Genomic DNA, 57,671 nt, shown 5'->3' on the forward strand with positions numbered 1-57,671 from the left:
AAATCCTCGTGCCCTTTTTCGACGTCGATACCATGAACGTCGTCTGGCACGGCCATTACATCAAATACCTGGAAGTCGCCCGCTGTGCGTTGCTCGACCGCATCGGCCACAACTACAGCGCCATGGTCGAATCCGGGTACGCCTGGCCGGTGATCGACCTGCAGCTGCGTTATGTGCGTGGCGCGGTGTTCGGCCAGAAGCTCAACGTGCGCGCGAATCTGGTGGAATGGGAGAACCGGTTGAAGATCAACTACCTGATCACCGACCTGGAAACCGGTGAACGCCTGACCCGCGCCGTGTCCGTGCAGGTCGCCGTCGACATGAGCAGCCGCGAGATGCAACTGGCGTCGCCCAAGGTCTTCACCGAAGCAGTGGAGAAGGTACTCTCATGACGCCGGCAATCCCCTGTAGCAGCTGGCGAAGCCTGCGTCCGACTGCCCAGCAGTCGCCGCGCAATCTACCGGATACACCCCGATCACAGGATTCACCACTGCTGCGCAGCCGAACGCAGCCTCGCAGGCTCGTCAGCTGCTACAAAATCGTGGCGACGCTGTTTTTGCTGTTGGGGGGAGCCTCCCTGGCCCAAGCTTTTGATCTGCAGCAGCTCAGCGATCAGCTGGCCAAACCTGAGGTGATTCACGGCAGCTTCATCCAGGAAAAACACCTGCGCGCCCTGCCCCAACCGCTCACCAGCAAGGGCAGCTTCGTCCTGGCGAAAAACCATGGTCTGCTCTGGCTGCTGAAAACGCCGCTGCAGCAGGACTATCGGATCACCGCCAAGGGCATCGCCCGACGCGACGCCAACGGCTGGCAAATGCTGCCGGGCAAGAGCGCCGGGGCCGAACAGAACCGTTTGTTCCTCGCGGTGCTGCAAGGCGACAGCAGCGGGTTGCAGCGCGATTTCGAACTGTCGCTCAGCGGCGATGCCCAGGACTGGAAGTTGACCCTGATCCCGCGTTCGCTCCTGCTCAAGCAGGTGTTCAACCAGATCAACATCACCGGGGCCGAGTTGGTGCACAGCATCGAACTGCTGGAAACCCAAGGTGACAGCACTCTTTTACGCATGCAGGACAGTACTGGCGCGCAGCCGTTGAGCGACTCGGAGCAACATGACTTTGCCGAGTGAACGCAGGCTCCCGCAGATTTTCCTGATCCTGCTGCTGCTGGTACTGGCCCTTGCCGGCTGGCAATGGCGTGACGGCCCGCCGCTGTCGGCCAATCTGATGGAACTCGTACCGGGCACCGCGCCGGATGCACTGGAATTGCGCGCCGAGCAGCGCATGCAGGAGCCATTGAACCGCGAGATGCTGGTCCTGGTCGGCCACGCTGATCGCCAGCAGGCGGTGGCCATGGCGCAGCAACTCGGCGAGCAATGGCAGGCCAGCGGCCTGTTCGAAAAGGTCCAGTGGAACCTGCAGGCCGACTTGCCGGCGCTGCGGACACAGCTGCTGCAGGGCCGCTTGGCGATGCTGTCGGCAGACGATCGCCAGCAGCTGATCGAGCAGCCCGAAGCGTTCATCCAGCAGCGCGTGCAAAGCTTGTTCGATCCCTTCAGCGGTTTCACTCTGGTACCCAGCCAGGAGGACTGGCTGGGCTTGACCGGACGCATCCAGAACAGTCAGCCGCAGCACGGCGCCGTGCAACTGGATATCGGTAGCGGTGCACTGGTCGCTGACACCGACGGCATGAGCTGGGTGTTGCTGCGCGCGCGCACCACCGGTAACGCGTTCGACATGAAGCTGCCCCTGCAGGTCGCCGACCTGCTTGAAAGCAGCCGTGCCGAAGCCGCCCAGGCCAAGGTGCAGCTACTGGCAGCCAGCGGCCTGTTGTATGCCGCAAACGGCCAGCGGCAAGCCACCCGCGAAATGACCTGGGTCGGCGGCGGTGCCACTATCGGCATTCTGTTGCTGCTACTGCTGGCCTTCCGCCGTTGGCGCGTGCTGCTCGCCTTCGTCCCGGTGCTCGTGGGCATGCTCTTTGGTGCGGTGGCCTGCGTCGCCCTGTTCGGCCATATGCATGTGATGACACTGGTGCTCGGTTCGAGCCTGATCGGCGTCGCGGTCGACTACCCGCTGCATTACCTGTCCAAGAGCTGGAGCCTGAAACCCTGGCGCAGCTGGCCAGCCCTGCGGCTGACCTTGCCCGGCCTGACGCTGAGCCTGATCACCAGTTGCATCGGCTATCTCGCCCTGGCCTGGACGCCCTTTCCAGCACTGACCCAGATCGCGGTGTTTTCCGCAGCAGGTCTGATCGGCGCCTATCTGTGCGCTGTCTGCCTACTACCGGCACTGCTCAAGGGCGTGCAGCTGCGCCCTGCGCAATGGCCCTTGAGTGTTTGCGAAAGCATGCTGCTGTGCCGTGAAGCACTGCTCAAGCGGGCCAGCACCCCACTGTTGTTGGCGCTGCTGGTCGCCTTCTGCGTTGCCGGCCTGCTGCAGCTCGACAGCAAAAACGATATTCGCCAATGGGTCGGCGCCCCTCAGCAGCTCACTGACGAAGCCCAGACCATCGCGCGCATCACCGGCTATCAACCCACCAGCCAGTTCTTCCTGGTGCGGGCAGCCGATCAACAACAACTGCTTGAACGCCAGACCGCGCTGAGTGAACGCCTCGATCAGTTGGTCAACATGGAAAAGCTCCAGGGCTATCTGTCCCTCAATCAACTCGTCGGCCCGCCCGTCGAGCAGCAACAGGTTCGCGAAGCGCTGAACAAGCTGGCGCCGCACTGGCAGCCATTGCTCGATCTCGGCGTGCCTGCCGCAGCATTGCAGGCGGAACTCGAGAGCCTGCGCGCATTGCCGATCCAGGACATTGACTCGGCGCTGCTTGGCCCGCTGGCAGAGCCATACCGAGCGCTGTGGCTGGGGCCGACCGATGATGGCGGCGTGGCGGCCATGGTCAGCCTGCAAGGTTTGAATAATCCCGCGCTGTTGCAGGTTCAGGCACTGGACCTGCCGGGTGTCGAGCTGGTCGATCGCCTGGGTGAATTGAACAGCGTCTTCGCTGCGACCCAGATCAGCGCCGCCGAGCTGAAACTGGCTTCCTGTGTGTTGATCGTGCTGGTACTGATCCTGCCGTTCGGTCTCGGCGGCGCCTTGCGTATCGTCACTCTGCCGCTGCTGGCCGCACTGTGCAGCCTGGCCAGCCTGGGCTGGCTGGGGCAGCCGCTGACGTTGTTCAGCCTGTTCGGCCTGCTGCTGGTGACTGCTATCAGCGTCGACTACGCGATCCTCATGCGCGAACAGGTCGGAGGAGCGCCAGTGAGCCTGCTGGGCACCTTGCTGGCGGCGCTGACCACTTGGCTGTCATTCGGCTTGCTGGCCGTATCGAGCACACCGGCAGTAAGCAACTTCGGCCTGTCGGTGAGCCTGGGGCTGGTGTTCAGCTTCCTGCTGGCGCCTTGGGCCGGTCGCCAGAGTCATGCGGTAGAAACGGCGGAGTCGGTAGCATGATGATCGCCCTGTTCTGGCTCATGGCCCTCGGTTTGTTCGCCCTGGCTACGTCCATCGGGCGCCACTTCGGCCTGATTCCGATCGTCAGCCAGTTGCTTCTGGCAACCGTCGGCCTGCCGTTGTTGATGTACTTCTGGATCGAGCCTGGCTGGGGCCTGAGTGGCGCCCAGCTTATTTCCCCGGCTTGGCTGAAAAATCTCTACAGCCTCGGTTTTGCCCTGTTACTGGGGCATATCCTCAGCGACGTCATCGATCTGCGCCTCGACCGCCAGAGCCTGAAAATTGCTCTGCCGAGCTTTTGCATTCCCTTTGCATGCGGGCTGGCTACCGCGGCCTGGCTGTTGCCCGCGCAGCCGTGGATCAGTTCGCTGGCAGTCGGCCTGCTGTTCGCCATTACCGCGATTCCAGTGCTGTACCTGTACCTGCGGCACATCAATTACCCGAGCGCTGCAACTCGGCGCCTGGTGCAGACCGCCATCCTCATCGACCTCACCTGCTGGACCCTGTTCGCCATCGCCCAGGGCAGCCTGCACTTGAGCAGCCTGCTGCTGCCACTGGCGGGCGCCTGCCTGCCGTTGCTCCTGAGCCTGCTCGGCCTGCGCCAACCGGTGCTGCACAGCGGCTGTTTCTTCGCGCTGCTGGTGGTAGCCGAGCACTTCAAGCTCAATGCGCTGATTCTCGGGATAGGTTACCTGCTGTGCATGGCGGCGTTAAAAGTGCCATTGGTGCTGCCGCTGCCCGCGGCCTGGATGAGTCGATTGCAGACCGGTATCGCGATCCCGCTGATCCTCACATTCGGCATCGTGCAGATCGACGTCCACAGCGCCATGGCCAATCTTGGCTGGGTGCAGCTGGCAGCCTTGCTGGTGTTGCCGATCGCCAGCAAACTGCTGGGCAACTGGCTGGGACTGGGCTGGGCCGGCGCGTCGTTTGAAGGCGCCAGTCGCTGGCGTGAAAGTGTCCTGCTCAACATTCGCGGCTTGAGTGAGATCGTCTTTCTCAACCTGCTGCTGCAACAACACCTCATCAGCCCGGCGTTGTACTTCGCGCTGATGCTGATGGGGCTGATCGCGACATTGCTGCCGGCACTGGTCGGCATGCACCGAATCCCCATGAATATCGCCGCCCCGGCAAGGAACCCCCATGCCAACAATTGAAATGGAACGTCGCCAGGTGGTTGTCATCGGCGCAGGCCCTTCGGGCGCCATCGCCGCCGCCCTGCTTAAACGCAAGGGGCATGATGTGCTGATGATCGAGCGGCAGCATTTTCCCCGCTTCTCCATAGGTGAAAGCCTGCTGTCCCATTGCCTGGACTTCGTCGAGGAAGCGGGCATGCTCGAAGCGGTGAACGCTGCCGGTTTCCAAGTGAAAACCGGTGCGGCGTTTGCCTGGGGCGAGCAGTACAGCGCGTTCGATTTCGGCGACACCTTCAGCAACGGCAAGCCGACTACTTTCCAGGTGTTGCGCGCTGATTTCGACAAGCTGCTGGCCGACCAGGCCGAGCTGCAAGGGGTAGAAATCCGCTACGGCGAAACCATTATCAGCGTCGACGTCGAGCAGGCCAGGCCGCAGCTCGGCGTGCAGCGCGAAGATGGCAGCGAGTACCGCATCGAGGCCGAATTCATGCTCGATGCCAGCGGCTACGGCCGGGTGCTCCCGCGCCTCCTGGACCTTGAGGCTCCATCGAACTTTCCGGTACGCCAGGCCGTGTTCACCCATGTCGAGGACCACATCGACAACCCGGCCTTCGACCGCAGCAAAATCCTCGTCACCACCCATCCGACCCGGCGTGATATCTGGTTCTGGACCATTCCGTTCAGCAATGGCCGGTGCTCGGTGGGCGTGGTCGCGGCGGCGGAACACTTCGAAGGCCGCGCGGATAATCTCGACGACTGTCTGCGCAGCTTCATTGATGAGACCCCAAGCCTGTCCGCAGTGCTCGACAACGCCGAATGGGACACAGCTGCACGGACCATTGGCGGCTATTCGGCTAACGTCAAATCCCTGCACGGGCCCGGCTATGCCCTGCTGGGTAACGCCGCGGAATTCCTCGACCCGGTGTTTTCCTCGGGCGTGACCATCGCGATGCGCTCGGCGAGCATGGCTGCGGCGGTCCTGCACCGGCAACTGCAGGGCGAAACGGTCGACTGGGAAACCGAGTTCGCCATACCGCTCAAGCGTGGGGTCGATACGTTTCGGTGCTACGTGGAAGGCTGGTACGCCGGAACCTTCCAGGATGTGATCTACCATCCAGGCAGCTCTCCCGACATTCGCCGCATGATCAGCGCGATTCTCGCCGGTTATGCCTGGGACGAACGCAACCCGTTCGTTGCCGAACCCAAACGCCGGCTGCGGATGCTGTCGGAGCTGTGCGCAAGGGATGCCACATGAGCTACTTGAGCGACAATTACGTCGAGGAAACCCGCTTCGGGTTCTGGTTCCTGCGCAGCCACACCTGGCAGCACCATGTGTTGCGGGTAGCGATCAAGGATTTGCGCAGCCTGTTCAGCGAGCCTCCGCCGACTCATCCAGTGCTGCTGGATGCCGGCTGCGGCCAGGGCAAGTCGTTCCAGCTACTGCGCCAGACCTTCGAACCGCAGCGTCTCACAGGCCTCGATGCCGACCTGCACAGTCTCGAACTCAGCCGGGAAGAGGCTGCTCGCCAGTGCATCGAAGTGGATTTGATCGGCAGCGATTGCGCGAGCATCCAGCTGCCCGACGCCAGTGTCGACCTGTTGTTCTGTCACCAGACATTCCATCACCTGGTGGAACAGGAACTGGCCCTGGCCGAGTTCTATCGAGTGTTGAAACCGGGGGGTTATCTGCTGTTCGCCGAATCCACCGAGGCTTACATTGATACCTGGGTGATTCGCTGGTTATTTCGTCATCCGATGCATGTGCAAAAAAGTGCTGCCGGGTATCTGCAGATGATTCGCCAACAGGGTTTCGAGTTCGGGCCGCAGAACGTTTCCTATCCGTACCTGTGGTGGAGCCGCGCCAAGGATTTCGGCCTGTTGGAACGCCTGGGCCTGCAACGGCCAAAAGCCGTGGGTGAACGGGTAGAAACCCTGGTCAATGTGGTTGCGCGCAAACCGCTTGAAGGGTGTTCCTGATGATTCGTTTTCTGTTGCTCGGTTGCATCCTGCTGCTGGGCGCCTGCACCAGCCGGGCGCCGTTGCCCGAGCAGACTCCCGACTTGCCTCTGCCCCTGCAACTGCATATCCAGCGCCTGCAAGCGGACCAGCGCCTGGATTGGGTGCTGGTGATCCAGCGTGAAGGCTCCGGCATTCGCTGGTCGATGATGGACTTGCTGGGTATTCCCCAGGCCCGGCAGAAACTGGTGGACGGCGAATGGCACGCCGACGGCCTGCTGCCGCCCAATGGGGAAGCGCGGGAATTGTTCGCCGCGCTGCTGTTTGCGCTGACACCGCAGGCCCAGCTGCAAGGCAACTACCCCGCCGCGTGGCAACACGGTGCGCAACGGTCGTTGCCCGAGCGTTGGGACGTGCGTTATGCCCAACCGCAAAACTTCCAACTGACCCTGCCCGAGGGTCCGGAGTATCAGGTCACACCCCTGAGTGGGGACGCGCCATGACGGCTTACTTGAACGCCCTTGGGCTCGTCTGTGCGTTGGGCCGCGGCCAGGACGAAGTCAGCCGCAATCTGTTTGCCGGCGACTGCTCCGGAATGCGCGACGAAGCCGGCTGGATTGTCGATCGTACGTTGCCTGTGGCGGCCGTACAGGGCGAACTTGCCGCGATCCCGGCCCACCTGGCCGAGCAAGGCAGCCGCAACAATCAGTTGCTGCTGGACGCAGCCCTGCAAATTCGCGAAGAAGTCGACCAGGCGATCAATACCTACGGCCGCGATCGCATCGGCGTAGTGCTGGGCACCAGCACTTCAGGCATAGCCGAAGCCAGTCGTGGCCTGGCCCATTACATCCGGGAAGACGTGTTTCCCACTGACTACAACTACCAGCAACAGGAACTCGGCGCACCGGCCAACTTCCTCGCCGACTGGCTGCAAACGAGCGGTCCAGCCTATGTGATCTCCACCGCCTGCACTTCAAGCGCCCGGGCCCTGATGAGCGCCCAGCGCCTGTTGAACATGGGGCTGTGCGATGCGGTGCTGTGCGGCGGAGTCGACAGCCTGTGCAAGCTGACCCTCAACGGTTTCTCGGCACTGGAGGCTGTGTCCGGACAGCGCTGCAACCCTTTTTCAGTCAATCGCAACGGGATCAACATCGGCGAAGCAGCCGTGCTGTTTTTGATGACCCGAGCGGCCAGCAGCAGTTCGTCGATTGCCCTGCTGGGCAGCGGTGCAAGTTCCGATGCCCACCATATTTCCGCTCCCGAACCCACTGGCCGCGGCGCCCTGCAAGCGATGCGCAAGGCCCTGGGTCGAGCGAGCCTGCAACCGGAGCAGATTGCCTACCTGAACCTGCACGGTACTGCCACACAACATAATGATTCGATGGAAAGCCTGGCGGTGACAACGCTGTTCCCAAGTGGCGTGCCCTGCTCGTCGACCAAGCCGTTGACCGGTCACACCCTCGGCGCCGCTGGCGCCCTGGAAGCGGCGTTCTGCTGGTTGAGCCTGAGCGCCAACAACCAACAGCACGCCTTGCCTCCACATGTCTGGGACGGCCAGCCCGACCCCGCATTGCCGCAGCTGAAATGGGTGACCGCAGCGAATCGCCTGTCGTCCATTGCACCCCGCTACCTGATGAGCAATTCCTTTGCCTTTGGTGGCAACAACGTCAGCCTGATAATCGGAGACGCACCATGACCGACTGGCCGCTCGCCGAATTGCTGCCCCACGCTGGCGACATGATCCTGATCGAACAGATCCTGTCGTTCGATGAGGAACAGATTCATACCCGCCTGACGGTAAGACCCAACGGCCTGTTCAACCGCCCCGACGGCAGCTTGCCTGCCTGGGTCGGTATCGAGCTGATGGCCCAGAGTGTTGCCGCCTATGCCGGCTGCCACGCCCGCCAGCGCGGTGATGCAATCGCCCTGGGTTTTCTGCTCGGTACACGCAAATTCGAATGCAATGTCGAACATTTTCCAGTCGGCACCGAGCTGACCATCCACGGCCTGCGCTCGCTGGAAGATGAGAACGGCATGGGCGTGTTCGAATGTCATATCAATGCCCCCGGCATCCACGCCACCGCTCGTCTGAACGTGTTCCGTCCGCCTCAGGCCGCGCAATATCTTGATGAATCGAAGGAGTCCAGTCATGACTGAGTCCGTACTGGTCACCGGCTCCAGCCGTGGTATCGGCCGCGCCATCGCCCTGCGCCTGGCGCAGGCCGGGCATGACATCGTGCTGCATTGCCGCAGCGGCCTGGCGGAAGCTGGCGCAGTGAAGGCCGAAGTTGAAGCCCTGGGCCGCAACGCCCGCCTCCTGCAGTTCGATGTTTCCGACCGCGCCAGTTGCAAGGCGGTCCTTGAAGCCGACGTTGAGGTGCATGGTGCTTATTACGGCGTGGTGCTCAACGCCGGGCTGACCCGCGACGGTGCATTTCCCGCGCTGAGCGAGGATGATTGGGATGTGGTGATGCGCACCAACCTGGACGGTTTTTATAACGTGCTGCACCCGGTGATGATGCCGATGATCCGTCGTCGCGCGGCTGGACGCATTGTCTGCATCACCTCGGTATCCGGGTTGATCGGCAACCGTGGCCAGGTCAACTACAGCGCCTCCAAGGCGGGCCTGATCGGTGCGGCAAAAGCGTTGGCGATAGAGCTCGGCAAGCGCAAGATCACCGTCAACTGTGTCGCGCCCGGGCTGATCGACACGGCGATGCTCGATGAAAACGTGCCGGTGGAAGAACTGATGAAAATGATCCCCGCGCAGCGCATGGGCACCCCGGAAGAGGTGGCCGGCGCGGTGAATTTCCTGATGTCGGCGGAAGCGTCGTACATCACCCGCCAGGTTCTGGCAGTCAACGGAGGCCTGTGCTGATGAAGCGTGTCGTCGTCACCGGCATGGCCGGTATCACCTCATTGGGCAGCGACTGGGCGACCATCGCCGGCCATTTCGCGGCCAACCGCAGCGGTATCCGCCGGATGGACGAGTGGGACCGGTTCACCGAACTCAACACACGCCTGGCCGGGCCGATCGACGACTTCAAGATACCGAGCCACTGGACCCGCAAGCAGCTGCGCAGCATGGGCCGGGTATCGCGCCTGGCGGTAGGAGCTGCGGAGCAGGCATTGGCCGACGCCGGCTTGCTGGGCGATGAATCGATCAAGGACGGACGCATGGGCGTGGCCTGTGGTTCGTCCACGGGCAGCACCGACGAGATCAAGGCCTTCGGCAATATGCTGCTCAACTCGGTGGCCGAGGGGCTCAACGCCAATTCCTACGTGCGCATGATGCCGCACACCACGGCGGCGAACATCAGCATCTTCTTCGGCCTTACCGGCCGCCTGATTCCCACCTCCAGCGCCTGCACCAGCGGAAGCCAGGGCATCGGCTACGCCTACGAATCGATCAAGTTCGGGCGCCTGCCGCTGATGCTCGCAGGCGGTGCCGAAGAGCTGTGCCCCACCGAAGCCATGGTCTTCGACGCGCTCTACGCTACCAGCCTGAAAAACGACGCCCCGCAGACTACGCCACGCCCCTACGACAAGGCTCGTGATGGCCTGGTCATCGGTGAAGGCGGCGGTATGCTGGTGCTTGAAGAGCTGGAACATGCGCTGGCGCGCGGCGCACGCATTCACGCCGAACTGGTCGGCTTTGGCAGCAACGCAGACGGTCAGCACACGACCCGTCCAGAGCAGGTCACCATGCGCCGAGCCATGGAACTGGCCCTTGAAGATGCCGGGTTGCAACCCGCTGACATCGGCTATGTGAACGGCCACGGCACCGCCACCGAACAAGGCGACATCGCCGAGACACTGGCGACCAGCGCGCTGTTTGGCGAACACATGCCTATCAGTTCGCAGAAGAGTTTCCTCGGCCACACCCTCGGCGCCTGTGGCGCATTGGAGTCCTGGTTCAGCATCGAGATGATGAACAGTGACCTGTATGCCCATACCTTCAATCTGGACGACATCGACCCACACTGCGGCAAGCTCGATTACCTGCGCGGCGAGTTTCGGCAGATGAGTAACCAGTATGTGATGAACAATAATTTTGCGTTTGGCGGGGTGAATACGTCGCTGATTTTCCGGCGCTGGTCTTGAGCGGCTGATAGTCGCCCAAAACCAAAAGATCGCAGCCTTCGGCAGCTCCTACGGGGCGATTTTTGTCACCCGGCAGGAGTTGGCGAAAGCTGCGATTTTTTGTTGTTAATACAGGCCAGTCGACCGGGGCAGTCAACAACACACACGACCGCCATCGGGTCCAAGGATGGGGAAAACCTGACCGAATGGCAGCCATGGTGCTGTCAAAACCCCGGGCGATTGGTCCCGATCACTGGATACCAGTGACTCACCCAACTTACCGACCACCCCCAAAACCAACAAGTCAGCGGGTTCCGGTGTTGTTGTAGGTAAAGGCTCCTGAATGCGTGGCTTTGGGATGTCAGAGATTTCCAGGTTGGCAGCAGGTCACGCCTCGAGCGGTTCAACCTTCCTCGTCAACAACTCCACAAACGCTCTCGCCATCGGCGATTTCTGATCCTTGCGCTGCACCAGCCACACCGCCGATACGGCCGCCGGATCCAGCAATGGCCGGTACACCACACCGTCGATCCGCATTCGCTGATAAGACGCCGGCAGCACCGAAACGCCCAATCCTGCGGCCACCAGGCCGATGATGGTCATGGCCTCGCCAGCCTCCTGGGCGAAGTGCGGGCTGAAGCCGGAGTCACGTGCCAGGCTCAGCAGTTGGGCGTACAGGCCGCTGCCATAGCTGCGCGGGAAGAACACAAAAGGTTCGAGGGCCAGCGCTGACAGGAACAGGCCTTCCTCGCTGCCGCTCGCCAGCGGATGTTTGGAGCTGAGCACCGCGACCAGCGGCTCGCTCATCAGTTCGACCACGCTTAGGGAATCGGGCAGTCCCAGCGGGCGCATGATGCCGACTTCAATCGACTCATCCACCAGCGCCTCGGCCACCTGGGTGCTGCTCATCTCCCGCAGATTCAGGTGTACCGCCGGGAAGCGCTGGCGAAACGAGAAAATCGCCTGGGGGATGGTCGAGTTAAACGGCGCCGATGAGGTGAAGCCGATTTTCAGCTCCCCCAGTTCGCCCAATTGCGCCCGACGGGCGACATCGGCAGCTTTGTCGACCTGCGCCAGCACCAGGCGCGCCTCCTGCAGGAACAACCGACCAGCCTCGCTGAGCTCGACCCGACGATTGGTTCGCTCGAACAAGCGCGCGCCCACCTCTTGCTCCAGCGCTTGAATCTGCTGGCTCAAGGGCGGTTGCGAAATGCCCAGCACCTGTGCGGCGCGGCCGAAGTGCAGTTCTTCGGCGACGGCAATGAAGTAACGCAAATGACGCAATTCCATGAAAAACCTCATTAGGTCGCAAAAGCTCTTAAACAGGTCGAACAATATATTGGATTGAATCATTAGGCAGCTATATGCTTTTTTCATTGCCTGACCGGCTACCCGTTCCCGAGGTCCGAAGTGAAAACTGTTGTCGCTCCACTCGCCCATGAAGTCCCGCCTGCCACGGACGATGTCGTTGCCGAGTTCAAGGAAATCTACATCGAGAAAGGCACGCCGATGTTCATGCGCACGGTTCTCGCGCTGTTCTGTGGCGGCTTTGCGACGTTCGCCCTGTTGTATTGCGTGCAACCGATGATGCCGCTGCTGTCCCACGAGTATTCGATCAATGCGGCCCAGAGCAGCCTGATCCTCTCGGTGGCCACCGGCATGCTCGCTATCGGCCTGCTGATCACCGGTCCCATCTCGGACCGGGTTGGGCGCAAACCGGTAATGGTCGCGGCGTTGTTCGCGGCGGGTTTATGCACCATCGCCAGTTCGATGATGCCGAGCTGGCACGGCGTGTTGCTGATGCGTGCGCTGATCGGCTTGTCCTTGAGCGGCCTGGCGGCTGTGGCCATGACCTATCTGAGCGAAGAAATCCACCCGCAGCACATCGGGCTCGCCATGGGCCTGTACATCGGCGGCAACGCGATTGGCGGGATGAGCGGTCGCTTGATCACCGGGGTGTTGATCGACTTCATCAGCTGGCACGCGGCGATGCTGGTGATCGGCGGCCTGGCGTTGATTGCGGCGGCGCTGTTCTGGAAAATCCTGCCCGAGTCGCGCAACTTCCGTCCGCGCTCGTTGCACCCGCGCAGCCTGATTGACGGCTTTACCATGCACTTTCGCGACGCCGGTTTGCCGCTGCTGTTCCTTGAAGCCTTCGTATTGATGGGCGCCTTTGTCACCCTGTTCAACTACATCGGTTATCGCCTGCTGGCAGCGCCGTACAACATGGACCAGGTATTCGTCGGCCTGCTCTCGGTGGTGTACCTGTCGGGCATCTACAGTTCGGCGAAAATCGGCGCCCTGGCGGACAAACTTGGCCGCCGCAAAGTGCTCTGGTCGACCATCGTCATGATGCTCGGCGGCCTCGCACTGACAATGTTCACGCCACTGCCTCTGGTGATCATCGGCATGCTGATCTTCACCTTCGGCTTCTTCGGCGCGCACTCGGTGGCGAGCAGCTGGATTGGCCGGCGAGCAACCAAGGCGAAGGGGCAAGCGTCTTCGCTCTACTTGTTCAGCTACTACGCTGGATCGAGCATTGCCGGCACTGCTGGCGGCGTGTTCTGGCACCTGGGCGGGTGGAACGGAATAGGGTTGTTTATCGGCACGCTGCTGGTAATCGCGTTGCTGGTGGCATTGAAACTGGCGAAGTTGCCGCTGTTGCCCGGCAATAACTCGACTACCTGAGCACCGCCCGCGCTTGCAGGACGCCGTCGCGTTTTTCCAGGGTCAGTGACTGCAGGGCGACACCGCCACGCTCAACGCTGTCCAGCCACTGCAGCAGCGCTTCAGGGCTGCCGCTGATGGTCAGCCGCAGAAATTCGTTGTCACTGTCCATCTGATGAATGTCGAGCCCCGCTGCGCTAGCGCCTTCACTCACCCGCAAGGACAACGGCTGGTCAGCACCGGCGACGATAATGCGCGGTTGAGCGTGCTGTAGCTGGGTGCGCAGTCCAAGTTGCTGCTGATAATGCCGCTCGGCGCTTTCCAGGCGCAGGCGGCTCGGTTGCCAGATCAGGCTGTAACCCGCAAAGATCAGCAAAACCACCACCATCGCCAGCAACAACCGCTGCTCACGCGCGCTGATGCGCTGCCAGATCTGCTTCATGCTTCGTCCTCCACGCTGAGGGTGGCGTGCACCCGGTCCGCTGTCTTGTTCGCGCTGTCCAGCCGGACCGGCATGCCTTGCTGCCGCCCTCGTTCACGCAACTGTTCAAGCTCGGCGAAACTGTTGGCGGTCAGCTGAATTTTCCAGCCCTCCCCGGCACGCAGTTCTATGCGCCGGACTTCGACCGAGCTGGCGCCGATGACTTGTTCGACCAGTGTGAGCAAGCCGCTGATACGAGTGCTTCGGGGTTGCGCAGGCTGGTGTTGCAGCACTTGGAGTTGAGTTGCCATATCCACGGTGCGGGGCTGGCCAGGATAAAGGGTGTTGAACTGCTGCTCGTTCTGCAGCGCGAGCTGGCGACTTTCGCCCTCGACAAACCGAATGCGCACTTCACTGGCAGCCCAGGTCAGCAGCAAGGACGCGACCAACGCCGATGCGCCGAGTCGCCACGGCAGAGGTCGACGGTTCGGGGCGAAACCGCCCTGCAACAGATTGATGGCGTGCGCGGGACGAGTTTTCAGGCATTGATTGAAGAAGGCATCAGCCTCATCGCCATCGAACCAATGGATGTCCGCCGGCAAGATCGGCTCCAGCGTTTTCAACTCCCCGTGCGCCAATACCATGCGGGCCGGTAACGCCCCACCCAGCAGCCATCGACCCAGGAAGCGCACACCGAGGGGGCGATCGGCGGGCAACATATCGGCATCTACCTGCGCGCTGCGCAACTGGATAGCCGACTCGGCCAGCAACGCCAGCACCTCGGCCATTCGTGCCCGGTCAACGACCATCAGCGGATAGCGCCCGTCAATGTCCCGCGTCCCCACGCTGAGGTGCAGGTGTTCCAGCAGGTCGCTCAGCTGATCTTCCACGGCAAACGCTAGAGCCTGAACCCCAGGCGCGCGCCGGGAAGGCCACGGCTCGGTGCGCACCCAGCTGCACATGTCCATAGGCACCAGCAGATCGACCGACTGCCCCGCGAGCACCACTGCAGCTTGATGCAGAGGCATCGGGGTGCCCTGATGCAGCGCCGACCAGACACGACACGGCCAGTCCGCCGAAGGCGCCGCCAGGCCTTCGGCCGTCAGATAGAGCCAGCTGTTCATCGCGGGACCTCGTTGGCAATCGCCGAAAGAAAACGTCGTTGCAGAACTTTCCATTCCTGCGTTTTGGCATCGCGCTCGACATCCGTGGCCAGGCGCAGGACGCGCCCGCCCTGGGTAACTTCCACGTTGATGCGGAACCAGCGACTGGTGATGCCCAGCCCATGACTGCTCAGCCCCAGCCCCGAGACCAGCGGGTCTTGAGTAAACGCCTGGACACTGCCCCAGGCGGCGCTGGATGCCTGACGGACCAGCGATTCGGCAGTCGCGGCATCCAGCTCACCGAGCATGCTCAATAGCAGCGCCGGCGCGGTGTTGATGTTCAGCGCAGCCTCGATGGGCAGCAGTGACACCCAGGGCTCCAGTTCGCGCAAGCGCTGATCGTCCACGCCTGGCAGCAGGCGCAGCTGGCTCAATTCGCGCAAAGCCCCCACCTGAGCCAGCTGCGTAGGCGCCAGACCGAGCGCCGCCTGCAAGCGCTGCCAGCGGTTCAGCGTGACCTGATCGATCTGGCCCGCCACCAGTAATGTATTAAGGTTGAACCGGCCGCCCAGGTCTTCGATATCGACACGCACCTGCGCCTCCTCGTTGCCAAAATCAGGCGGCAGCAGAGCCCACGCCTGTGTGCGGTCAACGGTCTTGTTCGAGGTCTGCACGGAGTCTTGCAACACCAGCAGCGCCCGGGTCTCCGCGCCTGATGCGAGCTGGCGCAGGTCGATCTGCAGCAGCTGTTGCCCACTGCTTTGCAGCAACAGGTGATGACTGCGCAGCAAGCCACCTGTGATCAACAACGCCAGGCTCATGACCAGCAAGACACTGATCAACGCGAAGCCATCTGGGCGCTGGATCACCGCTGCGCGCCCGGCAACAGCAGCACCCGGCGCATGGCCTCGAACCGTCCGACCGTGACCAGCACTTCCAGGGCCATTGGGGTTTTTATGCCGGGTCCTGAAGCCCAATCGCTGCTCCATCCAGCACCGCTGTCGTACACCCGCCAGCGCAGTTGCCGGACATTACCGAGCAACCTCTGCCGCTGCACGGTTTGCGCGCCCTCCGCCTGGCTGTCGCGCCAGAGCACGCCTTTGTCCAGGCGATAGGTGAGCGTTTGGCGCCCGCTGCGCGGTTGATCCAGCGGGTTGCGCCAGTTGCTGCGCTGCAGTTGCAATACGTTCTGCCTGAGCAGCAGAGGTTGCTCGGTAACGTGCATCACATCCCGCTCAATGACCGCCATGGCGCGCTGCAGGCTGCGCAGTTCGCGCTCATGCGCTGCAGTTCCTTGCTGCACCCGCAGCACCCCATCAAACAATTTCCAGCTCGCGAGCCCGAGCAAGGTAAAAATCGCCATGGCGATAACCAGCTCCAGCAGGGTGAAACCCTTCTGCCTAGTCTGCATGGCGAGATACCCAGCCACTGGCACGATGCAGGGTCGGTCCGCGTTCTTTCAGACTCACTTCGACATCCAGCCTGAACAGGCGCGGATCACTGGAGCGGCTGACCTGCTCGCGCACTACCCAATGGCGGCGCCCCATGCTGACGGTCTGCTGCTGTTGGCCCAGGGTCAGCGCAGGTTGCAGGTGCAATTCGTTCAACCGGTTATCCGCCACCCACGCCGAGAAAACCCGCTGTTCGATATCACTCGTCTGCCTCACCACATACTGACTCGCAGACAGCACAGCTGCTGCCAGCGTGGCAAAAACCACCAAGGCGATCATGATTTCCAGCAAGGTAAAGCCCCGCTGCGGCGACCTGAAAAGCTGACTAGCCATCGATCCGCACCTCGCCGATGCCGTCACTGGAAAGACTCAACCAGGTGGTATTGGCGGTCATGAACGTCAGGGTAAAAGCGCTGGTTTCGTCGCTGCTGAGCGCCAGCAACTGCGGCGGCCCTTCGTCGGCACCCAGGCTGGAAAACCCTCCGTCCAGTTCCAGGTGCAACCGCAGGTTATCCGGCCAGGGATAGAAGGCCGTTATCGTTTCCCACCCCTGACCCGCCAAGCGCATGCCCCGGTAGCCGTTGGCGCTCAGGCGCATGCCGTACTCCAGGCCATCCAGCACCGCCCGCTCACGCAACTGGTGAATCAGGCTGACGATGTTGTCTGCCTCCTGCCGCGCCTGGCGCGCCGGATTCTGGCCCATGGCGAGGCTGACCATGCCTAGCAGGATGCCGATCAGCACAATGACAATCATCAGCTCAAGTAACGTGAAGCCGTCGCTGCGGGGAGGCATCGGTCAGGGACTCCAGTTGCCGATTTCGGCGGCGTGACCTTCGCCACCTACGGCACCGTCGGAGCCCAGGGAGAACAGGTCGTAACCGCCATCGATCGCGTGCACGCCCGGATTGAGGTACTGATAAGGGCTGCCCCAGGGGTCAACAGGCATGCTCTTCAAATAGCCCTGGGGGTTCCAGTTGCGGGCAGCCGGCATCCCCGATGGGCGTTTGATCAAAGCCTCCAGGTTTTGCTGGGTCGAGGGGTATTGATGGTTGTCGAGTCGGTACATTTCCAGGGCCGTGGCAATCGCCTGGATGTCGATTTTTGCCGCAGTAACCTTGGCCTGGTCCGGGCGGCTCATGAACTGCGGGACCACGATGGCGCCCAGTACGCCAATGATCACTACCACCACCATGATTTCGATCAGGGTAAAACCGCGCTGGGCACGGGAGCTGTTTGTATGTAGAGCTTGCATGGATCAATTCACCAATTGGTTGAGGCTGAGAATCGGAAGCAGGATGGCCATGACGATCAGCAGCACGACGCCGCCCATCAACACCAACATGGCTGGCTCGAACAGGCTGACTACCAGGGCGATGCGCGCCGCCAGGCTGCTTTCCTGCTGCTCGGCAGCCCTGGCCAACATTCGGTCGAGTTCGCCAGCGCGTTCGCCGCTGGCGATCATGTGGAGCATCATCGGCGGGATGTCGCCGCTGAGTTCGAGGCCACGGGTCAGGGTGCCTCCCTCACGGACCGAGCGCGCAACCTCGACCATGCGGGCGCGGATCGTCAGGTTGCCGATGACGGCCGCAGCAATTTCCAGCGCGTCCACCAAGGGCACGGCGCTGCTGCCAAGAATCGCCAGGGTGCTGGCAAAGCGAGCAGCTTCCATCGCCCGCAGCACGTCGCCCATCACCGGCACTTTCAGCGCCAGTCGATGCCAGCGCAGGCGCCAGGCTGACTTGCGCAAACTCCAGCGCCACAGGCCAAGCAGCATCGCCAGCCCGGTAAGCAGCCACAGGAAATGCTCACGCAGGCCGTTGCTCACGCTGATCAGCGCCTGGGTCAGCCAGGGCAGTGGCTGGCCGCTGTCGACGAAAATTTTCACGACGTCCGGCACCACGAACCCGAGCAGAAATCCGACGATCGCAACGCTGGCCAACATCAGGATCAAGGGGTAAACCAGCGCCATCTGGATTTTTTGCCGTGAGGCCTGGCGCGCCTGTGTATAGGCCGCCAGCTGTTCGAGCACCTGGCCCAGATGCCCGGAACGCTCACCTGCGGCGACCGTGGCCCGGAACAACTCGGGGAATGCCCGAGGGAACTGACTCAGTGCTGAGGCCAGGGCTTGTCCCTCCATCACGCGGCTCCTGACTGCCGACAGCAGTCCGGCGACTTTGCGCTTTGTGCTCTGTTTTGCCACCGCCTCCAGCGCCTCCTCCAGGGGCAGGCCGGCCTGGACCAGCGTGGACAATTGCAGCGTCAACAAAGCAAGCTCGGCGGCGTTCAGACGGTCGCTACGAATCCGCAGGCCGGTGCCTTCACGAGCGTTGAGTTCATTGAGCTTGAGCGGCCATAACCCACGTTCGCGCAGCAGCTGGCGAGCATGCCGGGCACCGTCGGCTTCCAGCCGGCCTTTGCAGACTCGACCATGGGCATCGTGGGCGCGGTAATCGAAGGTGGGCACGGCTAGTCCTCCTGGGTCACGCGCAGCAACTCATCGAGACTGGTGAGACCATCGAGCACCCGCTGCCGGCCATCCTGGAACAGGCTGCGCGAGGCCTTGCGTGTCTCGTTGATCAACGTCTGCTCGCTGGCGTTCTGGTGGATCAACGCCGAAATGGAGGGGGTCACAACGAGCAGTTCGTAAATACCGATACGCCCGCGATAGCCGTGCTGGCAATGTTCGCAACCCATGGGTTTGAACAGCTGCGGCGGCAGTGCAACATCCGCCCCCAGACGCTCACAGGCTGGCGCATCCGCGCAATACGGCACCTTGCAATGGGGGCAGAGGGTTCGCAGCAGGCGCTGGGCGAGAATGCCCACCAGTGACGACGCCAGCAGGTAGGCATCGACGCCCATGTCGACCAGCCGGGTCACCGCGCCGACCGCGCTATTGGTGTGCAGGGTCGACAGCACGAGATGCCCGGTCAGCGACGCCTGGACGGCGATCTCGGCTGTCTCGCGGTCGCGGATCTCGCCAACCATCACCACGTCCGGATCCTGACGCAAGATCGCTCGCAGGCCACGGGCGAAGGTCATGTCGACCTTGGGATTGACCGGCATTTGCCCTACCCCAGGCAGGTGATATTCGATGGGGTCCTCGACCGTGAGAATGTTCCGTGTCTGGTCATTCAGGCTGCTCAAGGCTGCATACAGACTGGTGGTCTTGCCCGATCCGGTGGGTCCCGTGACCAACAGAATGCCGTGGGGTTTGCCGAGCAATTGCCCCAGCGCCGCGAGGGTATCGGCCGGCATGCCCAGCCGCTGCAAGTCCAGGCGCCCGGCCTGTTTATCCAGCAGGCGCAGCACCACTCGTTCGCCATGAGCCGAAGGCAGCGTGGACACCCGCACATCCACTTCATGACCCGCCAGCCGCAGGGCCATGCGGCCGTCCTGGGGAATGCGCTTTTCGGCGATATCCAGCCGCGCCATGACCTTGATCCGTGATACCAGCAAGTTGGCCAGTTCACGTTTCGGCCGCAGCATCTCGCGCAGTTGCCCATCGATGCGCATGCGCACCGACAGGTACTGCTCGAAGGTTTCCAGGTGCACATCCGAGGCATGCTCGCGCACCGCTTCGCTGAGTAGCGCGTTGATCAGGCGGATGATTGGCGCATCGCCCTGCTGCTCCAGCAGGTCGGCGGTTTGCGGCACCTGGTCGACCAGGCTCAGCAGGTCCAGCTCATCATCCAGCCCGAGCGCGACCTGTTCTGCGGCGCTCTGACCTTCGCGGTAGGTCGACGCCAGGCGCAGGGCAAACTCATCGGCGCCGAGGATCTGCAGGGGCAGATCACGGCCGCAGGCTCGGCGCGCCTCTGCCAGGGCTGTGAGCGGCGTATCGATGCGCAGCCCGACACCCTCATCGTCGATCAGCAAACCAAAACGCCGGGCGAAACCGAATGGCAATGCTCGCTCGTTCACGGCTTCACCGGCGCGGGCTGGCGCAAATCGAACATTGGCGCATCACCTGTCGGCTCGAACAGCTGTCGGGCATCCGCCGGCAACAGCAGCGAATTATTGCCGCGCGCGCCCGGTTTGCTCAGGTCGCGCAGCGCGTTGTAACGCTGGTCACTGACCTCGGACAGATCCGCCTTGGTGCGCACAATGGTCGGGCGCAAAAAAACCATCAGGTTGCTTTTGGTCTGGGTGTCGCGCTTCCAGCGAAACAGCGCGCCAAGATAAGGAATGTCCCGCAGCAGGGGCACACCGCTCTGCTGGGTCCGAACACTGTCCCTGATCAACCCGCCGATCACGATAATCTCGCCGTCATCGGCCAGGATGGTGCTCTTGAGCGCCCGCTTGTTGGTGATGAGGTCCGCGGAGTCGACGCCGGACACCGTCGGCGCGATATCCGAAACCTCTTGCTCTACCTCCAGCCGCAGAGTCGAACCCTCGTTGATGTAGGGCTTGATCTTCAGGCTGATGCCCACGTCCTTGCGCTCGACCGTCGTGAACGGATTGTCCGCACCGTTGCTGTTGGTGGCGTAGGAGCCGGTCTTGAACGGCACGTTCTGGCCGACAATGATCTCTGCCTCCTGATTATCCAGGGTCAGCAGGCTGGGTGTGGACAGCAGGTTGCTGCGGGTACTGCTGGCCAGGGCTGATATCAACGCGCCGAAGCGATCACTGCCCAGTTGCAGGATGGCGCCTTCCGGTGCTGATTTTTTCTCATCGAACGTCAGCCCGCCGACAATTGGGATGTCCGTGCCGGGGAAGTTGAGGAAGCCCTTGGCGTCGCCGGTACGAAGTCCCCACTGGACGCCCACGGCCTCGGCAATGTCCCCGGAGATCTCGACAATCGCGGCGTGAATCAGCACCTGGGCGCGAGGTTGGTCCAGTTGTCGCACGATGTTTTCAATGGTGCGGATCTGCGCGGGCTCGGCAATCAGCACCAGTGCATTCTGACTTTCGTCGGCCTTGATCATGAAAGTGGGAGCGGTCGCAGGTTCCCGCGCGCTGCTCGCTACGGAGACCTGTTTCTTGGCCTGGCCCAGGCTTTCCAGCACCTCGGCCAACTGCTTGGCATCGCTATAGCGCAAACGGATAACCCTGGCGTTGTCGAGCGTTGCGGTGGCCGGCGTATCAAGGCTGCTGGCCAGTTCCAGCAGACGTTTGCGAACGGCCGCAGGGCCAATGAAAATCAGGCGATTGGTCCGTGGGTCTGCCAGCACCTGAATCGTGGTATCGGTGTTGCGCTTGCCCAGAGTCGCTTCGATCACCTGCGCCACATCGGCCGCCTGCGCGTGATGCAGCAGTAACATGGCATGCTGATTGTTCTGCCCTGCGTCCAATTGGCGAACGACCTGGCTGATGCGTTGCACATTCGCAGCGGAGTCGGTAATCACCACGGCGTTGGCCGACACCGACGGACCGACGTAACCATTGGTCGAAACCAGGGGCCGCAGCAGGCCCGCAATGTCGGCGGCACTGCTGGTGTTCAACTCCAGAACCCGAGTGACGAATTGCGAACCCGTGGCCGTTGTAGCCGTGGCCTGGCCAGCACGGGTTTTCGCGTCGGTCACCGGGGTAATCAGGATGCGGTCGCCCTCGTCGATCACGGTGAAGTTGTGGGCGTCGAGCACCGAGTAGAACAACCGCCGCACGCCTTCGCGATCAAGTGCCTGCTGGGACATCACGGTGATGCGCCCGGTAACTCGCGGGTCCAGTACGACCGTGGTGCCGAGGATCCCCGAGATTTCTTCGACGATGTCCCGCAACTCGGCGTTATTCATCGCCACCTGCCATTTTTCGCCCTCGGCATGAAGTGCGCCGGGAAGACTCGCCGCAACCAGAATGGCTAGTAAAAACATGGCCCGCAGGGTCTGCGCACCAGTGAAGCTGTTCATCGGTTTCATCACTCTGCCGGCCCGGAAATCGGGCGTAGAAAACGCGCGGGAACCCGCGCAGTGTGTGGCGCCTCCTGCAACTCGAACCGACGCAGAAAACGCCCAGCCGAGGGCTGCAACTTCAGGAGTTCCTCTCGCCCTTTGTTCCACAACACCACCTGACCCGGCTCGACCCGCCGCAGCACGCTGCCGCCGGGCAAGGGGTCGCCGACCTGATACATGCGAGCCCCTTGAGAGTCGGCCAGCAGCGCCTTGGACAGGCCGCTGGTAATCACGAAACTGGCCTGCAAAGCCAAGGATTCCGTGCTTGCCTGGCGTGTTGCATCGGTGGTGAAGCCCAGTACGGTGGCCACGGCCGTGGCATCGAGTTCTTCTCGGCCAGGCACAGTTGAGTTCGAAACGGCTGCAGGTGCTGGCGTGATGACACTTTGGCGAAAGCGCCACTCCTGCCACACCAGAAATGCGGAGTAAGCCACCGGTATAACCAGCAGCAAGCTTTTGCCAAGAACGACCAACGCCCGTGCATATCGCCCAGAGGAGAACTTCATGACAGGTGTACTCGTTCCAGTGATGGAAGACCTTCAGGCGATCCCTCAAGGACCGCCCGAAGTACTACGGAGAGGGGACTAGATTTTGTCCCACGCCATATGCCAGTGAGCACCTACACCCGGCTCAAAGCCGTTGGCGGACGGGCTGTATTGCTTGCAGTAACCGGATTCGGGGAACGGTTTGCACTGGAAGACTTCACCGGTTTTGGGTTGCAGCACCTTGGTGCCAGCGGTGTATTGAGCCAGGCCTTCAGGGAAAACGAAGTCGTGATCGACGCCTGCGCCTTCTCCCGTCAGCGTGGTCACCTGGGTATCCTGGCGAGTCGTACGGCCGTCTAGGGTTGTACCAACCAGGGTCAGGGTATGAGCGCCAGGGTTGCTGCGTACATCCATCGAGAGCCATGTCGGGCCGCTATCAGCCTGAACCGAAGTGGTGCCCACTTGCTTGTTGTGCTCATCGAACAAAGTCGCTTCGATGTTCATCTTGCGGTTGGAAATGATGCTGAAGTCGACTTTGGTCAAGCCTTTGTCCAACACGTATTGTGGCTGCTGCGAAGCGATCGACAGACGCGCCGCCGCATCGTCCTTCATGTCCAGCTGCACTTCGTAGCGGGTGACACCACTGTCCTTCTGCGCGTAGAGGCTGTTGTTGCCTTTCACCGGCTCGATATTGCCCTGTTCATCACGCACACCAGCGCGCACCAGGGTGTGGGTCCCGTTGATTTTTTCCGCGAGCTTGAACGCCCAGTTGTTAGGCAGGCCTTGCTCGGTGTTATCGATGCTGATTTCGACGCTGAATTGCGGCTTCTCGCCCTCAGCCGAGAACGCACGAGCCTTGACTTTGTCACCCACCAGCAAGGCGGTCGACGGTGTGATGCCACCTACGGAAGACCAGCCACCGGGCAGGGAGGCCTCGGCCAGAATGTTCACATCGGCAGGGTTATAGAACGCCGCGTCGGTATCGCCCACGGTCCAGATTGCCAAGATTACGTGATGGCCGTTTTTGTCATCTGGGATGGTGCAGTTGTGCTTGGCGCCGGAAACCGGTTTCTGGTTGCCACCGTCGACGGTGCAGAACGGCGCGCTTTCGAATGTGGCGCGCGTCAACGCCGCGTTCGGATTCCAGCCGTTACGGGTGATGAAATATTCGTGCTTGGTTGCAGGGTGAACTGCGGTATAGCGCCATTGGAAATCAACATTGCGGTCCTTGATTTCGGTCAGGGTCCAACGGTTGGCTGCCTGGGCGTCCAGCGCGGAGAAAAGCGCATGACCACCACTGGCGATCTTGCCGTCCACCGGGCCCTGCAAAGGAGCACCACCGACGCCTGCCGGAAACCCCTTGAAAGTCTCGCCGACGCTTTGCGGTTCATATTGCGCACCACCACAGTTGGTGTTCGCACCTTTCTGGCAAAGCAATGCACGCGATGGCGGCAATTCCAGATAGCCGTGAGCTGAAACGGTTTGAGTCGTCAGCATGGTTGATAACAGGATCATTGAAGAAGTGCAGGCCGCTAGCGCACTTCGTTTGTTGAAAGTATTTTTCATAATGAATTCCAGACTGCTTATCGTAGTGATGGCGCGTTTCACGGCGCACAAGTTCGCGATATCGCTCGGTGCTGTCGCACGGAACAGGGGGCTGGAACATTACGGGTAGGCGGGCAATTTCTATGTAGGACTAATCTGCATCGGAAGTGGGATAAGTCTCTCTTTGCAATCATCAGACACAGGTGTGAAAAAATTCCTACAACGGGGCATAAAAAAAGCCTGTCCAGCGCAAGTCCGGACAGGCTTTCGATACTTAGGTAACTGCTTATTCGTGGTACTGAGCCGACAGTTCATGCACCGCACGCAGGAAGGCACCGGCGTGTTCCGGGTCGACTTCCGGGGTGATGCCGTGGCCGAGGTTGAACACGTGGCCACTGCCTTTGCCGTAGCTGGCGAGAATACGCCCCACTTCAGCTCGAATGGCTTCAGGTTTGGCGTACAGCACGGTCGGGTCCATGTTGCCTTGCAGCGCGACCTGGTTGCCTACGCGAGCACGGGCGTTGCCGATGTCGCAGGTCCAGTCCAGGCCGAGGGCATCGGCGCCAGCGTCGGCGATGCTTTCCAGCCACAGGCCGCCGTTTTTGGTGAACAGGATCACAGGCACTTTGCGTCCTTCGTGTTCGCGGATCAGGCCGCTGACGATTTTGCGCATATAGGCCAGGGAGAATTCCTGGTATGCCGCCGCCGACAAGTTACCGCCCCAGGTGTCGAAGATCTGCACCGCTTGCGCGCCGGCCATGATCTGGCCGTTGAGGTAGCTGGTGACCGACTGCGCGAGTTTGTCCAGCAGCAGGTGCATGGCTTGCGGGTTGTCGTAGAGCATGGCCTTGGTCTTGCGGAAGTCTTTCGACGAACCGCCTTCGACCATGTAGGTGGCGAGGGTCCATGGGCTGCCGGAGAAACCGATCAGCGGCACGCGGCCGTTCAGTTCACGACGGATGGTGCTGACCGCGTCCATGACGTAGCCGAGGTCTTTATGCGGATCCGGGATCGGCAGGGCTTCGATGTCGGCCAGGGTGCTGACGACTTTCTTGAAGCGCGGACCTTCACCGGTTTCGAAGTACAGGCCTTGGCCCATGGCGTCCGGAATAGTCAGGATGTCGGAGAACAGGATCGCCGCATCCAGTTGTGGGTAGCGGTCGAGCGGCTGCATGGTGACTTCGCAAGCGAACTCCGGGTTCATGCACAGGCTCATGAAGTCACCGGCCTTGGCACGGCTGGCGCGGTATTCCGGCAGGTAGCGACCGGCCTGACGCATCATCCACACGGGTGTGACGTCTACGGGTTGCTTGAGCAGGGCGCGAAGGAAACGGTCGTTCTTCAGGGCAGTCATGTCGGCATCCGGAAAAAAAGTGCGGGCATTTTCTCAGAGCCGGACGCAAAAGGCACGGTTGCAGGTCAGCCTTTTGTCTATCGGGTCAATTTATCGCGGTGGAATGCGCGATTTAGCAACACCACGAAACAACTGTGGGAGCGGGCTTGCTCGCGAAAACGGTGTGTCAGGCAACATCACTACTGACTGACACTCGGCTTTCGCGAGCAAGCCCGCTCCCACATTTTGATCCCATTTCAGGTCAGGATCGGAGGGTTACACGCCCAGGTAATCCAGGATCCCTTCAGCGGCATTACGCCCCTCGAAGATCGCCGTCACCACCAGGTCAGAACCGCGAACCATATCGCCGCCGGCGAAGATTTTCGGGTTGCTGGTCTGGTGCTTGTACTGACCTTGTTCCGGGGCCACGACGCGGCCCTGGCTGTCGGTCTGGATGCTGTGCTGTTCGAACCACGAAGCCGGGCTCGGGCGGAAACCGAAAGCGATGACCACGGCATCAGCCGGGATGATCTCTTCGGAGCCCGGAATCGGCTCAGGGCTGCGACGGCCACGGGCGTCAGGCTCGCCGAGACGCGTCTCGACCACTTTCACGCCTTCGACGCGGTCTTCACCTACGATGGCGATCGGCTGGCGGTTGTAGAGGAATTTCACCCCTTCTTCCTTGGCGTTCTTCACCTCTTTGCGCGAGCCCGGCATGTTCGCTTCGTCCCGACGATAAGCGCAGGTCACCGATTTGGCGCCCTGGCGGATCGAAGTACGGTTGCAGTCCATCGCCGTGTCGCCGCCGCCCAGCACCACAACTTTCTTGCCTTTCATGTCGACGAAATCTTCCGGCGACTTTTCAAAGCCCAGGTTGCGGTTGACGTTGGCGATCAGGAAGTCCAAAGCGTCATGCACGCCCGGCAGGTCTTCACCGGCAAAGCCGCCCTTCATGTAGGTGTAGGTGCCCATGCCCATGAACACGGCATCGTATTCTTCGAGCAGTTGCTCGACGGTCACGTCCTTGCCCACTTCGGTGTTCAGGCGGAACTCGATGCCCATGCCGGTGAAGACTTCGCGACGATTGCTCAGCACGGTCTTTTCCAGCTTGAACTCGGGGATGCCGAAGGTCAGCAGGCCACCGATTTCCGGGTTCTTGTCGAACACTACCGGGGTCACGCCGCCACGTACCAGCACGTCGGCACAGCCGAGCCCGGCAGGACCTGCGCCGATGATCGCAACACGTTTGCCAGTCGGCTTGACCTTGGACATGTCCGGGCGCCAGCCCATGGCGAACGCGGTGTCGGTGATGTACTTCTCCACCGAACCAATGGTCACCGCGCCGAAGCCGTCGTTGAGGGTGCAGGCACCCTCGCACAGACGATCCTGCGGACACACCCGGCCGCACACTTCCGGCAGGGTGTTGGTCTGGTGCGACAGCTCGGCGGCCTGGAGGATGTTGCCCTCGGCCACCAGTTTCAGCCAGTTCGGAATGAAGTTGTGCACCGGGCACTTCCATTCGCAATACGGGTTACCGCAACCCAGGCAGCGGTGGGCCTGATCGGCCGAATGCTGGGGTTTGAAGGGTTCGTAGATCTCCACGAACTCTTTCTTGCGTTGACGCAACAGTTTCTTCTTCGGATCTTTGCGCCCGACGTCGATGAACTGGAAGTCGTTATTCAGACGTTCAGCCATTGTTAAAACCTCATCAAACTCTTCAGGCGCATATCACTGCGGGTTGGCACGGGTGCTGGAAAGCAACGATTTCAGGTTGGCAGCCTTGGGCTTGACCAGCCAGAAACGACGCAGATAGTCATCGAGGTTTTCAGCGAGGTTACGACCCCATTCGCTGTCGGTTTCCGCGACGTATTCGTCCAGCACGCGTTGCAGGTGGCTGCGATAGGCTTCCATCGCTTCGCCGCTGATCCGCTGGATTTCCACCAGTTCGTGGTTGACCCGGTCAACGAAGCTGTTGTCCTGGTCGAGCACATAGGCGAAACCGCCGGTCATGCCTGAGCCGAAGTTGTAGCCGGTCTTGCCCAATACGCAGACGAAACCACCGGTCATGTACTCGCAGCAGTGATCGCCGGTACCTTCAACCACGGTATGAGCACCGGAGTTACGCACCGCGAAACGCTCGCCGGCGGTACCGGCAGCGAACAGCTTGCCACCGGTGGCGCCGTACAGGCAGGTGTTGCCGATAATGGCACTGTCCTGAGTCTTGTAGATGCTGCCCTTCGGCGGAACGATGACCAGCTTGCCGCCGGTCATGCCTTTGCCGACGTAGTCGTTGGCATCGCCTTCCAGGTACATGTTCAGGCCACCAGCGTTCCACACGCCGAAGCTCTGACCGGCCGTCCCTTTGAAGCGGAAGGTGATCGGCGAGTTAGCCATGCCTTGGTTGCCGTGCTTGCGCGCGATTTCACCGGAGATCCGCGCGCCGATCGAACGGTCGCAGTTGCAGATGTCCAGGGCAAAATCGGCGCCGCTCATGTCATTGATGGCCGAGGTGGCCATGTCGACCATTTTCTCGGCCAACAGGCCCTTGTCGAACGGTGGGTTGCGGTCGACCTGGCAGAACTGCGGCTTGTCTGCCGGGATGTGATCGCTGCCGAGCAACGGAGTCAGGTCCAGATGTTGCTGCTTGGCGGTCTGGCCTTCGAGGATGTCCAGAAGATCGGTACGACCGATCAGCTCTTCGAGGGAGCGCACGCCCAGCTTGGCCAGCCACTCACGGGTTTCTTCGGCGACGTAGGTGAAGAAATTCACCACCATGTCGACGGTGCCGATGTAGTGATCCTTGCGCAGCTTCTCGTTCTGAGTCGCGACGCCGGTGGCGCAGTTGTTCAGGTGGCAGATGCGCAGGTATTTACAGCCCAGCGCGATCATTGGCGCGGTACCGAAGCCGAAGCTTTCAGCGCCGAGGATCGCGGCCTTGATCACGTCGAGGCCGGTTTTCAGGCCACCGTCGGTTTGTACCCGCACTTTGCCGCGCAGGTCGTTGCCGCGCAGGGTCTGGTGGGTTTCGGCCAGGCCGAGTTCCCACGGAGCGCCCGCGTATTTGATCGAGGTCAGCGGCGATGCACCGGTACCGCCATCGTAGCCGGAGATGGTGATCAAGTCCGCGTAGGCCTTGGCCACACCGGCAGCGATGGTGCCGACGCCCGCTTCTGCAACCAGTTTCACCGAGACCAGGGCCTTCGGGTTGACTTGTTTCAGGTCGAAAATCAGCTGCGACAAGTCTTCGATCGAATAGATGTCGTGGTGCGGCGGAGGCGAAATCAGGGTCACGCCTGGCACTGCGTAACGCAGCTTGGCGATCAGACCGTTGACCTTGCCGCCTGGCAACTGACCACCTTCGCCGGGCTTGGCGCCCTGAGCGACTTTGATCTGCAGCACTTCAGCGTTGACCAGGTATTCCGGGGTCACACCAAAACGGCCAGTCGCAACTTGCTTGATTTTCGAGCTCTTGATCGTGCCGTAGCGCGCCGGGTCTTCGCCGCCTTCGCCGGAGTTGGAACGCGCACCTAGGCGGTTCATGGCTTCGGCCAGGGCTTCGTGGGCTTCCGGCGACAGCGCACCCAGGGAGATGCCCGCGGAGTCAAAGCGCTTGAGCACCGATTCCAGCGGCTCGATCTCGCTGATGTCCAGCGGCGTTTCCAGGGTCTTGACCTTGAACAGGTCGCGGATCATCGACACCGGGCGGTTGTCCACCAGCGCCGTGTATTCCTTGAACTTGCTGTAGTCGCCCTGTTGCACAGCAGCTTGCAGGGTGTTGACCACGTCCGGGTTGTACGCGTGATATTCGCCACCGTGCACGAACTTCAGCAAACCGCCCTGCTGGATGGGCTTGCGCGGGCTCCAGGCTTCGGCGGCCAGGGCTTTCTGCTCGGCTTCGATGTCGACGAAACGCGCACCCTTGATGCGGCTTGGCACGCCACGGAAGCTCAGTTCGCAGACCTCTTCGGACAGGCCGATGGCCTCGAACAGCTGCGCACCGCGGTACGAGGTGATGGTCGAGATGCCCATCTTCGACAGGATCTTCAACAGACCTTTGGTGATGCCTTTGCGGTAGTTCTTGAACACCTCATAGAGGTCGCCCAGCACTTCACCGGTACGGATCAGGTCGCCCAGCACTTCGTAGGCCAGGAACGGATAGACCGCCGAGGCGCCGAAACCGATCAACACCGCGAAATGGTGCGGGTCGCGAGCGGTGGCGGTTTCCACGAGGATGTTGGAGTCGCAACGCAGGCCTTTTTCAGTCAGGCGGTGATGCACCGCGCCGGTGGCCAGGGAAGCGTGGATCGGCAATTTGCCCGGACCGATGTGACGGTCACTCAGCACGACCTGGGTGCGACCGGCGCGCACGGCTTCTTCAGCCTGATCGGCAACGTTGCGGATGGCCGCTTCGAGGCCGACGCTTTCGTCGTAGTTGAGGTCGATGATCGCGCGCTCGAAGCCCGGACGATCGAGGTTCATCAGCGAGCGCCACTTGGCCGGGGAAATGACCGGCGAGCTGAGGATCACGCGCGAGGCGTGTTCCGGCGACTCCTGGAAGATGTTGCGCTCGGCACCGAGGCAGATCTCCAGCGACATGACGATGGCCTCACGCAGCGGGTCGATCGGCGGGTTGGTGACCTGCGCGAACTGCTGGCGGAAATAGTCATACGGAGTACGCACGCGCTGGGACAGCACGGCCATCGGCGTATCGTCGCCCATCGAGCCGACGGCTTCATAGCCTTGTTCGCCGAGCGGACGCAGCACCTGATCGCGCTCTTCGAACGTGACCTGGTACATCTTCATGTACTGCTTGAGCTGGTCAACGTCGTAGAACGCCGAACCGTGGTCGTTATCTTCCATGGTCGCCTGGATGCGCAGGGCATTCTTGCGCAGCCATTGCTTGTACGGATGACGGGACTTCAAGCGGTTGTCGATGGCGTCGGTGTCGAGGATCTGTCCGGTTTCGGTGTCCACGGCAAAGATCTGACCCGGACCAACGCGCCCCTTGGCGATCACGTCTTCAGGCTGGTAGTTCCAGACACCGATTTCCGAGGCCAGGGTGATGAAGCCGTTCTTGGTGGTGACCCAGCGCGCCGGACGCAGACCGTTACGGTCGAGCAGGCACACCGCGTAGCGACCGTCGGTCATTACTACGCCGGCCGGGCCGTCCCACGGTTCCATGTGCATCGAGTTGTATTCATAGAACGCCCGCAGGTCCGGGTCCATGGTCTCGACGTTCTGCCATGCAGGCGGAATGATCATCCGCACGCCACGGAACAGGTCGATGCCACCGGTGACCATCAGCTCGAGCATGTTGTCCATGCTGGAGGAGTCGGAGCCGACGCGGTTAACCAGTGGGCCGAGCTCTTCCAGATCGGGCATCAGGTCGTTGGCGAACTTGGTGCGACGAGCCACGGCCCAGTTGCGGTTGCCGGTGATGGTGTTGATCTCGCCGTTATGCGCCAGGAAGCGGAACGGTTGCGCCAGCGGCCATTTCGGCAGGGTGTTGGTGGAAAAGCGCTGGTGGAACACGCAGATCGCGGTTTGCAGGCGCTGGTCACTCAGGTCTGGATAGAAGGCGGTCAAATCCGCCGGCATCATCAGGCCTTTGTAGATAATGGTCTTGTGCGAAAAGCTGCAGATGTAGTGATCGGTGTCGGCGGCATTGGCCACGGACGAACGACGACGCGAGCTGAACAGCTTGATCGCCATGTCCTGGTCGCTCAAGCCTTCCCCACCAATGAACACTTGTTCGATCTGCGGCAGCCGCTCCAGGGCCAGGCGGCCGAGGACGCTGGTATCGATCGGCACTTTGCGCCAGCCGACGAGTTGCAGGCCGGCAGCCAGGATCTCGCGATTCATGTTCTCGCGAGCGGCCTCGGCTTTAACCGGGTCCTGGTTGAAGAAAACCATGCCCACCGCATATTGCTTGGGCAATTCGACGCCGAAGGTTTCCTGGGCAATGGCTCGCAGGAACACGTCCGGCTTTTGAATCAGCAGACCGCAACCGTCACCGGTCTTGCCGTCGGCGTTGATCCCACCGCGGTGGGTCATGCAGGTCAGGGCCTCGATGGCCGTTTGCAAAAGGGTATGACTGGGCTCGCCCTGCATATGGGCTATCAGGCCGAAACCGCAGTTATCCTTGAATTCATCTGGTTGGTACAGACCTGCTTTCATAGACACTTTCTCACCAGGCTGCCTCTTATCGAGGCAAATTTCTTTTCAATTCAACCACTTGCATTCCGCGCCGAACGTACGCCAGCTTTGCGGGAGCAAAAGGGAGGTCATTGTACACACCGACACAGAGGCTCACAAATTTGACGACGAAATGTCGCAAATCTATGTCGCATTTGTGAAAGGTTTAAAGCGATATGCTGTGCTAGTCAAAACTTTTTTGATTTTTGACCGCAACGACTCAAAGACTACTGTGACGCAGACACCACAAGGCACGCGATCTGTAGAGAAGGCGCGCACGTGCGGAAATTTTGAGGTGCCGGGAGAGGCGGCCTGGGTAAGGCCGCCGAATCTTCAGCGAGTTGTTGCCAGTTCCTGTTGGACGCTGGCGACAGTGCGAGGCCAAGGTTTACCAGCCTGAACCTTCGCTGGCAAGGCCTTGATGGCGGTAAGGGCTGCATCGCGGTTGGCGAAGTTACCGTAGGTGATGACGTAGAGCGGCTTGCCGTTGAGCACTTTCTTGAAATAACGGTACTCGCCGCCCTGCTCTTTCACGAAGTTTTGCGCCGACGCTTCGGAGCTGGTGCCGAGGATCTGCACCACGTAGTTGCTGGTTGGTTGCCCGGCGTACCAGGTACCGCCAGCGCCTTTGGCAGCAGCCGCGGCAGGCTTTTCGGCAGGCTTGGCGGTTGCGACTACGGCAGGCTTGGCAGGCGCAGGAGCGGGTTTGGCGGCAGGGGCTGGTGCCGGGGCTGGTTTAGCGGTGGCGACCTGGGTCGGTGCTGGCGCCGGCTTGGCGGCTGGCGTCGGCGCAGGGCCAGGCTGGATCCCGGCGGGTGGCGCAGTCGTGGTCACCGTTGGCGGCGTGGCGCTGGAGCCCTCAACCGGCACGCCATCGTCACCTTCGGTGATGCCACCGGCCGCTTCGGCCAGCGGGCCGCGCATGACCGGCTGCGAGTTGCCGACCAGCGGCAAAGGCATCGGCTGCGAATTACCGGCGAACTCCACGGCTGGAGCACCGTTGGCATTCGGCTGCGGTGCGCCCTCGCCGAGCGGCAATTGCGCTTGCTCGTTGGCAGGAGCGCCAGTGGTTGGTGCCTTGCTACGGCCTGGCATCAACCAGGCGGCCGCTACCGCGACCACGACTACGGCGGAAATCGCCAATACGTGTTTCTTCGGCATGTTGAACCCCATACTTGGACGCTTGACCGCTGAGCGGCTGGCTATCATGGCTTCGATCATTGCATCGCGGGCAACCTGGTTGATATTGCCAGGCCAACCGTCGGAGCTTTCGTGAATATCAGAGATCTGATTAGCCGTGAAAAGTTCGATACCCCGACCAGCGCCTTCGAGCCGCTGCTCCAGATATTCGCGAGTTTCCTCTTCGGTGTACGGCTGCAATTCGATGACGTGAAAACGCTCTTCTTCGAGGGTCAGGGCATCGAGTTGGGAGATCAGCGACGACTCGCCGAACAGGAACACGTGCGGACGACCCTCCGGCGCACCCGCAGCCAAGGCCAGCAGGGCCTCCAGCGCAGATTCGTCGAGCTGCTCGGCGTCATCCACCAGCAGATAAACTTCCTGCCCGGTCAAGGCCAACTGCACGACCTGGGACAGGATCGAGCCGATTTCCGCCTGGGCGACATTCAGCGCCTGGGCCACCTGGCGCAGGACGCCGGCCGCATCACCAGCACCGCGGGCGGAAACCACCACGCTCTGCACCGACTGCTTGTTGGTACTGGCGACCAGGGCCTGACGCAACAGGGTCTTGCCACTGCCTTGCGGGCCGGTGACCACCAACAGCAACTGGCTATAACGCGCCAGGTGATGCAGTTGTCCCAGCACCGGCTTGCGCTGGGCAGGGAAAAATTTGAAGCCAGGTACCCGCGCAGCAAAAGGGTCGTGGCTCAACTGGTAATGGCCGAGGAAAGCCTCGTCGGCGTGCAAACTAGTCATCGGGATCTTATTAACCTTTAAGCTGAGCCAGGGCGCGGTAATCCGCTCCCAGCGTGGCCTGTAAAACCTCTTTCGGATAATCGTCGGTCACTACCGCTTCGCCCATGTGGCGCAGCAGCACCAGGCGCAAACGACCGTCGATCACTTTCTTGTCAATTGCCATGTGTTCGAGAAAATCGGCTTCAGTCATCTCTTCAGGCGGGATCACCGGCAGGCCGGCACGTTGGAACAGGCGGATGCCGCGATCACGCTCCTGCTCGCTGATCCAGCCCAGCCGCGCAGACATTTCCAACGCCATTACGGTGCCAGCAGCCACCGCTTCACCATGTAGCCACACACCATAGCCCATATGCGTTTCGATGGCGTGACCGAAGGTGTGCCCCAGGTTCAACGTGGCGCGCACGCCCGTTTCCTTCTCGTCGGCACCCACCACGGCAGCTTTGGCTGCGCAGGAGCGTTGAATCGCGTAAGTCAGGGCAGTCTGGTCCAGGGCGCGCAGGCGATCGACGTTCTCTTCGAGCCAGGTCAGGAATGGCTCGTCGCAGATCAGCCCGTATTTGATCACTTCAGCCAGCCCGGCAGAGAGTTCACGGGATGGCAGGGTGTTCAGGGAAGTCGTGTCGATCAGCACCACGTTCGGCTGATAGAAAGCGCCGACCATATTCTTGCCCAGCGGATGGTTGATTCCGGTCTTGCCGCCCACCGAGGAGTCGACTTGCGACAGCAGTGTGGTCGGGACCTGGATGAAATCGACTCCGCGCTGATAACACGCGGCAGCAAACCCGGCCATGTCACCAATCACGCCGCCACCGAGGGCAATCACCGTGGTACGGCGGTCGTGACGCGCGGTCAGCAGGCCGTCAAAAATCAGCTGCAAGGTTTCCCAGGTCTTGAAGGCCTCGCCGTCGGGTAGCACCACGGAAATGACCGAGAATTGCCCCAGGCTGCGGGTCAGGCGTTCGAGATAGAGCGGCGCGACAGTCTCGTTGGAGATGATCGCCACTTGCCGTCCGCGAATGTGCGGGGCCAGCAGCTCAGGCTGATCCAACAAACCTTCGCCAATATGAATCGGGTAGCTGCGCTCGCCTAGATCGACCTTGAGTGTCTGCATGTGTCCCCACAATGAAGATGGAATCAGGCATCGTGCCTTGAATTATCGATGTCCGCGGCCTCTGTTGGTGTGACGCCGTTCGGTTGCCATCTGCCACATTCCGTAGTGGCGATGACTGGAGGCCGAGGATAGCGCATTTCGCGCCGCGCTTTAACGGGGAGGCAGTTGCTGCAGACGTTCGAGAATATCCAGCACCACCATCCGCGGCGGCCGCTCATCGGTTTCCACCACCAGATCGGCGATCTCCCGATAAAGCGGATCGCGGATCGCCAGCAGATCACGAAGGGTTTTGGCCGGATCTGCCGTGCGCAATAGCGGACGATTACGGTCGCGAGAGGTGCGTCCCACCTGCTGCTCGACAGACGCGTGCAGATAGACCACCCGACCACCGGCATGCAGCGCCCGACGATTGGCTTCGCGCATGACTGCGCCGCCGCCGGTGGCCAGCACCACGCCATCGCACGCGCACAGCTCGGCAATCATCGCCTGCTCGCGGTCACGAAAGCCTGGCTCGCCTTCCTTATCGAAAATCCATGGGATATTGGCGCCCGTGCGCAACTCAATTTCCTTATCGGAATCTTTGAATGGCAGGCGCAGCTCTTTGGCCAGCAACCGGCCGATGGTGCTTTTTCCAGCCCCCATCGGTCCTACAAGAATCAAATTTCGCACAGAATCAACGACTCACAGCAATCGCCTGGTTATTCATGATACGCGGTGTGAGAAACACCAACAGCTCGGATTTTTTCTCCGAAACCACGTCACGCCGGAAAAGGCGGCCAAGATACGGCACATCGCCAAGAAATGGCACCTTATCTACAACCTTGCTCTGAGTATTTGAGAAAACGCCGCCGATGACGATGGTCTCGCCATCGTTGACCAGCACCTTGGCATTGACCTCGTTTTTCTTTATCGGCGGTACATCCTGGACCTTGTTCAGGTAGTCGGGCTCATCCTTGGTGACCTTGACCTCCATGATGATCCGGTTGTCCGGGGTGATCTGCGGGGTGACCTCCAGTGAAAGCGACGCCTCCTTGAATGACACCGATGTAGCACCGCTGGAGCTGGCTTCCTGGTACGGAATCTCGGTGCCCTTGAGGATTTTCGCGGTTTCCTTGTCGGACGTGACGACCTTGGGTTGCGAGACGATTTCACCGTTGCCGGTTTTTTCCATCGCCGACAGTTCCAGGTCGAGCAATACATTGTCGGTGATAAATGCGATGCCGATTCCCGAAGTACTGGCCGAGGTGCCCATGTCGACGAACGGCGAATTGGTCCCGGTACTGCCCGGCGTGCCGATGGTGGTGGAAGAGCCGTTGACCCCGGAAGAATTCCAGTTGCCCTTCTGCACCGAACCACCCCAACGCACGCCGAGACTCTTGTCGTAGTCCACGTTGGCTTCGACGATGCGTGCCTCGATCATCACCTGGCGCACCGGAATATCCAGCTGCGCCACGATCCGCCGCAGCTCGTCGAGGCGATTCTGGGTTTGGTAAGCGATGATGTTGTTGGTTCGCTCATCGACGGTGATCGAGCCACGCTCGTCGATTTTCGCTTCAGCGCTGGTCACCGACTGGAACAGTTTGGCGATATCGGCAGCCTTGGCGTAGTTGACCTGCAACAGCTCGCGACGCAGGGGCGCGAGTTCGGCAATCTGCTTTTGCGACTCCAGCTCCTGGCGCTCGCGGGCGGCGATCTCATCCGCTGGCGCAACCAGCAAAACGTTGCCGATCATGCGTTTGTCCAGGCCTTTGGTCTTCAGCACCAGGTCCAGCGCCTGATCCCATGGCACATTCTGCAAGCGCAGGGTGATGCCGCCCTGGACCGTGTCACTGGCCACCAGGTTGAGATTGGTGAAGTCGGCGATCAGCTGCAATACCGAGCGTACGTCGATGTCCTGAAAATTCAGCGAAAGCTTCTCGCCGCTGTAGGCAAAGCGCTCGGCACTGCGTTTTTGCAGGTCGTCGGCGGTCATTGCGCGAATGCTGACGGTCAGCTTGTTGTCGGTCTGATAGGTCGAATAATCGAACGCGCCGCTGGGTTCGATGCTGATGGTTGCGCGGTCACCGGTGGCGCTGGCGTTGACGAACTGCACCGGCGTGGCGAAGTCCTTCACGTCCAGGCGTACTCGCAAGGGCTCGGGCAGTTGGGTGCGGGCGAAGCCAAGGATGATCTTGCCCTCACGCTCTTGAATGTCGGGCGCAATGGATGGGTCGGACAGGTCGATAACTACATTGCCTTCGCCCTGGGTGCCGCGCTGGAAGTCAACGCCACGGATAGCCTTGGCGACTGGCGCGTAGGTTTTCGCCGGGGCCGGCGAGGTGACCGCGCGCGGTGCGCTGGCGGCTGGCCGCGATGCAGGCTTGCTGGCCCCCTGGCCGACCACGACGAACAGATTGTTGCCTTCGACTCGCGAGGAATAGGGCGCCAGCTGGGTCAGGTTGATGATCAGGCGCGTGCGGTCCTTGGCTTCCACCACCGTCGCTGTGCGTGCATTGCCGCGGCCCAGATCACGGGTCTTGCTGGCCAGTTGGGTGACTACGCCGGGCAGGTCCAGCGCGATCCGCGCCGGAGACTCGGTCGTGTAGCCCTTGGGCACAGGGGGCGCGCCATCAAATGACAACTTCAATTCGATGCGATCCCCAGGCAGTGCTGCCACGTCCAGAGCCTTCAAATTGGCCGCTTGTACCATCGGCGAAAGCAGCGCTATCCATAGCGAAATGCCGAGGGCTGAGAAAATCCTGTTCATTGTTCGAGTCCCACTATGAATGCTCTTTCAAAGGTATGGTCCGCGGCCGTTCCAGCCAGGCACCCTGACCGTCGGGAACGATTTCGACCACATCGACCTGCGAGCCGCTGATGGCGACAATGCGCCCATCGTTACGCCCAAGATAGTCACCGACTTTCAACCGATGCACGCCGCCTGCCCCGCGCAACAGCGCAAAGGAACCGGTTGCGTTGGAAATCGTGCCGACCATTTCAAACTGTTCGATGTTGAAACCTTCCAGATACTGCTTGACCCGATCAGGGTCGGGTTTGACGTTGCGCGAGCCGTGCTTCTGGCCAGCCAGGTCCACCCTGACCTGCCGGGAAAACGGGCTGCGCAGGTTGGCAGCGCTATAGGTGAACGTGGGATAGGAGCGAAAAGTCGGCGCCGGCTCTATCTTGCCCGGCGGGCGCAGGCGAACTTCGTTCATGAACACATCAAGGTCACTGACGTCGTCGCCCTTGCCACAACCGGTCACGCCGAACACCACAAGCACCATTGCCAAACAACGAATCGGGCTCATTTTTGCGCCCCTTTGTCGTTGTAGCGGTAGGTCTTGGCGAGAATGCTCATGCGCAATTTCGTCCCGCCTTCCGGGTCCGCCGCAGCGATGTCGAAGTCATGCAGGGTAACGATCCGGGGCAACCCGGCCACTCCGCTGACGAACGTAGCCAGGTCGTGATAGGCGCCGGTGACGGTAATCTGTATCGGCAGTTCGATATAAAACTGCTGGGTAACTTCCGGCAGCAACTTGATCTCTTCGAACTCCAGCCCACTACCGAGCCCGGTGCGCGTGATGTCTTCCAATAAACCCGGCACCTCGGTGTCGCTCGGCAACTGCCGCAGCAATACGCCAAAAGAGTTTTCCATCTCCTTCATCTGCTGGGTGTACAGCTCGAGATTAGCGGCCATGCGGGCCTTGGACGTGAACTGTTCCTTGAGCGTCAGCTCTTCCTCGCGCTTGCTGTCGAGCTGATTCTCCAGGTCGCTGAGGTAGAAGTGATACCCCAGGGCGAGCACCAGCACCATGAGCAGCCCACTCGCGATCGCCTTGATCGCCGGCGGCCAGGAGCCGATGTTATTGGTGTCCAGGTCATTGATATCGACATTGCGTAAGCCGGCAAACCATTCGGATGGGCTCATTGACCGTCCTCCGTGGCGGCGGGTTGGGTCTGTCGAACCGTCAACTGGAAGATGTTCGCCTGGTCGAGCTGACCGGCAGTGGTGGCCTTGACCTCGGTCAGGCTGGGGGCGTCGAACCAGTCGGAGCCGTCGAGATTGCGCATCAGGTCGGACACTCGATTGTTGGACTCGGCGGCGCCCGTGATGGACAGGGTGTTACCGACCATTTTCACTTCGGTGAAGTACACCCCATCCGGCAACGTGCGCGCCAGCTGGTCGAATATGCGCCCGCTGATCGGCCGATTACCCTGCAGGTCCTGAATGATGCGCATACGCTCGATGAGTTGCTGGCGGCGGGCCTTCAGATCGCTGATCTGCTTGATCCGCTCATCGACCACCGCGATCTGTTTGCCGATGTAATCGTTGCGGGCCAGCTGCCGATCGATGGCGGCAGTGATGACCTGGTCCGCAATCAGCACTGCGCCCACCGAACCCACCAGGACCCCGACGAGGGTCAACAGGAAGCGTTTGCGACGTTCCTCGCGCAGCTCTTCGCGCCAGGGAAGTAGATTGATCCGCGCCATCAGTCAAAACTCCTGAGTGCCAGCCCGCAAGCAATCATCAGTGCCGGCGCATCACTGGCCAGGGCACCGGCGTTAACCTTGCTGCTCAGGGTCATGTCGGAGAATGGATTGGCCACCTGGGTTGGCGTATTCAGGCGCTGCTCGATCAAGCGGTCCAGCCCCGGGACTGACGCCGTGCCGCCCGCCAGCAGAATATGGTCGACCGAGTTGTATTGGCCCGAAGCGAAGAAAAACTGCAGTGATCGGGAAACTTGCTGCACCAGCGCGTCGCGAAACGGCTGCAAAACCTCACTGACGTAGTCGTCTGGCAAGCCGCCCTGCTTTTTCGCCAACCCGGCCTGTTCGAGGGTCAGCCCATAACGACGCTGGATTTCTTCGGTCAACTGACGGCCACCGAACAGTTGCTCGCGGGTGTAGATAATCCGCCCTTTGTGCAAAACGCTGAGCGTGGTCATGGTCGCACCGATGTCGACCACGGCCACGGTCAACTGCCCTTGGGGGCTGGCCAGATGGCCGGTCAGCAGGCCGAACGAGCGCTCAAGCGCATAGGCTTCGACATCGACTACCCGAGCCGTCAGGCCGGCCAGCGCGAGTGCCGCTTCACGCACTTCGACATTTTCCTTGCGACAGGCCGCCAGCAGCACATTCACTCGGGCCGGATTTCGCACCGAGGGGCCCTGGACCTCGAAATCGATGGCCACTTCGTCCAACGGATAGGGAATGTATTGATCGGCCTCGATCTTCAGCTGGTTTTCCAGTTCATCGTCGGAAAGCCCGGCATCCATCTCGATGGTCTTGGTGATCACGGCGGAGCCGGCCACAGCCACGGCCACATTCCTGAGATTGGTCCTGGCCTTTAACAGCACCCGCGACAACGCCTGCCCGACACCCTCGAGCTCAGCGATATTTTTTTCGATGACTGCATTGGCGGGCAGCGGCTCAACTGCATAAGCCTCAACCCGGTAGCGCTCGCCTTGCCGGCTTAACTCCAGAAGCTTCACCGACGTTGAGCTGATGTCGATCCCCAGAAGCGTGTTGGCCTTTTTATTGAAGAGTCCTAGCACTACCCATTCCCTATGACTATCCGTGACTTACGGACTCTGTATTGTCCATTGCGTTCAACCCGCCCGTCTTGACAGCGGCGCAAATGACGCCCCACGACGGAAAAATGCTTATAATGCCCAGCGATTTTTTACCAGATTTACTCCAAGCTAGGGGCGTCTCTCTTTTCACCAGTCCCTGACGCCAAACTCATTCTTTACCCTGGATATCCAAAAGCCTTGATTCGTCTGCTGAAATTTTTCGGTTGGTCCATCGTCGCCGTTTTCTGCGGACTGCTTCTGAGTCTCAGTGGCGCCTATCTTTACCTTAGTCCGGGATTGCCGTCTGTGGAGGCCCTGAGAAGTATTCAGTTGCAGATTCCACTACGGGTATACAGCAGCGACGACAAGTTGATTGCAGAATTTGGCGAAATGCGCCGGACTCCAATACGTTTTGCCGACATTCCGCCCAATTTCATTAATGCGTTACTAAGTGCTGAAGACGACAATTTTGCCAACCACTATGGCGTCGATCCGAGCAGCCTGATGCGTGCCGCCACTCAGCTGGTGAAAAGCGGCCACATCCAGTCCGGCGGCAGCACCATCACCATGCAGGTGGCGAAGAACTTCTTCCTGACCAGCGAGCGCAGCTTCTCGCGCAAGACCACCGAAATTCTCCTGGCCCTGCAAATTGAACGGCAGCTGACCAAGGACGAAATCCTCGAGCTGTACGTTAACAAGATCTACCTGGGTAACCGCGCCTACGGCATCGAAGCCGCTGCGCAGGTGTACTACGGCAAGTCTATCCGTGACGTCAGCCTGGCGCAGATGGCGATGATCGCCGGCCTGCCGAAAGCCCCTTCGCGCTTCAACCCGCTGGCCAACCCGGCCCGCAGCAAGGAACGTCGCGACTGGATCCTCGGGCGCATGTACAAGCTTGGCAAGATCAACGAAGCCGACTACACCGCCGCGATCAACGAGCCGCTCAACGCCAGCTATCACGTCCCGACACCGGAAGTGAACGCGCCGTACATTGCCGAGATGGCTCGCGCCGAAATGGTCGGCCGCTATGGCAGCGGTGCCTATACCGAAGGTTTCCGCGTCACCACTACGGTACCGAGCAACCTGCAGGAAATGGCCAACACGGCACTCCATGAAGGCTTGATCACCTACGATCAGCGTCACGGCTATCGCGGCCCTGAATCGCGCCTGCCGGGCAAGACCCGCGAGGCCTGGGCTACCGAACTGACCAAGCAGCGCACCATCAGCAGCCTCGAACCAGCCATCGTCACCCAGGTCGACAAGAATGGCCTGCAGGTTCTGACCCGCACCGGCGAGGAACACGTCAGCTGGGACACGATGAAATGGGCGCGTCCATTCCTCAACACCAACAGCATGGGCGCCAATCCGAAGCAGCCAGCCGATGTCGCCCAGGTCGGTGACCTGGTACGCGTGCAGCGCCAGCCGGACAACTCGTTGAAGTTCAGCCAGATTCCGCAGGCCCAAGGCGCACTCGTTTCCCTCGACCCGCAAAACGGTGCCATCCGCTCGCTGGTAGGCGGTTTTGCCTTCGAACAGAGCAATTACAACCGCGCCCTGCAGGCCAAACGTCAACCGGGCTCAAGCTTCAAGCCATTCGTCTACAGCGCCGCGCTGGACAACGGCTACACCGCCGCCAGCCTGGTGAACGATGCACCGATCGTGTTCGTCGACGAGTACCTGGACAAGGTCTGGCGGCCAAAAAACGACACCAACACCTTCCTCGGCCCGATCCGCCTGCGTGAAGGCCTGTACAAGTCGCGCAACCTGGTGTCGATCCGCCTGGTGCAGGCGCTGGGAATCGACCGCACCATCGACTACATCAGCAAATTCGGCTTCAAGAAAGAAGATCTGCCGCGCAACCTGTCCCTGGCCTTGGGCACCGCGACCCTGACGCCGATGGAAATCGCCACCGGCTGGAGCACCTTCGCCAACGGCGGCTACAAAGTCACCTCGTACCTGATCGAAAAAGTCGAGAGCCGTAACGGTGACCTTCTGTACGCTGCCAACCCGCCAAGCGTGCCCAAGGGCGAGGTGGTCAGCGATGGCATCGCCGCGCCAGCCGCCAGCGCCTTCACCGTCAATGCCACGCCCGAAGACGCCGCAAGTGCCCAGCCGACGCAGACACCTGCAGTGGCTGAACGCATTGTCGATGGCCGCACCACCTACATCCTCAACAGCATGCTCGAAGACGTAATCAAACGCGGCACCGGCCGCCGTGCACTGGCCTTGGGCCGCAGTGACATTGCGGGCAAAACCGGTACGACCAACGAATCCAAGGACGCCTGGTTCTCCGGCTACAACGCCGACTACGTGACCACCGTGTGGACCGGCTTCGACCAGCCAGAGAGCCTGGGCCGCAAGGAGTTCGGCGGCACCGTGGCGCTGCCGATCTGGATGAATTTCATGGCCGCAGCGCTCAAGGACAAGCCGCCGCACACTCAACCTGAACCGGAAGGCATCTTGAGCCTGCGAGTCGACCCGGTCAGCGGCCGTGCAGCTTCCCCAGGCACGCCGGGTGCCTACTTCGAGCTGTTCAAGGCCGAAGATACGCCGCCGACTGGCAGCGAGCTGGGAAGCGGCTCTGCACCGGGCAGCCCATTGCCGGCAGATGAAGGTGCGCCGATCGATCTGTTCTGATCGCGCAGCGCAACGCAAAAGCCCCGCCTTCGAGAGAAGCGCGGGGCTTTTTGCATCAGGGATTGCCGTTACTCCGTCATCGCGAGCAGGCTCACTCCTACATCGGAATGCATACCCCTGTAGGAGTGAGCCTGCTCGCGATAGCGGTCGCACGATCACCACAAAACCAACATCCAATAAAAAGCCCCGACTCTCAAGAGCCAGGGCTTCTGGTCAATGCACTACAACGGCTTAGCCGTTAAACACATCATCCACGCTTTTCAGCGGGTAGTTCTTCGGATACGGCAGAGTCGCCACGCCGGTCTCGATCGCGGCCTTGGCCACAGCATCCGAGATCACGGTGATCAGGCGGGCATCCATAGGTTTCGGGATGATGTATTCACGACCGAATTCCAGCTTGATGCCGCCGTAGGCGTCGCACACTTCCTGAGGCACCGGCAGCTTGGCCAGTTCACGCAGGGCGTTGGCTGCAGCCACTTTCATTTCTTCGTTGATGCGCTTGGCGCGAACGTCCAGGGCACCGCGGAAGATGAACGGGAAGCCCAGTACGTTGTTGACCTGGTTCGGGTAGTCCGAACGGCCGGTGGCCATGATCACGTCGTCACGGGTGGCGTGCGCCAGCTCCGGGGAGATTTCCGGATCCGGGTTCGAGCAGGCGAACACGATCGGGTTGGCCGCCATGGACTTCAGGCCTTCCGCGCTGAGCAGGTTCGGGCCGGACAGGCCAACAAACACGTCAGCACCGGCCAAGGCGTCAGCCAGGGTGCGTTTTTCGGTAGCGTGAGCGAACACAGCCTTGTACTGGTTCAGGTCGTCACGGCCGGAGTGGATCACGCCGGTACGGTCAACCATGTAGATGTTTTCGATGTTGGCGCCCATGCTCACCAGCAATTTCATGCAGGAGATGGCAGCAGCACCGGCGCCCAGGCAGACGATCTTGGCTTCAGCCAGGGTTTTGCCAGCGATTTCCAGGGCGTTGATCATGCCGGCCGCAGTAACGATCGCGGTGCCGTGCTGGTCATCGTGGAATACCGGAATGTCGCACTGCTCGATCAGGGCGCGCTCGATCTCGAAGCACTCAGGAGCCTTGATGTCTTCGAGATTGATGCCGCCGAAAGTGATGGAGATGCGCTTGACGGTGTCGATGAAGGCTTGCGGGCTTTCGGAGTCGACTTCGATGTCGAACACGTCGATGCCGGCGAAACGCTTGAACAGTACACCCTTGCCTTCCATCACTGGCTTGGAAGCCAATGGGCCGAGGTTACCCAGGCCGAGAATCGCGGTGCCATCGGAAATGACTGCAACCAGGTTGCCTTTACCGGTGTATTTGTAGGCCAGTTCAGGATCGCGGGCGATTTCGCGTACTGGTTCGGCTACGCCGGGGCTGTAGGCCAGCGACAGGTCGCGGGCGGTAGCGGTGGCCTTGGTGAGCTCGACACTCAGCTTACCTGGACGAGGATGGGCGTGATATTCGAGAGCGGCAGTTTTCAGATCAGACATGGGGGCATTCCGCTTTTTACTGTTGGACAGACTGGTCAGCGAGGATACGCGCCTCGTAAAGTCCCCACAAGACTGACCGGTCACCCCTGTCAAGCACCGCGCCCTACGACTTTGGGCCAAGAGCCACGGAACACAAGGGATAGACTGTTCACAATCGCCTGAAAAAATGTCTACAATTTTTTCTCAGGGAGCCATCTGAAGCATTACCGGATCGGTCAATGGCAACAACCAGCGTGCCTGCCCGTTTTTCAATCCGCCACGCCGCGTCCGATCCACGACCCAACCTCGAGCCTCGACCTGCCTGCCCTGCAGCTGCTCCAGTGCGGATACGTCGAAGTGCTTCAGCAGATTGGGTGCAACCCGCAGCACAACCGAATCCTGCAACTCGATCCAAACTCCGCCGCCATTGCGCTGAACCTTGCTCACAACACCACTGAGGACGGTAAAGCCGGAAATGCTGATCTGGCTTGCCTGGAGGACAGGGGACCGGCGCCAGATCCCCAATCCGGCCTGGCGAGCGCTTTGCTCGGCTGCTTGCTGGCAGGCAACCAGATCAACATTCGGGGCCACAGCCACCTGGAAACCCAGGCCTTCGGCAAGCATCTGCGCTTCAAGGTTGGCACCATCGGCGCCGTAGACGTGGGCCAGGGTTCGCCCATAGTTGTCTTTACTGTCTTTCCCGGGCAGCAGGCCGACCCGCCCGTCGCTTGCGGCCACCAGGGCTTCCAGGCGTTTGCGCGCCGCGACAGCAAAGGGCTCATCAGTGCGACCTTGCTTGCCCAGCTCCGGGGTATTCAAACCAATCATCCGCACACTGCGGCCATCGCTCAGTCGCAACGTGTCGCCGTCCACGACTCGCTGCACCGCGGCTGACGCCAGGTTTTTCGGAGCTGGGCAGAAAGCCTGGGCACCCGGAAGCCAAATCGCGGACACAAAAAAGGCGCCCGCGAGGGACGCCTTTTTCAACAGCAAGGAACAGCCCAAGGGGCTCTTCAACCTTACTCTGCAGCAGCTGGAGCTTTCTTGCCGAAAGCACCGAAACGGTCTGCGAAGCGCTGTACACGACCGCCAGTATCCAGAGTCTTCTGCTTACCGGTGTAGAACGGGTGGCACTCGTTGCATACGTCAGTGCCCAGTGGCTTGCACAGGTTCGAACGAGTTTCGAACTTGTTACCGCAGCTGCAAGTTACCAGGATGGTTTCGTATGCTGGATGGATATCGGCTTTCATGGTGTATTCCTCAGGCTAGCGTGCCGCCACTCAACACTATTGTTGAATACCGCACGTAATTAGGCCGCGGATTCTACCAGACAATCCCGATCACGCAAGCTGTCCCTTCTACCGACCGTCTGCTAGGCTCCCTGCCTTCTTCACCGCTTCATCATCGAGAAAACCATCGCGTGCCCGACGCCATTCTGCGCCTAGCCCTGCCCTCGCCCCTGCGCCGCCTGTTCGATTACCGTGCTCCAGCCGGGGTCCTGCGTGCCCAGTTGCAACCGGGCATGCGCCTGCGGGTGCCATTCGGCCGCCGGGAGATGATCGGCATCCTGGTCGAAGTCACGGACACCAGCGAAGTACCGGTGGACAAGCTCAAGCCTGCCCTGGCCCTGCTCGACGCCACCGCACCGTTGCCACCGGCGCTGTTCAAGCTTTGCCTGTGGACTTCCCAGTACTACCAGCACAGCCTCGGCGACACCTTGAGCTGGGCGTTGCCGGTTTTGCTCCGTCAAGGCGAGCTGGCCGAAGCCCGCCAGGAGCGCTTCTGGTCCGCAGCACCTGGCGCCAGCCTCGATGACCCGCGTATCGCCCGCGCGCCACGGCAGCGCGAAGCCTTGGCTACGCTGGCCCAGCACCCCCACGGTGTGGCCCATCAGTTGCTGAGCAAGCTGATGTTGAGCAAGGACAGCCTGGATCTGCTGCTGGCCAAGGACCTGGTGCAAGTGGAGATCCGCAAGCATGCCCCCGGAGCACGTCACGAACACTGGCTGGCCCAGCCGGAGCTGCCGCTCAACCCCGAGCAACGCGCTGCCTATGAAGGCATTCGCGCCGGCTTCGACAGTTATCACGCGTTCCTGCTGGCCGGCGTGACTGGCAGCGGCAAGACCGAAGTCTATCTGCAACTGATCCGCGAAACCCTCGAGGCCGGCAAGCAGGCACTGGTGCTGATCCCGGAAATCAACCTGGGACCGCAAACCCTCGCGCGCTTCGAGCAACGCTTCAACGCACGCATTGCGCTGATCCATTCGGGTGTCAATGACCGCGAGCGCCTCGAGGCCTGGCTCGCCGCTCGGGATGGCGACGCTGACATCATTATCGGCACCCGCTCGGCGCTGTTCACTCCGATGAAAAATCCCGGGCTGATCATCATCGACGAAGAACACGACGGCTCCTATAAACAGCAGGAAGGCCTGCGTTATCACGCTCGCGACCTGGCGCTGGTGCGGGCCCGCCAGGAAAACATCCCGATCGTCCTCGGCTCGGCCACGCCTTCACTGGAAAGCCTGCACAACGCCTACACCGGGCGTTACGGCCTGCTACGCCTGAACGAGCGCGCTGGCGGGGCCAAACAACCACGCTTCCTGCGCCTGGATGTGAAGAGTCGTCCGCTGGACAGCGGCATTTCCGGCCCGATGCAACAGGCCATCGGGCAGACCCTGGCTGCCGGACAGCAGGTATTAGTGTTCCTCAACCGTCGCGGATTTGCCCCGACGCTGCTGTGTCATGACTGCGGCTGGATGTCCGAATGCCAGCGCTGCGATGCGCGGATGACCGTGCACCAGCGCTCCGGCGAACTGCGCTGCCACCATTGCGGCTATGTCGAGCGCGTGCCACGGCATTGCCCCAAATGCGCCAAAGTGGATCTGCGCCCGGTAGGCGCCGGCACCGAACGGGCCGAGGAGCGCCTGGCGATTTTGTTTCCGGACGTTCCGGTGTTGCGCGTCGATCGCGACAGCACCTCGCGCAAGGACGCGATGAACCAGCTGTTCGCGACCATCCAGAAAGGCCAGCCGTGCATTCTGGTGGGCACGCAGATGCTTGCCAAAGGTCACCACTTCCCCCGGGTCACACTGGTGTCGATCCTGGATGCCGACGGCGGCCTGTTCTCCGGCGACTTCCGCGCCAGCGAGCGCATGGCCCAGCTGATAGTGCAAGTCGCCGGACGTGCCGGACGCGCTGAAGAACCGGGCAGAGTGATCATCCAGACGCACCTGGCCGACCATCCGCTGCTGGTACAGTTGACCGAACAGGGTTACTTCGCTTTTGCCGAGCAGGCTCTGAGCGAACGGCGCTCGGCGGGCTTGCCCCCCTTCGCCCACCTGGCGCTGCTGCGCGCGGAGGCGCATAAGCCGGGGCAAGCCGAAGGTTTCCTGGACGAAGCCTGCAGCGAGGCCGAGCGCTTGCTGGCAGAGCAGAATTTGAGCGGTATCGAGTTGCTTGGGCCAGTGCCGGCCCCTATGGAGCGCCGCGCCGGTCGGTATCGGGCGCAACTATTGTTGCAGGCGACAGCTCGGGCGCCGCTGCATCGGCTGCTGAGCAGCTGGTTGCTGGTACTGGAGCAGATGCCGAGCGGGCGGGCGGTGCGGTGGTCGCTTGATGTCGATCCTGTGGATTTGTACTAAACACTGTGGGAGCAAGGCTTGCCCGCGATGGCGCCCTTGAGATCGCCATCGCGAGCAAGCTTTGCTCCCACAGGTCATCACCGATTAATAGTCACCACATATCCATAACCTGCCCGCTATAGTTGGCAAGCCCGTCTCCGCCACGGATAATGCCCAGTTTTTCCACCCGCGCATCCAGGCGCTGCCGCGCTTGCGGTCGAAAGAGAGCATCATGAAAGACACCATCCGCCAGCTGATCCAACAAGCCATCACCCAACTCGTCAACGAAGGTGTGTTGCCTGAAGGCCTGTCGCCGGCGATCCAGGTGGAAAATTCGCGCGACAAGAAGAACGGCGACTTCGCCAGCAACATCGCCATGATGCTGGCCAAACCGGCGGGCATGAAGCCACGCGACCTGGCGGAAAAGATCATCGCCGCGCTGCCATCCGATGAAAACATCACCAAGACCGAAATCGCCGGCCCGGGTTTCCTGAACTTCTTCCAGAATACCCAGGCTCTCGCCTCGCGCCTGGACGCCGCCCTGGCCGACGAACACATCGGCGTGCGCAAGGCCGGCCCGGCACAGCGCACCGTGGTCGACCTGTCGGCACCCAACCTTGCCAAGGAAATGCACGTCGGCCACTTGCGTTCGACCATCATTGGCGACGGCGTGGCCCGCGTGCTGGAGTTCCTCGGCGACGAAGTGATCCGGCAGAACCACGTCGGCGACTGGGGCACCCAGTTCGGCATGCTGATGGCCTACCTGCAGGAAAATCCGATCACCAGCGACGAGCTGTCGGACCTGGAGAACTTCTATCGCGCCGCCAAGGGCCGCTTCGACGAGTCCGAAGAGTTCGCCGACCGTGCCCGTGGCCTGGTGGTCAAGCTGCAAGCCGGCGACCCGGAGTGCCTGGCGCTGTGGACCAAGTTCAAGGACATCTCGCTGTCGCACTGCCAGAAAATCTACGAACTGCTCAACGTCAAGCTGACCATGGCCGACGTGATGGGCGAAAGCGCCTACAACGACGACCTGATCAACGTGGTCAACGACCTCAAGGCCGCCGGCATGCTGGTCGAGAGCAACGGCGCGCAGTGCGTGTTCCTCGACGAGTTCAAGAACGCCGACGGCGACCCGCTGCCAGTGATCATCGTCAAGGCCGACGGCGGGTACCTGTACGCCACCACCGACCTGGCGGCCGTGCGCTATCGCAGTGGCAAACTCAAGGCTGATCGCGCCCTGTACTTCGTCGACCAACGGCAGGCACTGCACTTCCAGCAGGTGTTCGCGGTGGCTCGCAAGGCTGGTTTCGTGACGCATCCGATGGAAATGGAACACATGGGCTTCGGCACCATGAACGGCGCTGACGGCCGTCCATTCAAGACCCGTGACGGCGGCACCGTGAAGCTGATCGACCTGCTGACCGAAGCCCAGGAGCGCGCCTACACCCTGGTGAAGGACAAGAACCCGGAGCTGGCCGAAGCCGAGCTGCGCAAAATCGCCAAGGTCGTGGGCATTGGCGCGGTTAAATACGCCGACCTGTCCAAACACCGTACCAGCGACTACAGCTTCAACTTCGACCTGATGCTCAACTTCGAAGGCAACACCGCGCCATACCTGCTGTACGCCTATACCCGCGTGGCTGGCGTGTTCCGCAAGCTGGGCAAGGACTTCAGCGAAGTCGAGGGCCAGATCACCCTAGAAGCCGTACACGAGCACGAACTGGCGGCCAAGCTGGCGCAGTTCGGTGAAGTCCTCAATAACGTTTGCGACAAAGGCACGCCGCACATTCTGTGCACGTACCTGTACGATGTCGCGGGCCTGTTCTCCAGCTTCTACGAGAACTGCCCGATCCTCAGCGCCGAAACCCCGGCGCAAATGCAGAGCCGCCTGCGCCTCGCCGCGCTGACCGGCCGCACTCTCAAGCAAGGCCTGGAACTCTTGGGTCTGGAAACTCTGGAGCGTATGTAAGTTGGCTGCCAAGAAAAAACCTGCACCCAAGCGTGGCGCCAGCCGTTACCAAGCACCTGCCAAGCAACCGATCCCGGGGTGGCTGTGGATGGCCATCGGCCTGACGGTCGGAGCCTTCATCGTCTTCCTGATGAAGCTGGAGCCTGGCAAAGGCAGCGAGAGCGTCAAGCGCGAGAAGATCGAGCAGCAGAAAGCTACCCGGATCGCCGAGGCCAACAAGACCCCGCCGAGCCCGACACAACCGGTGAAGCCGAAGTACGACTTCTACACGTTGCTGCCGGAATCGGAAGTCATAGTGCCTGCCGATGCCGTGCCGGAAAAAACCCTGCCGACACCACAGGTGCCGGCCATTCCGACCACTCCGGTGACGCCGGAGCAGGCAGCCAAGATCGACACTGCGCGCGCACAGGCAGCACTGGCAGGGATTACCCCGCCGCCAGCGCCACCGGTGAGCAAGGCCGCCCCAGTGACCAAATTCTTCCTGCAGGCCGGTTCGTTCCGCAAGGAAGCTGACGCAGACAAGGTTCGTGCGCAGATCATCCTGCTTGGTCAGGCAGTGGCGGTTGAATCCGGCACCGTGAAAGACGAAACCTGGTATCGGGTACTGGTCGGGCCGTTCAGCAACCGAGAACAGCTGACTACCGCGCAAAAACAACTGGCCGGCAGCGGTTTCAGCAATCTGTTGTTACAACAACGCCAGAGTCGCTGAGTTCTTCAGCACTACCGCGTTATCGTTAATCGCGGGCAAGCCTTGCTCCCACAGGATGGCATCGATCTGTGGGAGCAAGGCTTGCCCGCGATGGCATTCGTGCAGGCAACACCACTCGCCAATCGTCCACCGCTCGTCCTCTCTCCCGCCACACAGTTGAAAAACTCGTCACCACCCCCATATGAGTTTTCATAAGGCATTTTCGCCCCGCTGCGTGGAGACTCTCCCTTGACCACCATCGTTTCAGTTCGCCGCCACGGCAAAGTCGTCATGGGCGGCGACGGCCAGGTTTCTCTCGGCAACACCGTGATGAAAGGCAACGCGAAAAAAGTTCGTCGCCTGTACCACGGTCAGGTTATCGCCGGTTTTGCCGGGGCCACGGCTGACGCTTTCACCCTCTTCGAGCGGTTTGAAGGTCAGCTTGAGAAACATCAGGGTCACCTGGTTCGCGCTGCTGTCGAGCTCGCCAAAGAATGGCGTACCGACCGTACTCTGAGCCGTCTCGAAGCCATGCTGGCAGTGGCTAACAAAGACGCTTCGCTGATCATCACCGGCAACGGCGACGTGGTCGAGCCTGAAGAAGGCCTGATCGCCATGGGTTCCGGCGGCGGTTACGCCCAGGCCGCTGCGAGCGCGCTGCTGAAGAAGACTGACCTGTCCGCCCGTGAAATCGTCGAAACCGCACTCGGCATCGCTGGCGACATCTGTGTATTCACCAACCACACTCAGACCATTGAGGAGCAGGACTGCGCCGAATAAGCCTGTTTCGGCCTTTGCGCCACGGCTCATTCTTGCTTGAGGTCCGCCAATTACTATGTCCATGACTCCCCGTGAAATCGTCCACGAACTCAATCGCCATATCATCGGCCAGGACGATGCCAAGCGCGCCGTCGCCATCGCGCTGCGTAATCGCTGGCGCCGTATGCAGCTGCCGGAAGAGCTGCGCGTTGAAGTAACTCCCAAGAACATCCTGATGATCGGCCCGACCGGTGTCGGCAAGACCGAAATCGCCCGTCGCCTGGCCAAACTCGCCAACGCGCCGTTCATCAAGGTCGAAGCGACCAAGTTCACCGAAGTCGGATATGTCGGTCGCGATGTCGAATCGATCATTCGTGACCTGGCTGACGCCGCTATCAAGCTGCTGCGCGAACAGGAAATGACCAAGGTTCGCCACCGCGCCGAAGACGCCGCCGAAGAGCGCATCCTCGACGCCTTGCTGCCACCGGCTCGCATGGGCTTCAACAACGACGAGGCGCCATCGGCCGATTCCAATACCCGCCAGCTGTTCCGCAAACGCCTGCGCGAAGGCCAGCTGGATGACAAAGAGATCGAAATCGAAGTCGCCGAAGTGGCCGGCGTCGATATCTCCGCGCCGCCGGGCATGGAAGAAATGACCAACCAGCTGCAAAGCCTGTTTGCCAACATGGGCAAGGGCAAGAAGAAATCCCGCAAGCTCAAGGTCAAGGAAGCGCTGAAACTGGTACGCGATGAGGAAGCCGGGCGCCTGGTCAACGACGAAGAGCTCAAGGCCAAGGCCCTGGAAGCGGTTGAGCAGCACGGTATCGTGTTCATCGACGAAATCGACAAGGTCGCCAAGCGCGGCAACTCCGGCGGCGTCGACGTCTCCCGCGAAGGCGTACAGCGCGACTTGCTGCCGCTGATCGAAGGCTGCACCGTCAATACCAAGCTGGGCATGGTCAAGACTGACCACATCCTGTTCATCGCATCGGGCGCGTTCCACCTGAGCAAGCCCAGCGACCTGGTGCCCGAACTGCAAGGTCGCTTGCCGATCCGTGTGGAGCTCAAGGCACTGACGCCAGAAGATTTCGAGCGCATCCTCAGCGAGCCGCATGCATCGTTGACCGAGCAATATTGCGCGTTGTTGAAAACCGAAGGCCTGGGCATCGAGTTCCAGCCGGACGGAATCAAGCGCATCGCCGAGATCGCCTGGCAGGTGAACGAGAAGACCGAGAACATCGGTGCCCGTCGCCTGCACACGCTGCTGGAGCGTCTGCTCGAAGAAGTGTCGTTCAGTGCCGGCGACCTCGCCAGCGCTCATGACGATAAGGTGATCATGATCGACGCGGAATACGTCAACAGCCACTTGGGCGAATTGGCGCAGAACGAAGACCTGTCCCGTTATATCCTGTAAGCCATATTTACTGTGGTAGAGGATCCTGTGGGAGCGGGCTTGCTCGCGAAAGCGGTCTGGCATTCAACATTGATGTTGAATGCCATAGCCCCTTCGCGAGCAAGCCCGCTCCCACATTTGAACCGAGGTCCCCCACGCAAACGGATGACCCGCCATGATTCCTACCGACATCAAACTGCACAAAGCCTCGAAAACCCTGTCGCTGAAATACGCGTCCGGCGAGGAACATCACCTGCCCGCAGAATTCCTGCGAGTGCACTCCCCCTCCGCCGAGGTCCAGGGCCACGGCAAACCCATCCTGCAATTTGGCAAGATCGGCGTAGGCCTGAGCAAGGTCGAACCGGCCGGTCAGTACGCACTTAAATTGACCTTTGATGACGGCCACGACAGCGGCCTGTTCACCTGGGAATATCTGTATCAGCTGGGCGTGCGCCAGGAAGATCTCTGGAATGATTATCTTGCCGAGCTCAAGGCAGCCGGGAAAACCCGCGACCCGAACCAATCCGTCGTCAGGCTGATGCTCTAGTCCGCACCTCTTGCTCATTAGAAGGCATTTTCTAATTCCATCTGTTTGAATGCTCCGCTCCAGGGCGAACGATTCGCCCGCTTGCGAAAAAAATTAAACTCGGGTAACCAATGGAGCTGGCAAGTTCCCTGCAGTGCTCTCTGCATAAAAGCAGTGGTGCAGAACTATCGGTCACCCGAGTAGTAGTACCTGGCATTTGCTGTGTGACTACACAGCTGGACTCAGGTACTCGTCTCAGGACAATGGAGCGTCGTAGATGAGTAACAAGAATAACGATGACCTGAAATCTCAGGCCTCGGAAAATACCTTGGGGCTGAATCCTGTCGTTGGACTGCGTAGAAAGGATCTTCTGGGCTCAGCTCGAATGGTGCTGACCCAAGCCATCAAACAACCGATTCACAGCGTCAAGCACGTTGCCCATTTCGGCCTCGAACTCAAGAACGTACTGTTCGGCAAATCCGAACTCCAGCCTGCCGGTGATGATCGTCGCTTCGCCGACCCGGCCTGGAGCCAGAACCCTCTCTACAAACGTTACCTGCAAACCTACCTGGCGTGGCGCAAGGAACTCCACGACTGGATCGACGACAGCAGCCTTTCACCCAAGGACGTCGCCCGCGGGCACTTCGTCATCAACCTCATGACCGAGGCAATGGCCCCGACCAACAGTGCGGCCAACCCGGCGGCGGTCAAACGCTTCTTCGAAACTGGCGGTAAAAGCCTGCTCGATGGCCTCTCGCATCTGGCCAAGGACCTGGTACACAACGGCGGCATGCCGAGCCAGGTCAACATGGGCGCGTTCGAAGTCGGCAAGAGCCTGGGCGTGACCGAAGGCGCAGTGGTGTTCCGCAATGACGTCCTGGAATTGATCCAGTACCGGCCAATCACCGAGCAGGTGCACGAGCGCCCGCTGCTGGTGGTGCCGCCACAAATCAACAAGTTCTATGTATTCGACCTGAGCCCGGACAAGAGCCTGGCGCGATTCTGCCTGCGCAATAACGTCCAGACCTTCATCGTAAGCTGGCGCAACCCGACCAAGGAGCAGCGCGAGTGGGGTCTGTCGACCTACATCGAAGCGCTGAAGGAAGCGGTCGACGTGGTCAGCGCCATCACTGGCAGCAAAGACGTGAACATGCTCGGCGCCTGCTCCGGCGGGATCACCTGCACCGCGCTGCTGGGCCACTATGCCGCGATCGGCGAAAACAAGGTCAATGCCCTGACACTGTTGGTCAGCGTGCTGGACACTACCCTGGACAGCGACGTGGCGTTGTTCGTCGACGAGCAAACCCTGGAGGCCGCCAAGCGTCATTCCTACCAGGCCGGCGTACTGGAAGGTCGCGACATGGCGAAAGTCTTCGCCTGGATGCGCCCCAATGACCTGATCTGGAATTACTGGGTCAATAACTACCTGCTGGGCAATGAGCCTCCGGTATTCGACATCCTGTTCTGGAACAACGACACCACCCGATTGCCCGCGGCCTTCCACGGCGACCTGATCGAGATGTTCAAAAACAATCCACTGATCCGTCCGAATGCACTGGAAGTGTGCGGCACCGCCATTGATTTGAAACAGGTGACGGCCGATATCTTTTCCCTGGCCGGGACCAACGACCACATCACCCCGTGGAAGTCCTGCTACAAGTCGGCGCAACTGTTTGGCGGCAAGGTCGAGTTCGTGCTGTCGAGCAGCGGCCACATCCAAAGCATTCTGAACACGCCCGGAAATCCGAAGTCACGTTACATGACCAGTAGCGAAATGGCGGCGAACGCCGAGGAATGGCAGGAAAACTCTACCAAACACACCGACTCCTGGTGGCTGCACTGGCAAGCATGGCAAGCCGAGCGTTCGGGCAAGCTGAAGAAGTCGCCGACCAGCCTGGGTAACAAGACCTACACCGCCGGCGAAGCAGCGCCGGGCACTTACGTACACGAGCGGTAACCGATACACCCCGGTCTGTAGGAGCTGCCGCAGGCTGCGATCTTCTGATTCTGGTTTTCATAATCAAGATCAAAAGATCGCAGCCTTCGGCAGCTCCTACGGGATCGGGGATGAATTCACCCACAGGGCCTGAAGCATGCCGCAACCGTTCATTTTTCGTACCGTCGACCTGGATGGCCAGACCCTCCGGACCGCAGTACGCCCCGGCAAGCCTCATTTGACGCCCTTGCTGATTTTCAACGGCATCGGCGCCAACCTGGAGCTGGTTTTCCCGTTTGTCGCGGCGCTGGACCCGGACCTGGAAGTGATTGCCTTCGACGTACCTGGAGTGGGTGGCTCGTCGACGCCAAGTCGGCCCTACCGCTTTCCGGGGCTGGCAAAACTCACGGCACGCATGCTCGACTATCTCGACTACGGTCAGGTCAATGTGATCGGCGTGTCCTGGGGTGGCGCCCTGGCCCAACAGTTTGCGTACGACTACCCGGAACGCTGCAAAAAACTGGTGCTGGCGGCGACTGCGGCTGGTGCCGTGATGGTCCCGGGCAAACCGAAAGTGCTGTGGATGATGGCCAGTCCCCGGCGCTACATCCAGCCGTCCCATGTGATCCGTATCGCGCCAATGATCTATGGCGGCTCGTTCCGTCGTGACCCGACCCTGGCGGCCAGCCACGCGGCCAAGGTCCGTTCGGCGGGCAAGCTCGGTTATTACTGGCAACTGTTCGCCGGTCTGGGTTGGACCAGCATTCACTGGCTGCACAAAATCCACCAGCCAACCCTGGTGCTGGCCGGTGATGACGATCCACTGATCCCCCTGGTCAATATGCGACTGCTGGCCTGGAGGATTCCGAATGCCCAGTTGCACATCATCGATGACGGACACCTGTTCCTGATCACCAGGGCCGAAGCAGTCGCGCCGATCATCATGAAATTCCTGGAAGAAGAGCGCCAGCGCGCAGTGATGCATCCGCATCCGGCGCCATTGGGCAGTTAAACCGCCTCGACACCTGGTCACAAAATGCGTGCGGCAGGACGCCGTAACGCGCAACAACTCGTTAGTGCGTCTATGGTGTTCTGGTTCAGTGTGTTTGTTTTTGGCCTGAAGACGAAGGAGTGTTGAGTCATGCGCGAAAAACCAGTGCGGGATTCCCTGCCCACTCCCGCCGCGTTCATCAACGCACAAAGTGCGATTACCGGCTTGCGTGGCCGCGATATGCTGTCGACCTTGCGCACTGTGGCCGCTCACGGCTTGCGCAATCCACTGCACAGTGCCCGGCATGCCTTGAAGTTGGGCGGCCAGCTCGGTCGCGTGCTGCTGGGTGAAACCCTGCACCCGACCAACCCGCAGGACAATCGGTTCGCCGACCCCGCCTGGAGTCTCAATCCGTTTTACCGACGCAGCCTGCAGGCCTACATCAGCTGGCAGAAGCAGGTTAAAAGTTGGATCGACGAGAGCAACATGAGCCCCGACGACCGGGCCCGCGCGCACTTCGCGTTCGCCTTGCTCAACGACGCCGTGGCGCCCTCCAACTCCCTGCTCAATCCGCTGGCCATCAAGGAGATCTTCAATTCCGGTGGCAACAGCCTGGTCCGCGGGATCAGCCATCTGGTCGACGACTTCCTGCACAACGACGGCCTGCCCCGGCAAGTCACCAAACAGGCCTTCGAAGTCGGCAAAACCGTCGCGACCACTACGGGTTCCGTGGTATTTCGCAATGAACTGCTGGAGTTGATCCAGTACCGGCCAATGAGCGAAAAGCAATATTCCAAACCCTTGCTCGTGGTGCCGCCGCAGATCAACAAGTACTACATTTTCGACCTGAGTCCTGCTAACAGCTTCGTCCAGTTCGCCCTGAAAAACGGCCTGCAGACCTTCATGATCAGCTGGCGCAACCCCGATGTACGTCATCGCGAATGGGGCCTTTCTACCTACGTCGAAGCCGTGGAAGAAGCGATGAACGTGTGCCGGGCGATCACCGGCGCGCGCGAAGTCAACCTGATGGGTGCCTGCGCCGGCGGGCTGACGATTGCCGCGCTGCAAGGTCATCTGCAGGCCAAGCGCCAGCTGCGTCGAGTGTCCAGCGCGACGTATCTGGTGAGCCTGCTCGACAGCCAGATGGACTCCCCCGCCACCTTGTTCGCCGATGAACAGACGCTGGAGGCGGCCAAGCGCCGCTCGTACCAGAAAGGTGTGCTGGACGGTCGCGACATGGCCAAGGTGTTCGCCTGGATGCGCCCCAACGATTTGATCTGGAGTTACTTCGTCAACAATTACCTGCTGGGCAAAGAGCCGCCTGCATTCGACATCCTCTATTGGAACAACGACAACACCCG

At 61.0% G+C, this 57,671-nt stretch carries 49 protein-coding genes (2 of these 49 cut by a window edge); 22 read left to right on the forward strand and 27 right to left on the reverse strand.

The window, feature by feature from the left end; genetic code table 11:
- The 11 genes in view from ORL50_RS06150 to ORL50_RS06200 are tightly spaced (each overlapping or abutting the next) and all read left to right on the forward strand, a layout consistent with a single transcriptional unit that may run on beyond the window.
- A protein-coding gene (locus tag ORL50_RS06150; RefSeq protein WP_266011130.1) for an acyl-CoA thioesterase crosses the window boundary here: on the forward strand, positions 1-392 show its 3' portion. 34 nt of this gene lie to the left of the window's left edge; only the last 392 of its 426 coding nucleotides appear in the window; its start codon lies beyond the left edge, outside the window; it ends in the stop codon at positions 390-392.
- Entirely contained in the window at positions 389-1,126 is a 738-nt protein-coding gene (locus ORL50_RS06155; protein WP_266011132.1) for an outer membrane lipoprotein carrier protein LolA, read from the forward strand. The genes ORL50_RS06150 and ORL50_RS06155 overlap by 4 nt, the downstream gene beginning before the upstream one ends.
- A complete protein-coding gene (locus ORL50_RS06160; protein WP_266011134.1) occupies positions 1,110-3,452 on the forward strand; it encodes an MMPL family transporter in 2,343 nt (780 codons plus the stop codon). The genes ORL50_RS06155 and ORL50_RS06160 overlap by 17 nt, the downstream gene beginning before the upstream one ends.
- A complete protein-coding gene (locus ORL50_RS06165) occupies positions 3,449-4,609 on the forward strand; it encodes a cation:proton antiporter (protein ID WP_266011136.1) in 1,161 nt (386 codons plus the stop codon). Before ORL50_RS06160 ends, ORL50_RS06165 begins: the two co-directional genes overlap by 4 nt.
- Positions 4,596-5,843, forward strand: coding sequence for an NAD(P)/FAD-dependent oxidoreductase (locus ORL50_RS06170; protein ID WP_266011139.1), 1,248 nt, complete (start codon positions 4,596-4,598; stop codon positions 5,841-5,843). Before ORL50_RS06165 ends, ORL50_RS06170 begins: the two co-directional genes overlap by 14 nt.
- Entirely contained in the window at positions 5,840-6,565 is a 726-nt protein-coding gene (locus ORL50_RS06175) for a class I SAM-dependent methyltransferase (RefSeq protein ID WP_266011141.1), read from the forward strand. The genes ORL50_RS06170 and ORL50_RS06175 overlap by 4 nt, the downstream gene beginning before the upstream one ends.
- Positions 6,565-7,047: a hypothetical protein gene (locus tag ORL50_RS06180; RefSeq protein ID WP_266011143.1), complete on the forward strand. Its 483-nt coding sequence runs from the start codon at positions 6,565-6,567 to the stop codon at positions 7,045-7,047. The genes ORL50_RS06175 and ORL50_RS06180 overlap by 1 nt, the downstream gene beginning before the upstream one ends.
- Complete coding sequence (locus ORL50_RS06185; protein ID WP_266011145.1) at positions 7,044-8,240, forward strand: beta-ketoacyl-[acyl-carrier-protein] synthase family protein; 1,197 nt, start codon at positions 7,044-7,046, stop codon at positions 8,238-8,240. The genes ORL50_RS06180 and ORL50_RS06185 overlap by 4 nt, the downstream gene beginning before the upstream one ends.
- Positions 8,237-8,701, forward strand: a complete 465-nt coding sequence (locus tag ORL50_RS06190) for a hotdog family protein (protein ID WP_266011147.1) — start codon at positions 8,237-8,239, stop codon at positions 8,699-8,701. Before ORL50_RS06185 ends, ORL50_RS06190 begins: the two co-directional genes overlap by 4 nt.
- Complete coding sequence (gene fabG / locus ORL50_RS06195) at positions 8,694-9,422, forward strand: 3-oxoacyl-ACP reductase FabG (protein ID WP_266011149.1); 729 nt, start codon at positions 8,694-8,696, stop codon at positions 9,420-9,422. Before ORL50_RS06190 ends, fabG begins: the two co-directional genes overlap by 8 nt.
- Positions 9,422-10,648 carry a beta-ketoacyl-ACP synthase gene (locus ORL50_RS06200; RefSeq protein ID WP_266011151.1) on the forward strand — a complete coding sequence of 409 codons (1,227 nt, stop codon included), beginning with the start codon at positions 9,422-9,424 and terminating at the stop codon, positions 10,646-10,648. Before fabG ends, ORL50_RS06200 begins: the two co-directional genes overlap by 1 nt.
- Before the next feature lie 366 nt (positions 10,649-11,014).
- On the opposite strand, the gene ORL50_RS06205 is transcribed toward ORL50_RS06200, so the two are convergent.
- Positions 11,015-11,917, reverse strand: a complete 903-nt coding sequence (locus ORL50_RS06205) for a LysR family transcriptional regulator (RefSeq protein ID WP_266011153.1) — start codon at positions 11,915-11,917, stop codon at positions 11,015-11,017.
- Positions 11,918-12,037: 120 nt separating this feature from the next.
- Between ORL50_RS06205 and ORL50_RS06210 the strand changes: the two genes are divergently transcribed.
- Entirely contained in the window at positions 12,038-13,315 is a 1,278-nt protein-coding gene (locus ORL50_RS06210; RefSeq protein ID WP_266011155.1) for an MFS transporter, read from the forward strand.
- Here ORL50_RS06210 and ORL50_RS06215 read toward each other — a convergent pair.
- The 23 genes from ORL50_RS06215 to ORL50_RS06325 all read right to left on the reverse strand — a co-directional run bounded on the left by ORL50_RS06215 (position 13,308) and on the right by ORL50_RS06325 (position 40,295).
- The gene (locus ORL50_RS06215; protein WP_266011157.1) at positions 13,308-13,736 is read right to left on the reverse strand and encodes a type II secretion system protein M; all 429 of its coding nucleotides are present in this window, start codon (positions 13,734-13,736) and stop codon (positions 13,308-13,310) included. The genes ORL50_RS06210 and ORL50_RS06215 overlap by 8 nt on opposite strands.
- Complete coding sequence (gene gspL / locus ORL50_RS06220) at positions 13,733-14,839, reverse strand: type II secretion system protein GspL (RefSeq protein ID WP_266011159.1); 1,107 nt, start codon at positions 14,837-14,839, stop codon at positions 13,733-13,735. Before gspL ends, ORL50_RS06215 begins: the two co-directional genes overlap by 4 nt.
- Positions 14,836-15,639, reverse strand: a complete 804-nt coding sequence (locus ORL50_RS06225) for a type II secretion system protein GspK (protein WP_266011462.1) — start codon at positions 15,637-15,639, stop codon at positions 14,836-14,838. Before ORL50_RS06225 ends, gspL begins: the two co-directional genes overlap by 4 nt.
- A gap of 44 nt (positions 15,640-15,683) precedes the next feature.
- Complete coding sequence (locus ORL50_RS06230) at positions 15,684-16,229, reverse strand: type II secretion system protein GspJ (protein ID WP_266011161.1); 546 nt, start codon at positions 16,227-16,229, stop codon at positions 15,684-15,686.
- Entirely contained in the window at positions 16,219-16,602 is a 384-nt protein-coding gene (gspI, locus tag ORL50_RS06235) for a type II secretion system minor pseudopilin GspI (RefSeq protein ID WP_266011164.1), read from the reverse strand. The genes ORL50_RS06230 and gspI overlap by 11 nt, the downstream gene beginning before the upstream one ends.
- A complete protein-coding gene (gene gspH, locus ORL50_RS06240; RefSeq protein ID WP_266011166.1) occupies positions 16,595-17,062 on the reverse strand; it encodes a type II secretion system minor pseudopilin GspH in 468 nt (155 codons plus the stop codon). The genes gspI and gspH overlap by 8 nt, the downstream gene beginning before the upstream one ends.
- Positions 17,063-17,065: 3 nt before the next feature.
- Positions 17,066-17,521 carry a type II secretion system major pseudopilin GspG gene (gene gspG / locus ORL50_RS06245; protein ID WP_266011168.1) on the reverse strand — a complete coding sequence of 152 codons (456 nt, stop codon included), beginning with the start codon at positions 17,519-17,521 and terminating at the stop codon, positions 17,066-17,068.
- A 3-nt stretch (positions 17,522-17,524) separates the two neighbouring features.
- Positions 17,525-18,733: a type II secretion system inner membrane protein GspF gene (gene gspF, locus ORL50_RS06250; protein WP_266011170.1), complete on the reverse strand. Its 1,209-nt coding sequence runs from the start codon at positions 18,731-18,733 to the stop codon at positions 17,525-17,527.
- Positions 18,734-18,735: 2 nt separating this feature from the next.
- Positions 18,736-20,190, reverse strand: a complete 1,455-nt coding sequence (gene gspE / locus ORL50_RS06255; RefSeq protein WP_266011172.1) for a type II secretion system ATPase GspE — start codon at positions 20,188-20,190, stop codon at positions 18,736-18,738.
- Positions 20,187-22,115, reverse strand: coding sequence for a type II secretion system secretin GspD (gene gspD / locus ORL50_RS06260; RefSeq protein ID WP_266011174.1), 1,929 nt, complete (start codon positions 22,113-22,115; stop codon positions 20,187-20,189). Before gspD ends, gspE begins: the two co-directional genes overlap by 4 nt.
- A gap of 8 nt (positions 22,116-22,123) precedes the next feature.
- Positions 22,124-22,663 carry a type II secretion system protein N gene (locus tag ORL50_RS06265; protein ID WP_266011176.1) on the reverse strand — a complete coding sequence of 180 codons (540 nt, stop codon included), beginning with the start codon at positions 22,661-22,663 and terminating at the stop codon, positions 22,124-22,126.
- Between the two features lie 78 nt (positions 22,664-22,741).
- Positions 22,742-24,208: an N-acetylglucosamine-binding protein GbpA gene (gbpA, locus tag ORL50_RS06270; protein ID WP_266011178.1), complete on the reverse strand. Its 1,467-nt coding sequence runs from the start codon at positions 24,206-24,208 to the stop codon at positions 22,742-22,744.
- A gap of 265 nt (positions 24,209-24,473) precedes the next feature.
- Positions 24,474-25,541 carry a uroporphyrinogen decarboxylase gene (hemE, locus tag ORL50_RS06275; RefSeq protein WP_266011180.1) on the reverse strand — a complete coding sequence of 356 codons (1,068 nt, stop codon included), beginning with the start codon at positions 25,539-25,541 and terminating at the stop codon, positions 24,474-24,476.
- Positions 25,542-25,796: 255 nt separating this feature from the next.
- Positions 25,797-27,215 (reverse strand): FAD-dependent oxidoreductase, encoded by a 1,419-nt coding sequence (locus ORL50_RS06280; protein WP_154979184.1) that lies wholly within the window; start codon positions 27,213-27,215, stop codon positions 25,797-25,799.
- Between the two features lie 33 nt (positions 27,216-27,248).
- Entirely contained in the window at positions 27,249-31,697 is a 4,449-nt protein-coding gene (gene gltB, locus ORL50_RS06285; protein ID WP_266011186.1) for a glutamate synthase large subunit, read from the reverse strand.
- 351 nt (positions 31,698-32,048) lie between these two features.
- Positions 32,049-33,650 (reverse strand): AAA family ATPase, encoded by a 1,602-nt coding sequence (locus ORL50_RS06290; RefSeq protein ID WP_266011188.1) that lies wholly within the window; start codon positions 33,648-33,650, stop codon positions 32,049-32,051.
- A 10-nt stretch (positions 33,651-33,660) separates the two neighbouring features.
- On the reverse strand, positions 33,661-34,761 hold the full coding sequence (gene aroB / locus ORL50_RS06295; protein ID WP_266011190.1) for a 3-dehydroquinate synthase: 1,101 nt from the start codon (positions 34,759-34,761) through the stop codon (positions 33,661-33,663).
- Positions 34,762-34,911: 150 nt separating this feature from the next.
- Positions 34,912-35,430 (reverse strand): shikimate kinase AroK, encoded by a 519-nt coding sequence (gene aroK, locus ORL50_RS06300; RefSeq protein WP_045061936.1) that lies wholly within the window; start codon positions 35,428-35,430, stop codon positions 34,912-34,914.
- A gap of 4 nt (positions 35,431-35,434) precedes the next feature.
- Positions 35,435-37,507, reverse strand: coding sequence for a type IV pilus secretin PilQ (locus ORL50_RS06305; RefSeq protein ID WP_266011194.1), 2,073 nt, complete (start codon positions 37,505-37,507; stop codon positions 35,435-35,437).
- 13 nt (positions 37,508-37,520) lie between these two features.
- Positions 37,521-38,048 carry a pilus assembly protein PilP gene (locus ORL50_RS06310; RefSeq protein WP_266011196.1) on the reverse strand — a complete coding sequence of 176 codons (528 nt, stop codon included), beginning with the start codon at positions 38,046-38,048 and terminating at the stop codon, positions 37,521-37,523.
- Positions 38,045-38,668 carry a type 4a pilus biogenesis protein PilO gene (gene pilO, locus ORL50_RS06315; protein WP_266011198.1) on the reverse strand — a complete coding sequence of 208 codons (624 nt, stop codon included), beginning with the start codon at positions 38,666-38,668 and terminating at the stop codon, positions 38,045-38,047. Before pilO ends, ORL50_RS06310 begins: the two co-directional genes overlap by 4 nt.
- The gene (locus ORL50_RS06320; RefSeq protein ID WP_266011200.1) at positions 38,665-39,231 is read right to left on the reverse strand and encodes a PilN domain-containing protein; all 567 of its coding nucleotides are present in this window, start codon (positions 39,229-39,231) and stop codon (positions 38,665-38,667) included. Before ORL50_RS06320 ends, pilO begins: the two co-directional genes overlap by 4 nt.
- Positions 39,231-40,295 (reverse strand): pilus assembly protein PilM, encoded by a 1,065-nt coding sequence (locus ORL50_RS06325; RefSeq protein WP_266011202.1) that lies wholly within the window; start codon positions 40,293-40,295, stop codon positions 39,231-39,233. Before ORL50_RS06325 ends, ORL50_RS06320 begins: the two co-directional genes overlap by 1 nt.
- Positions 40,296-40,514: 219 nt before the next feature.
- Between ORL50_RS06325 and ORL50_RS06330 the strand changes: the two genes are divergently transcribed.
- The gene (locus tag ORL50_RS06330; protein ID WP_416236010.1) at positions 40,515-42,950 is read left to right on the forward strand and encodes a penicillin-binding protein 1A; all 2,436 of its coding nucleotides are present in this window, start codon (positions 40,515-40,517) and stop codon (positions 42,948-42,950) included.
- Positions 42,951-43,181: 231 nt separating this feature from the next.
- On the opposite strand, the gene ORL50_RS06335 is transcribed toward ORL50_RS06330, so the two are convergent.
- From ORL50_RS06335 to rpmE, 3 genes are all read right to left on the reverse strand, one after another.
- Positions 43,182-44,450 carry a malic enzyme-like NAD(P)-binding protein gene (locus ORL50_RS06335; RefSeq protein ID WP_045061943.1) on the reverse strand — a complete coding sequence of 423 codons (1,269 nt, stop codon included), beginning with the start codon at positions 44,448-44,450 and terminating at the stop codon, positions 43,182-43,184.
- A 183-nt stretch (positions 44,451-44,633) separates the two neighbouring features.
- Positions 44,634-45,422, reverse strand: a complete 789-nt coding sequence (locus ORL50_RS06340) for a thermonuclease family protein (RefSeq protein WP_266011464.1) — start codon at positions 45,420-45,422, stop codon at positions 44,634-44,636.
- Between the two features lie 26 nt (positions 45,423-45,448).
- Positions 45,449-45,679: a 50S ribosomal protein L31 gene (rpmE, locus tag ORL50_RS06345; RefSeq protein WP_045061944.1), complete on the reverse strand. Its 231-nt coding sequence runs from the start codon at positions 45,677-45,679 to the stop codon at positions 45,449-45,451.
- A 170-nt stretch (positions 45,680-45,849) separates the two neighbouring features.
- On the opposite strand from rpmE, the gene ORL50_RS06350 reads away from it, so the two are divergent.
- From ORL50_RS06350 to phaC (ORL50_RS06390), 9 genes are all read left to right on the forward strand, one after another.
- Positions 45,850-48,069 carry a primosomal protein N' gene (locus ORL50_RS06350; protein ID WP_266011208.1) on the forward strand — a complete coding sequence of 740 codons (2,220 nt, stop codon included), beginning with the start codon at positions 45,850-45,852 and terminating at the stop codon, positions 48,067-48,069.
- 211 nt (positions 48,070-48,280) lie between these two features.
- A complete protein-coding gene (gene argS, locus ORL50_RS06355) occupies positions 48,281-50,017 on the forward strand; it encodes an arginine--tRNA ligase (protein WP_266011210.1) in 1,737 nt (578 codons plus the stop codon).
- 1 nt (position 50,018) lies between these two features.
- A complete protein-coding gene (locus tag ORL50_RS06360; protein ID WP_045061948.1) occupies positions 50,019-50,726 on the forward strand; it encodes an SPOR domain-containing protein in 708 nt (235 codons plus the stop codon).
- Positions 50,727-50,954: 228 nt separating this feature from the next.
- Positions 50,955-51,485, forward strand: a complete 531-nt coding sequence (hslV, locus tag ORL50_RS06365) for an ATP-dependent protease subunit HslV (RefSeq protein ID WP_007948954.1) — start codon at positions 50,955-50,957, stop codon at positions 51,483-51,485.
- A gap of 55 nt (positions 51,486-51,540) precedes the next feature.
- On the forward strand, positions 51,541-52,878 hold the full coding sequence (gene hslU / locus ORL50_RS06370; RefSeq protein ID WP_266011221.1) for an ATP-dependent protease ATPase subunit HslU: 1,338 nt from the start codon (positions 51,541-51,543) through the stop codon (positions 52,876-52,878).
- A 154-nt stretch (positions 52,879-53,032) separates the two neighbouring features.
- A complete protein-coding gene (locus ORL50_RS06375) occupies positions 53,033-53,404 on the forward strand; it encodes a gamma-butyrobetaine hydroxylase family protein (protein WP_266011223.1) in 372 nt (123 codons plus the stop codon).
- 256 nt (positions 53,405-53,660) lie between these two features.
- Positions 53,661-55,340, forward strand: coding sequence for a class II poly(R)-hydroxyalkanoic acid synthase (phaC, locus tag ORL50_RS06380; RefSeq protein WP_266011225.1), 1,680 nt, complete (start codon positions 53,661-53,663; stop codon positions 55,338-55,340).
- Between the two features lie 136 nt (positions 55,341-55,476).
- Positions 55,477-56,331 carry a poly(3-hydroxyalkanoate) depolymerase gene (gene phaZ / locus ORL50_RS06385; protein WP_266011227.1) on the forward strand — a complete coding sequence of 285 codons (855 nt, stop codon included), beginning with the start codon at positions 55,477-55,479 and terminating at the stop codon, positions 56,329-56,331.
- Positions 56,332-56,460: 129 nt separating this feature from the next.
- On the forward strand, positions 56,461-57,671 hold the 5' portion of the coding sequence (phaC, locus tag ORL50_RS06390) for a class II poly(R)-hydroxyalkanoic acid synthase (protein ID WP_266011229.1). 472 nt of this gene lie beyond the right edge of the window; the window shows 1,211 of its 1,683 coding nt (coding positions 1-1,211); it begins with the start codon at positions 56,461-56,463; its stop codon lies beyond the right edge, outside the window.

Origin of the sequence: Pseudomonas sp. RIT-562, assembly GCF_026241895.1 — a bacterium.
GTDB lineage: Bacteria > Pseudomonadota > Gammaproteobacteria > Pseudomonadales > Pseudomonadaceae > Aquipseudomonas > Aquipseudomonas mandelii_F.

Excerpts from the sequence above, each read along its gene's own strand:
- ORL50_RS06155 (WP_266011132.1), top strand. The coding sequence starts at position 389 with ATGACGCCGGCAATCCCCTGTAGCAGCTGGCGAAGCCTGCGTCCGACT.
- ORL50_RS06160 (WP_266011134.1), top strand. The coding sequence starts at position 1,110 with ATGACTTTGCCGAGTGAACGCAGGCTCCCGCAGATTTTCCTGATCCTG.
- ORL50_RS06165 (WP_266011136.1), top strand. The coding sequence starts at position 3,449 with ATGATGATCGCCCTGTTCTGGCTCATGGCCCTCGGTTTGTTCGCCCTG.
- ORL50_RS06170 (WP_266011139.1), top strand. The coding sequence starts at position 4,596 with ATGCCAACAATTGAAATGGAACGTCGCCAGGTGGTTGTCATCGGCGCA.
- ORL50_RS06175 (WP_266011141.1), top strand. The coding sequence starts at position 5,840 with ATGAGCTACTTGAGCGACAATTACGTCGAGGAAACCCGCTTCGGGTTC.
- ORL50_RS06180 (WP_266011143.1), top strand. The coding sequence starts at position 6,565 with ATGATTCGTTTTCTGTTGCTCGGTTGCATCCTGCTGCTGGGCGCCTGC.
- ORL50_RS06185 (WP_266011145.1), top strand. The coding sequence starts at position 7,044 with ATGACGGCTTACTTGAACGCCCTTGGGCTCGTCTGTGCGTTGGGCCGC.
- ORL50_RS06190 (WP_266011147.1), top strand. The coding sequence starts at position 8,237 with ATGACCGACTGGCCGCTCGCCGAATTGCTGCCCCACGCTGGCGACATG.
- fabG (WP_266011149.1), top strand. The coding sequence starts at position 8,694 with ATGACTGAGTCCGTACTGGTCACCGGCTCCAGCCGTGGTATCGGCCGC.
- ORL50_RS06200 (WP_266011151.1), top strand. The coding sequence starts at position 9,422 with ATGAAGCGTGTCGTCGTCACCGGCATGGCCGGTATCACCTCATTGGGC.
- ORL50_RS06205 (WP_266011153.1), bottom strand. The coding sequence starts at position 11,917 with ATGGAATTGCGTCATTTGCGTTACTTCATTGCCGTCGCCGAAGAACTG.
- ORL50_RS06215 (WP_266011157.1), bottom strand. The coding sequence starts at position 13,736 with ATGAAGCAGATCTGGCAGCGCATCAGCGCGCGTGAGCAGCGGTTGTTG.
- gspL (WP_266011159.1), bottom strand. The coding sequence starts at position 14,839 with ATGAACAGCTGGCTCTATCTGACGGCCGAAGGCCTGGCGGCGCCTTCG.
- ORL50_RS06225 (WP_266011462.1), bottom strand. The coding sequence starts at position 15,639 with ATGAGCCTGGCGTTGTTGATCACAGGTGGCTTGCTGCGCAGTCATCAC.
- ORL50_RS06230 (WP_266011161.1), bottom strand. The coding sequence starts at position 16,229 with ATGCAGACTAGGCAGAAGGGTTTCACCCTGCTGGAGCTGGTTATCGCC.
- gspI (WP_266011164.1), bottom strand. The coding sequence starts at position 16,602 with ATGGCTAGTCAGCTTTTCAGGTCGCCGCAGCGGGGCTTTACCTTGCTG.
- gspH (WP_266011166.1), bottom strand. The coding sequence starts at position 17,062 with ATGCCTCCCCGCAGCGACGGCTTCACGTTACTTGAGCTGATGATTGTC.
- gspG (WP_266011168.1), bottom strand. The coding sequence starts at position 17,521 with ATGCAAGCTCTACATACAAACAGCTCCCGTGCCCAGCGCGGTTTTACC.
- gspD (WP_266011174.1), bottom strand. The coding sequence starts at position 22,115 with ATGAACAGCTTCACTGGTGCGCAGACCCTGCGGGCCATGTTTTTACTA.
- ORL50_RS06265 (WP_266011176.1), bottom strand. The coding sequence starts at position 22,663 with ATGAAGTTCTCCTCTGGGCGATATGCACGGGCGTTGGTCGTTCTTGGC.
- gbpA (WP_266011178.1), bottom strand. The coding sequence starts at position 24,208 with ATGAAAAATACTTTCAACAAACGAAGTGCGCTAGCGGCCTGCACTTCT.
- hemE (WP_266011180.1), bottom strand. The coding sequence starts at position 25,541 with ATGACTGCCCTGAAGAACGACCGTTTCCTTCGCGCCCTGCTCAAGCAA.
- ORL50_RS06280 (WP_154979184.1), bottom strand. The coding sequence starts at position 27,215 with ATGGCTGAACGTCTGAATAACGACTTCCAGTTCATCGACGTCGGGCGC.
- gltB (WP_266011186.1), bottom strand. The coding sequence starts at position 31,697 with ATGAAAGCAGGTCTGTACCAACCAGATGAATTCAAGGATAACTGCGGT.
- ORL50_RS06290 (WP_266011188.1), bottom strand. The coding sequence starts at position 33,650 with ATGACTAGTTTGCACGCCGACGAGGCTTTCCTCGGCCATTACCAGTTG.
- aroB (WP_266011190.1), bottom strand. The coding sequence starts at position 34,761 with ATGCAGACACTCAAGGTCGATCTAGGCGAGCGCAGCTACCCGATTCAT.
- ORL50_RS06305 (WP_266011194.1), bottom strand. The coding sequence starts at position 37,507 with ATGAACAGGATTTTCTCAGCCCTCGGCATTTCGCTATGGATAGCGCTG.
- ORL50_RS06310 (WP_266011196.1), bottom strand. The coding sequence starts at position 38,048 with ATGAGCCCGATTCGTTGTTTGGCAATGGTGCTTGTGGTGTTCGGCGTG.
- pilO (WP_266011198.1), bottom strand. The coding sequence starts at position 38,668 with ATGAGCCCATCCGAATGGTTTGCCGGCTTACGCAATGTCGATATCAAT.
- ORL50_RS06320 (WP_266011200.1), bottom strand. The coding sequence starts at position 39,231 with ATGGCGCGGATCAATCTACTTCCCTGGCGCGAAGAGCTGCGCGAGGAA.
- ORL50_RS06335 (WP_045061943.1), bottom strand. The coding sequence starts at position 44,450 with ATGTCTGATCTGAAAACTGCCGCTCTCGAATATCACGCCCATCCTCGT.
- rpmE (WP_045061944.1), bottom strand. The coding sequence starts at position 45,679 with ATGAAAGCCGATATCCATCCAGCATACGAAACCATCCTGGTAACTTGC.
- argS (WP_266011210.1), top strand. The coding sequence starts at position 48,281 with ATGAAAGACACCATCCGCCAGCTGATCCAACAAGCCATCACCCAACTC.
- hslU (WP_266011221.1), top strand. The coding sequence starts at position 51,541 with ATGTCCATGACTCCCCGTGAAATCGTCCACGAACTCAATCGCCATATC.
- ORL50_RS06375 (WP_266011223.1), top strand. The coding sequence starts at position 53,033 with ATGATTCCTACCGACATCAAACTGCACAAAGCCTCGAAAACCCTGTCG.
- phaC (WP_266011225.1), top strand. The coding sequence starts at position 53,661 with ATGAGTAACAAGAATAACGATGACCTGAAATCTCAGGCCTCGGAAAAT.
- phaZ (WP_266011227.1), top strand. The coding sequence starts at position 55,477 with ATGCCGCAACCGTTCATTTTTCGTACCGTCGACCTGGATGGCCAGACC.